This window comes from Rhizobium sp. BK181 (genome assembly GCF_014193305.1).
Classification (GTDB): Bacteria; Pseudomonadota; Alphaproteobacteria; order Rhizobiales; family Rhizobiaceae; genus Rhizobium.
The window spans coordinates 172,487-221,472 of record NZ_JACHZA010000008.1 but is presented as its reverse complement, the minus strand read 5'-3'; the positions used below and the strand labels follow the sequence as shown (position 1 = coordinate 221,472).

The following is a 48,986-nucleotide window of genomic DNA, read 5'->3' as shown; positions in this document are numbered from 1 at the left end:
ATCGCGCCGGGCGCCACCGTCATGTCGGTCGTCCCGAAAAGCGAGCACCTCAGCATCGAGGTCCGCATTCCCCCCGTCGACATCGACCGCGTCTCGCCCGGCCAGCCGGCCCGCATGCGCTTCACCGCCTTCAACCAGCGCACCACCCCGGAACTCCACGGCAAGGTCGACGTCGTCGCCGCCGCAACCACGCTCGACCGCGCCACCGGACAGCCCTACTACCTCGCCTCCCTGTCGCTTAACGACCAGAACCTCCTCAAGGACAACAAGCTCATCCCCGGAATGCCCGTCGAGGTCTTCGTCCAGACCGCCGAGCGAACCGCCCTCTCATACCTCCTCAAGCCATTCACCGACCAAATGATGAAGGCATTCAGAGAGGAATAAGGGGCGGGCGCTGGCGTGACACCACAACACGGGTGAGCTGACCGGACCGACGACGGTTCGACCTCCCAAATCCGTTTCGGGGATTGGTACGCCTCAAGCGCAAGAGCTGGTTGCTCTGTGCCGTCGCCATATCGCGTCTGTATATACTCCTATCGGCGTAGGGTCCGGTAGAGATTGGCGATTTTGCAACGGTGCGGCGAGTGCTATTATTAGAGAGTTTTAAGGAAATAGTCCCGACAGGCTACGGCACTCTTCGGGTTTTGGGCATACGCATTTCCGTTGTCTCCATTGGCGTACACCTCGATTTTCCGGAAAGCCGTCTCCTCCGTTTCTGAATGGATGGCAAGGGGTGTTCTTCGAGATTGCGCATATTTACTTCTGAAACATAATTTGTAGGAAGTGACACTATCCAGTAGTGCGCTAACTTAACTATTACTTAAGTATTAACTTCAAAATTGCATTCCGATGGGCTAGGGTAGTACTTGCAACGGGAGGGACTGGCATGGCGATTTCAGTAGCGTTCGTCGATGATCATCCTATACTACTCGAGGGATTGGTCAGTCTTTACTCGAACAAGGAAGATTTGGCGATCGTCGGCAAGGGCGAAAATGCCGTTGATGCGCTAAAGCTGGTCGAAGAACTTGATCCTGATGTGGTCGTGGTCGACCTGAGTATGCCGGGCGATGCGATTGCCGCGATCGAGATCATGTTGCAGCGCTACAAGCGCACCCGGATCATCGTGTTCACGGCCAGCTCGAGCATCGAGACGGCAATTCAGGTCCTGGGCCTGGGGGTTTCCGGTTACGTGCTGAAAGGCAGCTCTGCATCTGATCTGCACGAAGCCATCCGAACCGTCTACTCCGGCAACACCTTCATCACACCAGGCTTTGCCACCAAGGTCATCATGTCGATGAAGACCGAGGCGCTGCGCCGCAAGACGCAGGTGCATCTCCGGTTGAGCGCCCGCGAGGAGCAAATTGTCGGCTATCTGATGCGCGGCAACACCAACCGTGAAATCGCGACCGGTCTGGATATCAGCGAGAAGACGGTCAAGCATTACATGACGGTCCTCATGCAGAAGCTTGATGCGCGAAACCGGCTCGAGGTGGTCTTGGCCGCTCAGAAGCTCAGCATGGCGCACGAGGCTAGCGCTCCGGCCTACAACTGACGAGGTCAGTGATGGGGACAGCTATGCCGTCAGGCGGCGCGTCGACAGGATCTGCCGACGCTCCCACCACACAAGCGTAAGGCTGGAGGCGACGATCAGCACGGCTCCTGCCACGACATTTGTGGTCGGGACTTCGGACCAGATGAGATATCCATAGAGAAACGCCCAGACGAGGCCGCTGTATTCCATCGGCGCAAGCGTCGAGGCCGGCGCATGGCGGAAGCCCTCATAGAGGAGATACTGCCCGGCGGCAGCGACGAAACCGAGCCCGATCATCAGCACCCACCCGAAAAGATCCGGCGTTTTCCATAACCAGGGCAGCATCGCGCCGCAGGCGACAACGAACAGAAAGCTTGTCGCCATCATCTGATTGAGCGTGCTTTCGGTGCGGCTGACCAGGCGGACGAGCACGGTGCTCCACGCCCAGCAGAAACCCGCGAAGATCACCATTGCCGCAGGCGCGAGGCTTGGCGCTTCAGCAGGATTGGCGGCGAGAAGAACACCCGCGAAGCCTCCCATGCACGCCAGCCAGCGCATCGGTCCGACGTTTTCCTTGAGCACCAGGATGGACAGGAACACCACCATGATGGGGGCCGAGAAATACATCGTTGTAATCTCGGCGAGACCGAGATGGCGTGCCGCCGAATAATAGGCCATCCAGGCGGCAAGCATCAGCCCTGCGCGCAGCAGCAGCGATTTCCGGTGTGGGCTCTTCAGTATCGAGGGATGCCGCAGCCGGCGCACCAGGATGCCGGAAATCGCAACGATCATGATGCTGCGCATGAAGAGGATCTGCGGAACGGCGTAGTCTGCGACCAGCCACTTCACGATGGCATCCTGTATGGCAAAAAGCGAATAGCCGGCGCAGGCAAGTGCAATGCCGAGGAGCGGGCTTGTGGATGGGTCGGAGGATCTTGATTGCATCGACTTGCGAGGGTACAGGGTGTGACTGACGGCGACGCCTATCAGGAAGCAGGCTGGGTGACAATTACGATATCTGACGTTGCAGAAACGCGCGTCACGGCATCGGACACCTTGGCCCAGCGTTTCAAGGCGTTGGGCGCGGATACACCATATCCTACGTGTGACCATCTGACACAAAGTTCCCTTTGGCCCTTGGCGGATGGCGAAATTTGCGATGTAACATGCGCTTCAGATTTTGAGGGTCAGGGTGACTTGAGATGACTGAGGGCAAGTCGCAGCTATACATCGCGACGTCATGGATTCTTTGGCCAGGGCTTTTTGTCGGGGGACTGGTCGGGGCCGGATGGGCCTTTTCGACAGGCGCTCCTTTGTTGTTTTTCAACGTGGTCTATCTCACGATCGTCGCCCTCATCGCCGGCTTCGAGCGGCTCATGCCCTATGAACGGCAATGGCTGAAGCGCGATGGCGAAACCCTCAACGACATTGCCCACACCTTGCTCAGCAAAGGCGGTGTGCAGATCGCAGCGGCGATCGGCGCATCGGCGCCAATGGCGGTTGCGACGGTGCTGCAGCCGTCGTTGAACTCGCCCCTGGCGGTGTGGCCGCATGAATGGCCCCTCGCCCTGCAGGTTGTGCTCGGATTGACGATCGCGGAATTCGGCCTCTACGTCGCCCATCGCGCCGCGCACGAAATTCTTTCCCTGTGGCGCTTCCATGCGCTCCATCACAGTGTCGAACGCCTGTGGGTCGTCAATACGGGCCGCTTTCATATCGTCGACTCGCTCTTCAAAATCGCGCTTAGCCAACTTCCGCTTTACCTGATGGGCGCTCCCTTACCGGTCTTTCTCTGGATCGGCGCGGTGACGGCGTTCATTGGCCTTCTGACCCACTGCAACATGGATGTGACCACTGGACCGCTAGACTGGGTCTTCAGCACGCCGCGCTTGCACCGCTGGCACCATTCGAAGGTGCTTGCCGAAGGAAATACGAACTACGGTGAGAACCTTGTCCTTTGGGATCAGATCTTCGGGACATACTTTAATCCGCCACGCAGACCGCCTGTGGACATCGGCATCAGTGGTCGCGTTGCCGAAGGATTTCTGGGGCAACTCGTCCAGCCGTTTTCGGCCAAGGGTTTCAGGCAGATATTGGGTCGTCGGCACGACCGGCCAGTCCCTGTCATGACTGCAAACGAGCAGCAGAGCCACAGTGAGGTTGGTAACGCGCCCTGATGGTTCCGGAGGGAGCGATGGTGGCGATGCTGCAGACGGCGGCAGTCTCGACTGCGCGCCATCTGTAGAGGTCTTACTGTTGATGTAGACAAAAACGAGCAGAAAAAGAGCTATTCGGCTGCGGTGCTCCAACGACCGTCGTTCTGGAACATGTCGTTGAGCTTGTAGGCGACTTCCGTCCGGTTGGTTGCCTTGAGCTTCTTCATGATGTTCCGGATGTGGACCTTCACCGTGCTCTCGCGCAGATTGAGTTCATAGGCGATGATCTTGTTCGCCTTGCCCTTGCGAAGCGCCTGCACGACCTCGGCTTGTCTCAGCGTAAAGATGCGCGTGAGCTCCTTCGGCCGCTGTGGTTCCGGCATCTTCTCGACACTCGCTGTGGCGACCGGCGCAGAAAACGCGTGACCGGCGAGAATGAAGGTGCCACCTGCGATCGCCAGGGCGATGGCCTCGACACATACCTCGATGCCGACTGAAGTCGGAATGAAGCCGCGTGCGCCGTACTCGAGCATTTTCAAGGTCTGGCTAAGGTCGTCACCATCGGCCAGAATGACCACCGGAGCCGGTGCCACTTCTTCGGTAATGTTTGCGATTTCTTCGGACAGTGCGGCGTCATTTGCCTTGCGCCCGGCGATATTGAGAAGTACAGCGCCAACGGGCCGGCAATGGTCCTTCTTCCTCCGCCAATCCGCGATCGAGCCAACGGCGACAGCGGCCATGCCCAGTCCATTCGCCATCAATGTCGTCGCAAGGCATTCACGCTCGAGTGTCCTTGCGTCGATGATCAGCAGGCACTTGTCGTCCTGCGCACCGGCTGACATTGCCGTTGTGGGCCGAATGCCACTCAATGCTATTCTCCCATTCTCAAATTCCGGGTGTACGTAATTCATACTAGCCTCATACCCCTAGATGCGCGACATGGTTCGCAGCAAGTATTGAAATACTTGAACGGCAGTTACATGAACGCTTTGATGATCCCCAATAGTCAGTCTAAAAGTAGAAACTTGCCTCCAGCGCTATCACGGAACTGTGAATGCCGCATTTCTACTTTATTAAGAAACTACATACTCATTTACTAATACGCAATACAAAAATATTTCCAAAGGTTAACGGCAAAAATTCCAACAAATAAATTTCTACCTAGCAAGAGGTAATTCTGAAATTGCATTTCACTATACTCCCGCAATAGCAGTCTACGCCGAACGGCTAGGTAATCAACAGGAATAAAATTTCTGAAAAATGTTACGAGATCGTCCGCGAAGACATGAAGTTACGCCTAAAAATCGCGTTTTAAACACACCTATGCTTTCAGTTGCGGTCGAACTTTCTGCAAAGAACGAAGTTGTTTCCGGATATACAGCAGTCGGTCGACTCATTATTGACCATAGGTCACCGCTTCCAGCGGCATCAAGGTCCGGCAGTCCATCCCTCGTCGTGAGGCTTTTCTTGCATCGAAGTATTGTTTTCTCGCAGGAATGAAATGCCAAAGTCCTGGTAGGGAGATGGATCAGCGCACGAATCCCGTTAGAAGGTCAACCGGTCGGGCCGCCGGGTGCGGTGTTCGACCGGCACATTTGGGAGGAGACTGACATGGCGCAACTTCATTTCGCGCTCAATCACATGGTGGCGCCACAACTTTCTGTCCAGGATTTCTTTGGGCTCGCAACGTCGCTCGATGTCGATGCCGTCGAGATCCGCAATGACCTTGCCGGCAACGCCATTCTTGACGGCACGTCGCCAGACGCCGTTGCGAAGGCTGCGCGGGAGCATCGGCTGACGATCCTGTCGATCAACGCGCTGCAACGGTTCAACGACTGGAGCCTCGAGCGCAAGGACGAGGCGAAGGACCTGATCGGTTATGCCAGGGACTGCGGCGCCAGGGCACTGGTGCTCGTCCCGAAGAACGACGGAACCGGGCGGGCCGACGGCGAGCGCCAGGAGAATCTGCGCCGGTCGCTGATCGAATTGAAACCATTGCTTGATGCGGCTGAGATCATCGGGCTGGTCGAGCCGCTGGGTTTCGAGATTTGCTCACTCCGGTCAAAGGCGGAGGCGGCTGCTGTGATCGATGCGCTCGAGGCGCGATCGACGTTCCGGCTGGTCCATGACACGTTCCACCATCATCTCGCCGGCGAGGACAGGCTGTTTGCAGAGCTGACAGGCCTGGTGCACATTTCCGGCGTCATTGACCCCTCTGTTTCGCGGTCAGACATGCGCGATCCGCACCGTGTCCTGGTGGACGGGGAAGACCGGCTGGACAATCTGGGACAGATCAAGGCCCTGCTTGCAGCCGGCTACCAGGGACGATTTTCGTTCGAGCCCTTCGCGGCTGAAGTTCACGGGCTCGAGGACCCGTCGAGCTCGCTTCGCGCCAGCATGGACTTCCTCTCGTCGAGCGTTTGACGAGAGCCCCTCCCCTACTCCCGACCGCGAAAGCGCCTTTGATACGAGACGTCATAGAGCGCGCTTTCGCGGAAGTCAGTGATGTCGAGCGACGGACCGACGAAAATGATCGCCGTGCGTTCGACCGGGGTTTCAGCAAACTTTGCCTCGATGTCGCCGAGCGTGCCGCGGATGACCATTTCGTCGGGCCAGGATGCCTTGGCGACAATGGCGACGGGACAGGCGGCGCCATAAATCGGGGTCAGCTCTTTCACAACGCGATCAAGCGCGTGAATGGCGAGATGGATTGCGAGCGTGGCCCCGGTCGCCCCGAACTTCTCAAGGGTTTCTCCGGCCGGCATTGGCGATGCGCGTCCGGAGACGCGCGTCAGCACGAGGCTTTGCGCCAATGCCGGGATCGTCAGTTCTCGACCAAGTGTGGCGGCCGCGGCTGCAAAGGAAGGAACGCCCGGCGTCATTGTATAGTCGATCTCGTGTCTCTGCAGCCGACGGATCTGCTCGGCAACAGCACTCCATACGGATAGATCTCCCGAGTGCAGCCGAGCCACATCGTGGCCGGCCGCCGAGGCGGCAACGTACTCCGCTTCTATTTCATCCAGCGACATAGGCGCGGTATCGATGATGCGGGCGTCCGGCGGGCAATATTGCAGCAGCTCGGGCGAGACGATCGAACCGGCATAGAGACAGACCGCGCAGGATGCGATGAGATCGCGACCACGGACCGTGATCAGGTCGGCGGCGCCCGGTCCAGCGCCAATAAAATGAACCGTCATCTCTTTTTCCTTACTACTTTGTCCAGCGCCACTGCGTGACGGGCATGGCGGGCCGCCAGCCGTTCATTTCGCCGATCGGCGCTACGCGCGCGATATCGATCCGCGTCAGGCAACCGCCATGTTGCCCGTGGAGTGAAAGAAGCAGTGCCTCCATCTCCAGGGTGACCGCGTTGGCGACAAGCCGGCCGCCGGGTTTCAGAGCGCCGATCGTGGTCTCCATGACACCGGCCCCACTCCCTCCGCCGCCGACGAAAATCGCATCGGGTTCCGGCAGGCCCCCAAGCGCCACAGGTGCTGCGCCTTCGACGATCGACAGTCCCGGAACGCCGAAGGCAAGCGCATTGCGCGCAACCCTTGCCGCCCGTTCGGCAGACTGCTCGATAGCGATTGCCCGCAGCGACGGGTTGGCGAGCATCCACTCGATGCCGATCGAACCGGACCCTGCGCCAACGTCCCAAAGCAATTCGCCATGCCGTGGGGCAAGTGCTGACAGCGTGAGGGCCCGTACCTCCTTTTTGGTGATCTGGCCATCATGCTCGAAAAGGCTGTCGTCGAGACCAGGCGTGAAGGCAAGCTGCCGGGCCCCCTCCCCTGCCACCACCTCGATGGCACAGACGTTCAACGGGTTGACGTCAGAAAGATCGAAATCGTCGGCAATCACGCTCCGCTGCCGTTCATGCTGTCCACCAATCGCCTCGAGAAGATGAAGCCGCGACAGGCCGAAACCAAGATCGCGCAGCATCTTGGCCAGGCGGAGCGGCGTCTCGCCATCAGAGGTCAATGCGATGATCCGTCTGTCGTGATGGAGATGCGGCAAAAGCAGCTCCAAAGGGCGTCCATGCAGGGAAAGGCATGTGGCCCCCTGCAGCGGCCATCCGAGGCGGGCGGCAGCGAGGCTGAATGAGGACGGTGCGGGAATGGTTCGGATCTCGCCGGCGCCGATCGATCGGGACAGGGTTGCCCCTATCCCGTAAAGAAACGGATCTCCGGAGCCGAGGACGACAACTGGCATTCCACGGCGCGCGATGACCGCCTCGATTGACCGTTGGAATGGACTTTCCCAGGCCAGCTTAGTGCCGTTGATGATTGGCGAAGCCAGTTCAAGATGCCGTGTGCCGCCGAAGACGATGGTCGCAGCTGATATCAGCGTCTTTGCTTCGTCACCGAGCCCGGCTGGACCATCCTCGCCGATACCGATAATAGTCAGCCAGCGTTCAGCCGGAGCAAAAGACACGTCAGACATGGAAAAGGCCCGTATCCTGATACTGGGTGGCACGGGGGATGCGCGGATCCTGGCGCAGGCGCTTGCCGCGACCGGAGCATACGAGATTTTGCTGTCCTTGGCTGGCCGTACCGAGAAACCGGTGAGTCAGGCCGTACCTGTCCGCATGGGTGGCTTTGGTGGCGCGGAAGGATTGGCCAGCTTTCTCGCCACAGGTAAGTTTGATCTTTTGATCGACGCAACGCACCCCTTCGCCACGCGGATATCGAAGAACGCCGGTGAGGCGTCCAAGGCGGCCGGCATACCCGCTCTCGCTTTGCGTCGGCCGGAATGGAGCGAGGAACTCGACGACCGGTGGACACATGTTGCGTCTATCGCAGACGCGATCGATGCGCTTGGCCCCTCCCCTCGCCGTGCCTTTCTGGCTATTGGTCGCCAGGAGGCGCAGTTGGCGGAAGCAAAGCCCCATCATTTCTATCTCGTGAGAAGTGTCGATCCCGTTGATCCGCCGCTCGCCCTGCCTGCTGTCGAGCTGATCCTCGATCGCGGCCCCTACGTGGTGGAGGACGAGGTAGCGCTTCTGAAGGCCAACCGTATTGATGCGGTTGTCACCAAGAACAGCGGGGGATCGGCGACATACGCCAAGATCGTCGCCGCCCGTGCGCTCGGCATCGAGGTCATCATGGTCAGGCGGGCTGAGAGCGCTGACATGCAGGCGCTTGCCACGGTGGAACTGATGCTCTCGGCGGTCGATCACCTCTTTGCTCCTTCCAGGAAGCGGGGTGTGTAGACGAGATCCGGTCTGCCGTTGCGGGCGATGACACGGGTCTCCTGCGAGCCGATGATCACGCAGGTCGCCATGTCGGCGATGTCGGCGTTAGCGTCCTGAAGCGGTTGAACGGTGATGCTTTCATCGGGCCTGCCAGCTGCCCTTCCGAAAATCACCGGTGTCGTCGGCGGCAGGATGGGGCGGAGGAGCTCGAGCGCCCGGCCGAGCTGCCAAGGACGGGCTTTGCTAATCGGATTGTAGAGAGCGATGACGAAGCCTGCCCGCGCCACCGTTTCAAGCCTATTTTCTATTATATTCCAAGGCTTTAGATTATCAGACAGGGAGATCGCGCAAAAGTCGTGGCCAAGCGGCGCGCCGACGCGCGCGGCGACCGCTAGCATGGCTGTGATGCCCGGCAGGATGACAAGATCGATGTCGCGCCAGCTGGCCGGCCCATTGTCGACAGCCTCACAGACGGCGGCAGCCATTGCAAACACGCCGGGATCGCCGCCTGACACGACGCAGACGTTGGCGCCGTCGGCAGCGGCCTTCAGGGCCTCGGTGGCGCGGTCAAGTTCCTGACGATTGTCCGATGCGCGCCGACGCTGGTCCGGCCTCAGTTCAAGTCGATCGAGATAGGGACCATAGCCATAGAAATCCGTTGCCTCCGAAACGGCAGCGCGCGATTCCGGTGTCATCTGCTCGGGGTTGCCCGGGCCCGTGCCGATTACGAAAAGCTTGCCCGTCATCGCCGTGCTTCCCAACCCGGCACCAGCACCAGCGAAAAATACGGCGCTTCGCCGTCGGGCCGGTCTGCCAGTTTCGTCATTGCCGCATTGGCCATCGTCCCGCGTTCAACGTAGACCGCGTCCGGAAGGCGCCCGGACGCCTCCAACGCACGGCGGATCTTCGGAAGGTTCCGTCCGACCTTCATGATCACCGCCGCCTGGGTGTCAGAAAGCCTGCGCCGCAGCTCCCCCTCCTCCATTGTACCAGGCAGTACGGATAGCACGTCGTCCCCCTGCACGATCGGCAGGCCGGCAAGCGACCAGCATCCGGACATGGCGCTGATGCCGGGTATGACCTCTGTCGGGTAGCGGCTCGCGAGGCGGACGTGGAGATGCATGTAGGAGCCGTAAAACAGCGGGTCGCCCTCGCTAAGGACGGCAACGGTCCGACCGACGTCGAGATGATCGGCGACCGCGGCGGCCGACTCGTCATAGAAGGACGTGATCTGGTTGCGGTAGGACTCGTGCGAGGTCTCGATCTCGGTCGTGACCGGATAATAGAGAGGCAGCAGGATCTTGTCGCCAAGCAGGTGCTCGACGATGGCCTTGCCGTTGCCGCCCCTGCCCCGCTTGGCAAAATAGGCAACGACCTTGGCGGCATCGATCGCCTTGATGGCCTTGACGGTCAGAAGTTCGGGATCTCCCGGTCCGGTTCCGACACCGATGAGACGGCCAGTACCGGTCATAGGCCAGGCCTCGCCAGAGCGTTGATGGCAGCGGCAGTCATGGCGCTGCCGCCGAGGCGACCACGTACGATTGCAAAGGGCACGCCGTAGGCGTTATCGGCAAGTGCATCCTTCGATTCCGCGGCACCGACAAAACCAACGGGCATGCCGATGATCGCAGCCGGCTTAGGCGCGCCGTCTCGCAGCAATTCGAGGAGGTGGAACAGGGCCGTTGGAGCATTGCCGATCGCCACAACGCTGCCTGCGAGGCGGTCCAGCCAGAGGTGGAGTGCGGCGGCTGAACGCGTGTTACCGGTCTGGTTCGCAAGGCCTGGCGTTCGTGGATCATGCAATGTGCAGATCACATCGTTGTGGGCGGGCAGGCGGGTGCGGGTGATGCCATGGGCAACCATTTCGGCGTCGCAAAAGATCGGCGCCCCGTCCTGAAGGGCCATGCGTGCAGCCTTTACCACGCCAGGCGAGAACAGGAAGCTGTCGGCAGCCTGGACAAGGCCGCATGCGTGAATCATGCGAACGGCAACATCGGCCTCCTCTGTCGAGAACCGCGACAGGTCGGCTTCACTGCGAATGATTGCGAATGATCGCTCGTAGATGGTGTCGCCACTCTTAATGTAGTCGTAGTCTGGCATGTCTATTCCTGTCGCAACGCCCGGATGACGGCAGCCTTTCCTGCCCTTGAAAGGCAGGACCTAGCCGATTCGCCAGCACGTCTCTCGTTTTTGATGAAGCGAGCGATGTTCTCTATAGCGGATTCGGCGCCGCCGCTAGCGATCTGTGCGTCCGGGGCGTCGAGCGGGGTGCCATCAAGCATCAGGCGATAGCCGTCTTCGGAGCCGACAAGGGTGAGGGCGCGCGAACGAAGGGCGCATCCTTTGGCGCAGCCGGAGAAATGGACGACCATGGAGCCATCGAGGAGATCGGCCGACGTCGCAACGATCGCTTCGGCGAGCGTCCTTGTACTGTAATGGCCGCAGGCGCAGGCGCCGGCACCCGCGCAAGCAGCAATGTGGGAGGAGGGGTCATGGCTGTCGGCAGAAAGACCGTGATCTGCAGCGGAGCCGGCAATCGCCAGGGCTGCGTCAGCCCGAAGGCCGGTGAGGAGCAGGACCCGACCGGGGGCGAGCCTGACCTCGCCGGCACCGATCGCCTCCGCACGGCTAAAGAAGGCAAGCAGCTGATCGGCCCGGATCTGTCCAAAGCGTGGCCTGAGACCGACAGCGAGCGACCCGTCGGCAAGCGGAAAGCAGCCTGTCAGGGATATGTCGGATCTATCCCGGTCGACAAGATGCTGGGCAGGCATCAACGGGAACATCGACTGAAGCGTCAGCCGTGGAATGTCGCGACATCGCCTGTGGCGACCAAGAGAGATCAGCAGGTCAAGAAGATCGGCGACAGCACGCACGCAGGCCTCGGCATCGCCTGTCAGAAGCGGGATCGCGGTCTTGCCATTGCCGTCGATGGCAAGTTGCCAGTTGTCCGGCGAGACTGCCATAATCCTGATATCGGCGAACAGGGGTGAGATCCCGTCGCCACCGCCGCCGTCGAGCAGAACAGAGAGTTTCGGGGCGATTAGGGGTGAGGCGAGCTGCGCAGAAAGCCTTGCCCTCAGCATCGTCTCGACCGGAGCGGGATTTCCGATTTCTTGTGGCGCGAGCCCATGAAGTGGCGACAGCTCGATCGCCGGACCACCGGGGATCAGAAGGCCCGCAGCTTCGGCCTCGTTTGCAAATTGGGTGGCGGTTTCCCCGCGAAGGCCGCGCACCTGCAGGCTGCCGCGTGAGGTGATTTCCAGAAGACCGTTTCCAAGGCGTTCAGCCGCTTCGGCCAGGAGCGAGAACTGCCTCAACGAAAGGGTTCCTGCAACTGGCCTCAAACGAGCGAGCAGACCATCGCCGGTTTGCATCGGCTCGAAAAGCGTGGGGCAGGCGCCGCGCCGGATCCCATGCGGGTGCGCATTCCCGGGGCTTTCTTCCTCCAGCTGTCGGTGCGTCGTCATCATCATATTGCCTCGGCCACGTCCTTACATGATCGGACCGTGGAGCAAAACCGGGATCTGGTCAAAGATCGTCGAAGTCCTGCCCCTTGCGCAACAGATAGATGTCCATGATCCAGCCGTGGCGTGCACGCGCGTCTGCCCTGGACCTGACAATGTCGTCTGCGACATCCGCCAGTCGCCCGGCATGGGTGATTTCGTCGGGGGTTCCGAGGTAGGCGCCCCAGAAGATTTCGGCCTCCGGATCGTCGATCTTCGAGAAGGCAAGCTCGCCGTCGAGCATGACAACCGTGGTGTCCGCCTGGTTTCCGAACTGGGCGAGGCGGCGGCCGGTGGTGATTTCGACTGGCTTGCCGACAAGGTTGAGGGGGATGCGATGGCTGGCCGCGAGCGCCTGCATGCTGGTGATCCCCGGAATGACGGAGACATCGAATTCGACCGTCTGGAGCGAGTAGGCGCGCTCGAGAATGCGGATCGTGCTGTCGTAGAGACTGGGATCGCCCCAGACTAGAAATGCGCCGACAGCGGTTTGTGGCAACGCCGCGATCAGTTTGGTGTAGACCTCGGCGAGGGCTCCGTGCCAGTCGTCAACGCTCTCCAGATAGGTCTGCCCTGTGGTGAGCCGTTGGGGCACGGCAAATTCCACGATGGCGGTGGTGCCATTGGTGAGGTAGCGGCTGCAGATCTCGCGACGGACTGCGGCAAGCCCGTCCTTTGCGGCTCCCTTGGTGGGGATGAAGATCGTATGGGCACGGTTCATGGCGTTGATCGCCTGTACCGTCACATGCTCGGGGTTACCCGTTCCTATGCCGATGATCACGATATGTCGCACGGCGCCTTCCTTTGCTGAACCAGGTCCTTCTGGCCGATTGCCAGGGCAACGGCAAGGGAGGAGGAGAAAAGTTGGCCGCGGCCAACTCGCATGCTGAGGCCTGATCGTATTGTTGCGATTCGCGAATCATGGCATCTTCGATACGCTTTTTAGCGCGATGTTGATAAAAAAGCGCATTGATAGGGATCGGGTGTTTTGGACAACATTAGCGTATCGACAACCGACGTGCGCATCGAGCGGCACGCCAGTCAGCTCTCGCGTCAACTGAAGCTTCTGCGTGAGAAGCTCTTTCCGCCCCTGTCGCAGAAGACCCTGCGCACATTCACCTCGGGTGAGGCGGCACAGATGATCGGTGTTTCCGATGGCTATCTCCGGCAGCTTTCACTCGACGGCAAGGGGCCGCAGCCGGATATCGCCATCAATGGCCGCCGATCCTACACACTGGCGCAAATCAATGAGCTGCGAAATCACATGGCGCGCATCAAGCCGAAGGATGCCCTGTCCTATCTGCCGCAGAGGCGCCCCGGCGAAAAACTGCAGACGCTGGCTGTGACGAACTTCAAGGGTGGCTCGGCCAAGACGACTACGACGCTCTACCTTGCCCAGTATCTGGCGTTGAATGGCTACCGGGTCCTGGCGATCGACCTCGACCCGCAGGCGTCGCTGTCGTCCATGCTTGGCGTGCAGCCGGAATTCGACCTTGCCGATGGCGATACGCTCTACGGAGCCATTCGCTATGACAGCAGCCGCCGTTCACTGAAGGACATTGTGCGGAAAACCTATTTCGACGGCCTGGATCTCGTCCCCGGCAATCTCGAGCTCATGGAGTTCGAGCATGAGACGCCGCGTGCCCTTGGCGACCGCCAGCGATCCGGAGAGCTTTTCTTTCGGCGCGTGGGCGTCGCCATATCGGAGGTCGAGGCTGACTACGACATCGTTGTCATCGATTGCCCTCCGCAGCTCGGCTACCTGACACTTGGCGCCGTCTGTGCCGCGACCTCGCTGCTGATCACGGTGCATCCACAGATGGTCGACGTCGCCTCCATGTCGCAATTCCTGCTGATGACGTCAGACCTGCTGTCGGTGGTTAGAAAGGCTGGCGGCGACCTGCAGCACGACTTCATCAAATACGTCGTCACCCGCCACGAGCCATTCGACGCACCGCAGTCTCAGATCGTCGCACTGCTGCGCAATCTCTTCGGGGAAGACGTGCTGACGGCGACCATCCTGAAGTCAACGGCAATTGCCGATGCCGGGCTGACCAAGCAGTCCCTCTATGAGATCGAGCGCGGCCAGGTACGACGCTCGACCTATGACCGGGCACTGGAATCCGTCAACGCGGCGAATGGCGAAGTGCTGGCAGGAATTCACAAGGCGTGGGGCCGCTCATGAGCAGACGCGATCGACTGAAGGGACTGTTCGACGATACGGCGCAGGAGTTGGCCGCGGCCAACCTGGATGACGACGCTTCCACCCGTGGGCCGGCTGGCCCGGTCCGTTCGATGGCATTGACGCTCGGACGGATGGAGGAGGAAAGCCGGGCAATGCAGGAGGCCCTGCTATCCGGCGAGCGCGTTGTGGAGCTCGAACCCGATGCCATCGACATGTCCTTTGTCCGGGACCGACTGGCCGACATGCCCCGGGACCTCGACGACGAGCTGGTCCGTTCGATCGGGGAAAATGGCCAGGAGGTGCCCATCCTGGTTCGGGTGCATCCTGACGACGACCAGCGCTACCAGGTGGTCTATGGCCACCGTCGACTTCAGGCCGTCCGACTGCTCGGGCGAAAGGTCCAGGCCATCATCCGAAAGCTCGACGATGTCGATGTCGTCATCGCACAAGGGATCGAGAACTCCGCGCGGCGCAACCTCTCCTATGTCGAGCGCGCCGTCTTTGCATTCAATCTCGAGAGCAAGGGGTTCGAGCGACCCGTCATCATGAAGGCCTTGTCGACCGACAAGACGGAACTGTCGAAGCTCATCTCGGTCGCCAAGACCATTCCGATGGACGTCATCGTCGCCATCGGCGCTGCTCCCGCCGCCGGACGCCGCAAATGGCTTGCGCTGGCGCAAGGCTGGACAAGTGCGACAGCCTCGAGGCTGCGGACGTTGCTTGCGTCGGAGCAGTTCACCAGCGAGGGCACGGATCGTCGCTTTGATCTGGTGGTCGCAGAGCTCGCAAGGAAGTTGGAAAAGCAGGATGCGACGGAGTTCGAATGGACACCTCAGGACAGCAAGATCAGGGGGCGCATCCGCAAGACCGGAGATTCCTTCACGATTGCGCTGAAGACCGGCGATGCGGCTGATTTCGGCGACTACCTCTCTGGCCGGCTCGATGAACTCTACGACGCGTTCAAGAGCGCGAAGTAGCTTCAACCGACCAGATCAGTGGTTTATCCACTGCCGTTGCCTTTTCCCCCTGAAAGGCTCTGTTCAAGCGCCGCCAAATCATGTCATCCATGAGTGAAGTTAAGCGTGATTTGAGTTCCGTTGCGAGGAAATAGAAAAAGCTAACAATGCGCTATGAAATCGACAGTCCGCTGCTGATCAGCCTGTTGCCGGCCGTCGTTCAGGCCGAGGACAGTCTGGCGAGGCTGGACGAGCGCGCCGCGCGTGAATCCGTTTCCGACGGTTTTGGTGAACGCCGGCACTTCTTCGATGCCGTTGGGGCTCTCTGGGTGGCGGGGGAGCTCGTTCACGTCGAGGACCTGGTGCTGCACGACGCCCATATGGATTCACGCACGCCGAGCCATGAGCTGACGATCGCGCACGCGGTTCTGCGTTTGCGAAGGCGAGTCTGGTTCGCCGCACCTGACTGGGCCTTGAGTCCAGCCGGTCTCGCCGTCCTTGCCGGTGGCGTGGAAGGGGAGGGTGGGGGTGAAGCGCTAAAGTTCGACGAGCCGGTCTCAGGCGAGGCGGAGGCGGACGACGAGGACGACGCGCTTTCCGCCGAGCTGGCAGAGATCGATGCCATCCTGGAGCGCTCACAAAGGCTGCTGGACAGCCATAGGAACACCGCTGCACCGGCGCAAGCCGAACCGCGTGATGAGGCCCGCGAAAAGCGAATTGATGATCCGCTCGGCCTGTTCGACGACGAGGAATGGGATGAAGCGGCGCGGCTGCGCGCCTGGCGCAAGACTGTTGCCATTGCCGACGCGCTGCCCGTCACATTGGGTGCAGCCGTGATTTTCGAGGCCTGGGAGCGGATCGAGCCGCTGCGTCGCCAGCACTGGCTTGGCGGCCTGCTTGTCTCGAGCTACCTGCGCTCCCGCGGCAAGGTTACCTCGCATCTCTTTGCCTTCTATGCCGGCCTGAAGATGATACGGCACGAAAGACGAAGGTCGCGTGATCGGCTGACCAGGCTGCAGGCATTTCTGGAAGCGATGGTGGAAAGCGCTACCGCCGGCCTGAAGGAAATGGATCGTCTGGTTCTGGCGCGCACACAGATGGAAGTCCGCTTCAGGGACCGCCGTTCGAACAGCAGCCTGCCGCAGCTTGCCGATTTTGTCCTGTCACGACCAATGGTGTCGTCGGCAATGGTGGCGCGCGAGTTGCGGGTGACCAGCCGCGGGGCCCTCAATCTTCTGAACGACATCGGGATCCGCGAAATCACCGGGCGAGGGCGCTATCGCGCCTGGGGCATCATCTGATCAAAAGACAAAAAAACGGCCAGGTTTGAAGCCCGGCCGTTTTTCCAGGTGAGCACCCGGTCCGCGCATCCTGTCACAGAAGTGCGAACCGGGCGCAGAAGCGCTTCCATTGCCCCCAGAAGCGCTTGTCCCTTTATTCCCGCTCGCCCGTGAAATTGAGGAGGAGCTGGAAGATGTTGACGAAGTTCAGGTAGAGCGAGAGCGCGCCGAAGACGGCAAGCTTCTGGTTCGATTCCTGATCGTAGTTTTCGGAGTACTGTTCCTTGATGTTCTGCGTGTCGTAAGCCGTCAGGCCGACGAAGACGAGGATGCCGATGACGGAGATCGCGAACTGGAGGGCGCTCGAGCCGAGGAAGATGTTCACGATGCTCGCGATGATCACGCCGATCAGGCCCATCATCAGGAACGAGCCAAAGCGGGACAGATCCTTCTTGGTTGCGTATCCATAGAGGCTCGTCGCACCAAACATGGTTGCAGCGATGAAGAATGTCCGTGCGATGCTGGTGCCGGTGAATACCAGGAAGACCGATGCGAGCGACAGGCCCATGACTGCACAGAACGCCCAGAAGGTCATCTGTGCGGCGCTCGCCGACATCGTCTGGATCTTGAAGGAGAAGAAGAAGACAAATGCGAGCGGCGCAAGCATCACGACCCACTTCAGCGGGGACTGGAAGATCGGCACGTAGAGCGCCGGCGTGCTACCAACGACGAGTGCGACGATACCTGTGATGACGAGGCCAAGGCCCATGTAGTTGTAGACGCGCAGCATATGCTGGCGCAGTCCCTCATCGAACAGCGCCTGCGAGCCAGCGGCCGAGCCGTAGCCAAAACGCGGATTGGTCGGGTTCATACTGATCTCCTCGGTTGAACTAGCTAGTAGAGGGTGCGGGCGAGCTTGTCGGCTGCCGCATCCAGATTGATGTCACGGTCGCCGGCAACGAGCGCATAGGCGACGTCGCCGATCTGCCAGTAGGCGGCTTCCGCGCGATGAAGTGCGACATGGTGGACAGGCTGTACGGCAAATCCACCGGGCCGAACGGCAAACAGCGAGAGCGGTTTGCCTTGGGCAGTCTTGATGGCCATCTCGACGCTCGGCCCGAACTCGGACGGGAATATCTGCACGTCGGCGATCGCCCAATCATCAGGCAGTTGCGGCATGACGATCGCCGTTGCGGCGCGAATGTCCTCCGGCCTGTAGCTTGCCACCGTCTGTGACGGGACGGACTGGCGAAGCAGGGCGGTCTGATAGGCGCGCACCGCATCCTCGACATAGGCGGGCGCGGGAACCGAGGCGGCGACCTCGGTTGCGGTGAAGGCACCGAAGGAGGTGTGGGCGATCCACCCGGCCGCCACCAGGATACCAACGGCTGCGATCCGCTGCACCGAGTGCAGGATCCGGCCATAGGCAAGTTCACGCTCCAGGCGTCTCGCCGCGTCGCGCGTCTCCGGACGGCCAAAGGCGCTTCCGCTGGCAAGTGCCAGGCGCAATTCCCCGCGCATGCTGAGATCTGCCATGACCTTTGCCGCGATGGCGGGGTTTTCGGAGAGGAACGTCTCGACCTGGATGCGTCTTGCCACATCGAGTTGTCCGTCGACATAGGCGTCGAGATCAGCGTCGATGATAGGATCAATTGCCTTCATTGCCGTTCCCTCCGATCAGTCTCAAATGGGGCGCACGGGGTGTCTTTTCCTCGAATTCCCGCAGCTGGGCACGGGCGCGCGAAATACGCGACATCAACGTGCCGATCGGAATTCCGAGGGCAGCGGCCGCTTCCTGGTAGGACAGGTCCTCGATGGCCACCAGGTGAAGGGCCTCGCGCTGTTCCTCCTGAAGCTTGAAGAAGGCGTCTCGCACTTGCTGCAGGCGCACGGCGTGTTCCTGGCCGGCTTCTATCGACTGGTCCGCTTCAACCGCTGCCTCGTCGTGCCTGCGGGCAAGCGAGCGGTTCTGGCGCACCCGGTCGATATGGGCGTTATGCATGATCGAAAGCAGCCAGGTGCGGAGATTGCCGCCGCGACGGAAGCTCTGCTTTTTTTCATAGGCCCGCACCAGTGCGTCATGAACAAGATCTTCGGCGTCATCCGAATTGCGCACGAGCGAGCGCGCGTAGCGGCGAAGCGCTGCGAGCTGGCCAATGACATCGAATGAGCGTTCTTTCCGTTCCATGATTGAGTATACGGATGCCCGCGCCGATTTATTCCCGCAGCCAGAAAAAAAAGAAGGCTTCGCTCATGGAGCGCGCGAAAGGGGGCGACAGGGGTAAGGTCGAGGTTTGCCCAGACAGGTTTTATAGACCTTTCAGCCATTGGAAGGTCAAGGGGCATGTCGAGCAAAAATCACAGCAGGAACGCTTCAGAAAAAATAAGTGGCCCGCCGGAGGCAGGCCACAGTCCGTCGTCAAAACAATTTAGCAGGTACTGAAATGATACCCGAAACAAATATCCCTCTTGCCAGAGTATAAAAGCACGACCAGGCGTTGATTGCACGTCAGGCAAAAGCGGTAGCATGCCTCACCTTTGCGCGTGAAAAAGTTCAGTTCGACCGCTGTCGTCCGTCGTCCTCAAGGCCGCCTTTTGCCTGGCGGAGAAGAAGCTTTCCCAGGGCCTTGGCAGACTCGCGGGGAAGGGCATAGTGCAACCAGCCATAGCGGGGATCGCGAATGTGGAGGAGCGATTCTTCCAGCAAGGCGTCGGGCTCCGAATACCACCGTGGATCGAGGACGGCGTCGACCATTTGACCTGCCTGCCAATCCTCGGAATGGGGCGTCGCCATCTTCGCCCTGACCTGGCCGGCACCCTCGATGAGTTCCGAAACAGCTGCCGCGTCGAGAACGAGTGCGACCGGTGGATCCGTCGGAAAGCTGATCGTCAATGTCGAGAGCTCTTCATCAAGCTCCCACAGCGGTTCGTCGTTTTCGTTCATGCTCACCTCTTTGGGGGCCGTGTGCCGGTCATGACGCAGGTGGGAAACAGAACGCAAACAAGGGGACCCAGACGATTCCAACAATCAACCGATTAAGGTCGGTCTAATATAGCCAGAACACTTTTTCGTGACACGTACCTCCTTCGGCTTACCGCGGCGACAGCGCGGCCAAGGTATTGAATAAAAATAGAAAATCAGACGGAGCGGTGAAATATCGGTCATTCTCGCCCAAAAATGGTTTCAGCAATTCGACTGACTGGAGGCCGCAGGTCCTGTCGGTTATCGTGCGCCGATGGATCGACTGATAAAGACAGCAGCGTGGCTGTGGCTTGGCGCTATTGTGTTCGTGACCGTTTCACCGATCGGGATGAGACCGCATGACGTGATGCCGGTCAATTATGATCGGGCCCTTGCCTTCACGCTGATGGCCGGGCTTTTCGTCATGGCTTATCCTCGCCAATTTCTAACCTGCGCGATCCTCGTGATAGCAGGGGCAGCGGCAATGGAACTGCTGCAATATTTGTCCGCCAGCCGTCATGCCAGGCTCGACGATGCTGCCGTGAAGGCTCTCGGTGCAACGATCGGTGTCGCTTTTGGCTATGCAGCCAACCGTCTACGCCGACTTCACCCGTTCAGTCGCTAGTTGGAGGTGTCACGTCCAGAGCAGGGGATTTCATCCTGCCTCCGACACCGAAATCTGGCCCCTGGTTGATCCAGGGGCGACCCTTCTCACTCGATATAGACGCCGACACTTGCTGCCCGACCCATGGAGTCGATCACGGTGAGTTTTGAATAGCCGGCACCGTCCGGGATCCACTGGTTGGTCCGCCGCTTCGACACATCCGGCAGCGGCTTGCCATTGGCTAACCACCGGAAGGGTGCCCGCCCGCCCTGCAGCTTCAGCATCAGCGGCGAGCCATCTCCGCGCCGTGCCCCAAGATCAACGTGCGCCCCCTCGGGCGGATACACGATCTGCGGTGCCTGCTCGCGGCCCGATATCGCAAGGAGGCCACCCGGATTGATGGCAAAGCGCCGTTGGCTGATCGGCAGGTCGGCCTGGGCAATGCGAACCGCTCCCGAGGGCGGGCGGGGAAGGGGCGTCGTCGCAATTCCTGATTTTGCAAAGGCTTCAAACAGGATGGGGGCAGCAGTTCCGTAGCCCGTCAAGCCCGGCACGGCACCATTGTCGGGTCGACCGACCCAGACGCCGAGCACGTAACGGCCATCATATCCGACGGACCAGGCATCACGATAGCCGTAGCTGGTGCCCGTCTTGTACGCGATGCCGCGTTTGTGAGCGCCAGCCGGCGGAATGACGCCCGAGAGGACGTCGGCGACATTCCAGGTGGCCACCGGATCCAGCATGCCCTCGCCATCGATCTTGCCCGGCTGGTCGTTGACGCCATCGCCGATGCGGACTGGCTGGCCGCGGTTTGCGAGGGCGGTGTAAAGCTGCACCAGATCCTTCAGCGTGATGCCGAGGCCCCCGAGCCCGATTGCGAGGCCAGGTGTTTCGTTCGGTGGCAACAGTGGCCGCACCTCGGCACGGCGAAAGCGGATCAGCAGCTTGGCCGGATTGATGGAATCGAGCAACTTGACCGTCGGAACGTTCAGCGACAATTGCAGCGCTTCGCGCACCGTGACATCGCCCTGATAGCTCATGTCGAAATTGCGCGGCCGGTAGCCGAAAAAATCGGCGGGGCGATCCTCGATGATCGTCTCCTGGCTGACAAGACCTTCCTCGAAGGCGAGGCCGTAGATGAATGGCTTCAGGGTGGAGCCCGGCGAACGGCTGAAGCGCGTCATGTCGATCCAGCCAGACCGACTGGCGTCGAAATAGTCGGCCGAGCCAACCTCACCGACGATGTCGCCGGTCTGCGCATCGGCCATGACCATGGCAATCGACAGTTTCGGGCCGAGTCTCGGGGCGGAGGCGCGGGCGACGGCTTCCAATCCGGCCTGCACCTGTTTCTTCAGGGTTGTCTGGTATCGCAGCGCCATTGGATCCGTGCGTCGTGCTGCTTCGCCAACATGGGCCGCAAGCGCCGGGAGCTGCATGCGTCCCGATGGCACGGGGACGACGTCCGCACGCGCCGTCTCACCTTCGCCGACAACGTCGGCAACGGCGACGCGCTCCAGCACCCGTTTGCGAGCCGTTTCGGCTGCCACCAGATTGCGGTCCGGCCGGCGCCTTTCCGGCAGCTGTGGCAGCGCGACAAGGAGAGCGGCCTGCGCAACAGTCAGCCGTCGCGGCTCCTTGCCAAAGTAAGCAAGGCTTGCGGCGCGCACTCCCTCGAGATTCCCGCCATAAGGCGCATGCGTCAGATAGAGATTGAGGATCTGTTCCTTGGAAAGCCGCCGCTCAATCTGGATGGCGCGCGCCATTTGCAGGAGTTTCGCCGACAGCGAGCGGCCCTGCCGCGGCTCGATGAGCCGGGCGACCTGCATTGACAGCGTCGATGCACCTGAGACGATGCGGCCATGGGTGACGAGTTGGAGAGCGGCACGTCCGATGGCCTGCAGGTCGATGCCCGCATGGGTGTAGAACCGCCGGTCCTCATAGGCGACCAGCATCTTGAGAAACCGCGGATCGACGTCGGCCACGGTCGTCTTCAGACGCCAGAGGCCCCCGGGAATTGCGAAGGCGCGCAGCAGCTGACCGTCCTGGTCGAGCACTTCGGCCGAGACCATGTCCGCCGTCGTGAGAGGCGGCGGATAGGTCCGGTCGGCGGCATCGAGCAAAACCAGTCCGGCACCGGCAAGGACGATGCCGGCAGCGCTTCCGATCGCAAGCTTTCTTCCAAGCCTCATTTCGACGCTGCGGTGACCTCCATCTTGCCGGTTGCTGTACGCGCAGACAGCTGCGGCCGATACATGTCCTCGACCACGGCCGCCGGATGATCGTAGGTGCCGGGGGTCACGGCACGCACGACATAGGCGACATTGATCTCACGATTGTCGTCCGCCGACCGATTGAATGCGGCCACGAAGCGGTCATTGCGGAATTCGGTATGGGCAGCCGTCACCTCGCCGATCCAGTCGAAGTTCGTCAGTTGGGCGCTGTCGACCAGGCTCGGATTGTCGATCTGGAAGCCGGCAGGCAGCAGGTCCGTCACGACGATCCGCGACGGCCAGTTGTTGCTTTCCGTGATGTGCAGGACAACGACATAGCGTTCGTTCTGCGTGGCCCCGGTGACATTCGCCTCCTCGCCATCCATCGTGTAGTAGTTACGTTCGATGGCAAAGCCATCACCACCCGCGGGCGGCGGCACGACGGGGGCTGCAACCGTCGTCACGACAGCCGATAGGGGTTCGCCGGTTTGGTTGATGAGCGCAAGGCTGTTGCCGAGCAAGGCGTCGCCTGTCATCTTTGCCATGTAGGCGCCATTGTGCAACGCGCCGTTGACATCGATCTTGATCGAATCATCACCGCCCTGGATGGCCCGCGCGGCAAGCAGCATCCAGGCTTGTTCCTGCGTGCTTGTGTACTTGCTGCGGTTCCATTCCTTGGCGACTGCTTTCGCCAGTTCCGGAACCACGGGTGGAACAGGACGGCTCTCGGCGGCAAGCGCCAGGATTGCAGCCCCATCCCGCAGGATCGAGCCGTAATCCGTCCTCGAAAGGTTGACGCGCGTTACCATCGACTGCTCAGACATCTGCAGGGCGTCGACGAAGATGTTTTTCGAACGGATCGCATCGCCGTAGAGGGCCAGTGCCGCAGCAATATGAGCCTTGGCTAGTGGCGTCGGGAAGTCGTTGATGGCAGTGTCGGCATAGTAGCGCAGGTCGCTGATCGCGGCTTTCTTGTTGCGGGCAAGAACATAGAGCGCATAGGCGATCTGGTCGCCCTGATCCTTGACATTGACGTCGTAGCTCAGCGCGTTCTGAAGGTTCTCAAGTGCCTGTGCGAAAGCACGCTCGGGGACATCATATCTCTGCTCGCGTGCGCGGGTCAGGAAGTCGGTGACATAGGAATCGAGCCAGAGGTCGCCGCTATCCGGTCCCCACAAGCCAAAACTTCCCGCCGAAGCCTGATAGGAAAGCACGCGGTAGATCGCATCCTGTACCCGTTTCTTGACATCCGCATCATCGTCCAGGCCAGCCTGTCCTGCCAGCTCGCTCAGATATAGGAGTGGCAAGGCCCGGCTGGTCGTCTGCTCGGCGCAACCGAACGGATAGCGGTCGAGGGACATCAGCAAAGCCGGAATGTCGAAGGCGGCAGAACGTGTGACGCTGACGCTGACGGAGGCGCCCGGCAATACGCTGTCTGCCAGCAATGCCTTGTCGACGGTCAGCTTGGTGGCGGGATTGAGCGCGAGCACACGGCGTTCGGTGATCGGCAGGACGGCCGGTCGGACAGGGACGTCGACCGTCTGATCCAGCGGCAGCCCGGCCATGTCAACAAGATTGATCGAAACGCTGCCATTGCCCGGCTGCTTGCCGACGACAGCCAGCGTGACGGCTGATTTGGCTCCCGCCTCCAGATGGATCGTCTGGGCGGGCTGATTGACCCCCACAGCCTCATTACCGGCAACAGTCAGCTTGAAATCGCCTGCTGGCGCATCCGTATTGGCAATATCGAGCCGAAGTTCGGACGTATCTCCAGGCGCCAGGAAGCGCGGGAGGCTCGCCGTCACCACGACCGGATCGCGGATGACGACGTCCTTCGTTGCGTGGCCAACGCCGGCTTTCGACCAGGCGACCGCCATGACGCGGGCCGTGCCGTTGAACTGCGGAATTTCGAAGTTGACGGTTGCCTTGCCATCGGCATCGAGTTTCACGGGGCCGGAGAAGAAGGCGACAAGCTTTTGCGTCGGCGGGCTTCCCTGAAGTGCCACGGCACCTCCGTCCCCGCCTGTCCTCAGCTTGCCGGTAGCGCCGAGCGAACCGTCGATCAGCCGTCCGTAGAGATCACGGATCTCAAGCCCAAGCTGCCGCTGGCCAAAATACCAGTCTTCTGGGTTGGGCGGTTCGTAGCGGGTCAGATTGAGAATACCGACATCGACCGCGGCAACGGTCACATAAGTGTCCTCGCTGGCCTTGGCACCGGCAACGGCAAGGGTGATTGGCAAGGACGAGCGCGGCAGCATCTTTTCAGGCGCATTGATCGCGACCTGAAGCGCACGCTCCGCCGGATCAACCTTTAGCCATTTCACGCCGATCGAGCGCATCGGCATGTGGCTTTCCTGCGCATCACCCGGGCGAAAAAGCGTGGCGGTCACGTAGGCACCGGCACCCCAGTCGGAGGTGATGGGGATATCGACTTCGCCGCCCTTCTCGCCGATTGAAGCGTTCTGCACGGCCACGAGATTTTCCGTTCCTGCGGCGATCATCAATTCGCCGGCGTAGCGCGACGAGACCTTCAGCTTGGCCGTCTCACCAATCTTGTAGCTGTCCTTGTCGAGTGCGATCTCAAGGCCGTCGGGCGTTTCCGTCGATGTCGCCTGGACGAACCAGCCTGCGTCGAATTCCACGCTCGTCACAGGGCCATCGGTCTCGGTGCTTTCGACCTCAAGGCGGTAGCGCCCCCAGGCGACTGCAGACGATATTTTCGCACCATCAAGAGACGCATCGACATTGCCGTTGGAAACCTGCTCGGCAGTATAGATCGGCTCGTACTTCCAGGCTGTACCGTCGCGGTACCATTGATAGTCCCGGTTCAGCCTATAGAGCTTCCAGCGCAGCCCACTCATCGCCTGCTTCTGACCATCCGCATCGAGGCCGATAACCGTGAAGTTCGCGATCGAATTTTCGCCAAGGTCGCCCGAGAATTCCGGCTTGATGCCGATCATTGGGCCCTGGTTCTTGACGGGAAGAACAAGCGACCGCTCGATGGCGCGACCACCGGCTTCCTGCATCCTGATGTAGACGGTGGCGCTCAGAAGTTGCGTCGTCCCCGGCAGATCGCCGACAGTCAACTCGGTGATGGCTTCGCCGTTGTCGTCGAGGTCGGGCAGACCTTCTATGGTCTGGCGTGTGTCTTCGGCTGCTTCCTCGTCGGCGAGGCCAAAGAAGTAGCCGGGGAAGGCCTTCGCCTGGCGGGTCGGCTTGATCACGACATCGCCTTCGAGCGACAGACCCGCCGCTGGCGCGCCGTAGAGATACTTGCCGCTGATGTTGATTGTCGCGGAGGTCTCCGGACCGATTATTTTTGCATCGGTCCTGATCTCCATGTCGGTGCGATCGGGCACGAAATCATCGACAAGGAAGGTTCTTGTCGCGATCGGCGAGCCCTTTGGGTCGGTATGAATGTTCATCGTCCAGGTACCGCGCATGGCGCTTTCCTGAACGGGCAGGTCAATGGCATAGCCGCCGACGTTGCTGGTCTGGCTGACGATCCGGCGGTCCTCGACACCATCGGGGCGCAGGAAGATGAAGGTCAGTGGCAGATTCTCGATCGCCTTGCCATCGGTATCGCGGGCAAGAGCAGCGGCATGGACCGTCTCGCCGGCGCGGTAGATGCCGCGCTCGGTCCAACTCAAGACGTCGATTGCGCCAGGAGACGCGCGCCCTGTGACGCCCCGATCGGAGAGGTCAAATCCCGCTCGGGTCATGTCGAGGAAGACGTAATCTGCATCATTTTTTCTGGCGGTGATAACAGCAGGCGTCAGGGCAGCTGTCGCACGCATCAGACCCGCGGTGAACTTTGCGCGGCCGTTCTCGTCCGTGGTCGCGGTGCCGAGCACCTCATTGTTCTTCGCCAGAAGCTGCAGCTGGACCCCAGCGATCGGTTTTGCCGAGGCCAGCGAGCGGGTGAAAACATTGAGGCCATCCGTACCTGCATAAGTCGTGATGCCGATATCGGAAACGACAAACCATTGCGTCGCCTGGGCATTCCAGTCCTGGTTCGGGGCATTTGGCGCCGTTGCCGTCAGAACATAGACGCCCGGTTTGCGCTCTGGCAGCGCCTCGTCCACCGGGAAGCTGGTGACGACATCCTTGTTGAGATCATTGGCGACGTCGATCGAGCCTTGCCAGACCAGTTCGCCGCTTTCGTCCTCGATCCGCTGCGCGCTATAGCCATCGAGCTGTGTCAGGAACTGCGAGCTCGTCAAAAGCGGCGCGATACCGCGATCGCCAATGCGATAGAGCTTGAGATTGGCGGAAGCCATGTTGACCGAAACGATCGGGATCCCGCGACGAACGGTCGAAGGCAGGACGAAACTGTCCCCCGTGAAGCGCACGCTTGCCGTGCGATCCTTGACATAGATATCGAGGCTGACCGGCGCCTCCAGGACCTCGTCCACGGAAGACGGAAGGCCAGTACGAAAGGCGATCTTGTAGTTCTCTCCGTGTGCCAGCCCCTCGATGCAGATCTGCTTGTCATTGGTCTCGAGAGCCTTGGGCGCGGCGCCGTTCAAGGTCACGAAGGCGGTGTAGTCGATCGTCTTGACCAGCGTTTCGGAGAATGTCGCACAGGCGCGAGGGTTTGCACCGTCGGCATCGACAGTGTGCTCGGTCATGCGAAACCCTTGAGCCGCCTTCAGCTGCAGGAACGCCGCCTGGACATCCTTCGAGCCGACCAGTGCCAGGCTCGCCTTGTAGGCGTTGAGTGCGGCGCGATAATTTGCGTTCTTGTCGAGGGCGGCGGCAAGGACGGCCAGCGCCTCCGCACGGCTCGTCGTCGTCCGCGTCAGCTCATAGCCGTTGACGGCGGCAAGGACGGCCTGTCCGTAGAGGTCGCTGCCATTGTTGTCGTCGGTCTTGACGAAGCTGTCAGCCGCGCGGGCCGTCTCCAGCCACAGGGCGGCATCATCAGCGGAGAGAGCGAGCGCACTTCGAAAGGATTTCACGGCGTCGATGGCGTTGCCTGATGTCAGGTCGAGGCGACCATTGGCGATCAGGCTGTCGGCACTCTGGCTCTGCTGATCGTCAGCCACTTCAAGATTGGACTTGTCGTCGCGGGCCTGCTGGATAACGTCGCCGGACAGGAAGGTGAGGCGGGGAGCGGCACCAATATCCGGTTCCTTCTTAGCGGCCGAAGTCTCGACGATCTTGCCAGCGATGGCGCCGGGGAAGGGGTTCATCGTCTTGAAGTCGGATTTCAGGAAGCACCATTTCACCTTCGGATTGTAGGTGAAGGCTTTGCAGGACTTGTCGCCTATGCAGGACGACTTGCACTGATCCAGGGTGAGGTTCTGTTCCGTGCGCAGGTCGAAGCCGAAGTAATCGGCATCCTGTATCGTCTGTATGGTACGTGTGGTCTCGGCAGCTGCTGCCGGTGAGCTGACCGAGATAAGGGTCGCGGCGACGGCAAAAAACGCGCGTACAAACATAGGTCCCCCAAGATGCTGGCGCTGATCAGGCCTGCACTCTCGGCACTCTCTATCCAGTTGTCAACACTGGCAAAACGCTGTCTGAGAGACACCCCACGGACCGCGAGCATGCATAGCCGGAATTCGTCAATTCCGACCGGTTTTGCACCAACAGCTCTGCATTCCGGAACCATTTCGCCCTCGTCCCGTTTCCGAAAGGCCTGCCCAAGGCGGTCAAGTGGATGTGGATGTTTTGAGTTTAAAGGGGCACTTATGTTCGGCCGTGTGGAAAACAAGTTCACCGAAGACGGCGCACGCAAAGTCATGATCGTGGAAGACGAGTTCCTGATCGCGCTTGATCTGGAAGCGACCGTTACGGAAATGGGCCTCGATGTGGTTGGTCTCGCGCGAGACACCGAGCAGGCTCTATCGCTTGCGCCTAAGGCCGACATTGCGTTTGTGGACGTTAATCTTGCAGACGGCGCGACGGGGCCTGATATTGGTCAGCGTCTTGTCGACGAGTATGGCGTTACGGTTGTGTTCATGACGGGAAATCCCGAGATGGTCGAGGGTCGTGTCCGCGGCGCGCTCGGAGTCGTCAAAAAACCGGCGACACCGTCAATCGTGCAGAGGTCCCTACAGGAGGCACTCGAGGCGCGCCGCGTGGTATAGAGCTCGGATTGGCCGGGATCATTGTCGCCAAATTGTCAGATAATTCCGGTGAGCAGGCCGAAACCGGCCAGTGCTGCAATACTTCCGCCCGCGCGGGTGACAATCTTCCCGTGGCGCTCGGTTGCCTTGCCTACTAGCCAGCCCACCAGGATCCCAAGGCCGTGCAGTGTTGCGGTTGCCACCAAAAACCCGGCTGCATAGGCGATCCTGCCATCCGCTTCGGGCATCTCAAGGCCATGCGCATGTCCATGAAAGACTGCAAATAGACCAACGACGCCCGTCGCGACGGCAACCGGCGTCCGTACTCCGATTGCAATAGCGGCACCAAGCACGATGACGGACAGGGCGATGCCGGTTTCAACAAAGGGCACGGAGATCTTCGCTGCTCCAAGTGCGCCGCCGAGAGCCATCAACGACACAAAACCGGTCGGGACGGTGAATAGCGCACGACCGCCGAGCTGCCATGCGAGGATGCCGACCAGGACCATCGCGAGCACATGGTCAAGTCCCGTCACCGGATGAACGAAGCCATGAAAAAAACCGATCGTTTGGCCGTCGCCTGGATGGGCGAGGGCAAGCGAGGGAACAAGAACGCAAGCCGCGAGTGCAATGCTGAATCTTTTCGTTTTTGAAAACATTGTGTCCCCTATCAATGCAGCTTTGCCGGGAAAAATGGCACGGTGAACGGCAAGGATAAAGCTAAAAAAAAGTGCTGCCACCGTCATTTGACGTAGGTCTCTCGAGAAGCTCACGTCGGTTGCAACGTGCCGAAGACGGCAACAAGGCCAAGGACAAGGAAGCCGAAAGCGATTTCCGCAATGGTGGCCCACGTCAACCATCCCAGCGTCGCGCTCCGGCCGAGCCTCGGAACAAGGATATAGCGATTGTTGATCGCGATCCCGACCAGAAGGCAGACGATAAAGATCTTGATACCGAGGAGACGTTGATAGTCTATCTGCCAGTCCAATGGAGGGGCTTTGACGACAAGGATGGTGTTGGCGATACCTGTTGTGATCACCAGCCCGACGGCCACATGTCCCGCTGTCGAAAACCGTGTCAATGCAAGACGAGCGTCCTGCTGCCACATTGATTCACGAAGTTTAGGAAGGATAACCACGATGGCGGGAAGCGCACCGATCCAGGCGCCTCCCGACAGGAGATGAAGACCGTCGTTGATGCGGTGCAGGGGTCGTAGCCAGCCACTGTTCATGGCGGCGTGACCGGTCATCGTCGTGCTGATCAAAAGCAGTGCTGCACCGACGGCTACCGCGCGTCGCCCGACAAATGGCACCACGAACGACAGGAGCAGAAAGACGGTCGCGCAGGCCTGGCCAATCCAGGCCTGGCCAACGTTGGTCTCGCCTAGGATAGACTTAAGCATCTCCGGCTGAAACGCGTCGGCCCACCCCTCGCCAATCGTGGCAGCCTGCAGCGGAAGCGTCAGGGCGGTCGTGATGATGACCAGGAACAGTGCGAGCCGATACCAGGTGTGCAACTGCTGGCCCACCTGTGCAGACAATCCCGATGGAACGAACCAGCCGAGGTACGCGGACGCTCCCCACAAGAACATGGCAGAGCCATAAAGGGAAAAGCGGCACAGGATGAGCGCAGAGTCGGGAGTCACGGCTTGACCGTGAAGCTATAATTGCCGTTTGATTTGTGTCCGTCCGTCGAAAGAACATGCCAGTCCACCGAGTAGGCCCCTGGACCTAGCCGCTCCGAAAGTGGGACCTTTAGCGTCTTGCCTTCGTCGACGAGAACAGGATCGCCTGTTTTGACAGATGCCTTGCCGGGGCCGGTGACCTTTGCGCCCGAGAAATTGATGTTGAGTTCCTCGGAAAAATGCAAATCGATTTCCGCGGGCGCTGCCGCGACGGTTGCCTTGTCGGCGGGGAGGCTGTCAGTCAAATGGGCGTGTGCCAAAGCGCGGCCTGCAGTGAAGAGAAGCGCTACGAGCAACAGGGCTGTGAAACGAGAATGGGTCATTGAAATTCCCCTTGCTGAGACATTTTGAAACTCGCCGACAAGCACGCTATTGCGGCTTTGACATATCCATTCCGCCCATATCGTGATGACCGTCCGGAGAAGTCGACTTTACACCTCCAGCGTTTCCGACAGTGAATTCTACGTCGACGGAACCGGCCTTTTCGAAGGTCAGGGTCGCCTTGATCGTTTCGCCCTCCTTGAAAGGCTTAGCAACATCCATGAACATGACGTGAAAACCGCCCGGCTTGAGTTCTACCGTTTTGCCGGCTGGTATCGTCAATCCGTCAACAACCGGCCGCATTGTCATCACTCCATTGGCGACGCTCATCTGGTGGACCTCCGCCGTTGCCGCGCGTTCGGATGTAATGCTGACAAGCCTGTCATCGATAGAACCGGTGTTGGTAAGCTCAAGGTAACCGCCACCCACCTTTGCACCGGGCACCATGGCCCGCGCACGGGGGTGTCCGATATCGATGGCGCCCACCTTGACGTCATTGGCGGTAGCGACTGCAGCAAACAGGCCGGCAAAAGACAGGCTTGTTATGAGAATGATCAGCTTTTTCAAAATGTGTTCCTAGCAGAGGGATTCCTCGCAACGACGGAAAGCGACGGTCGGAAGAAAAACGCCCCTTGTGAGATGGAAATTGGATGCGGTTCGATCTACCAATGGCCGAACGGATATCCGCAGCGCAAATCGGCGCCTATTGTGCCAGGCATTGCGGATGAGCCGATTTGCCGGTTCAAGCAAATGCGGGCGGACCGGGTGGTGCCCTGGGCCCAGTGTTTGGCGATATGATCCGTCTGAAAGACACTTCAACGTCATAATGCCACAAAGCAAGGGTCGCGGCAGGAAGATGTTTGCTGCGATCATTGTCAGGAACCGGCAATAGAACCGAGGCGGCAATCCGGCAAGCTTCACAGCCATGCAATTGCTGCGCCGTATGCTTGTCCATCCCGGTTGCCTTGTGCGCTATGCAGATAACGGGAAGCGTGCCGTCAGGAAGGATATATTCTGCAAACTCGGCAGGAGCGAACGCCTCTTTTGCAAGGGATGGCGTTTGATGGGCGAAGCTGACAAGCAGCAGGGCGATTGCGCAGGTCATGCGCAACATCCATAGCATGATCATCGCCTTTCGTGCCTGCAACCGCCTCTCCTTCGCTGACGCGAATGCTTATAGGGAGCAAAGCAATAGATCTCAATGCGGCAATTTGAAAGGGGCTCGAAACGGATATAGCTCGCGTCGTCGCAAACACAAATCCGGTGTAGCGTGTTTGTGATATGGCCGGCTAGCTCCTGAACTGTTCGGAGGCGCAGACGGGCAACATAACTGGCTTGTCGCCGATGGCCTCGACCGTCGATGGTCGCTGCTTGTTCGCGTTGCAGTAAGCGCCTTCTCGGCCGCGCGTCGGGTCTTTGCCCGACCAGGCGTCGGTGTGCCTATCCGGCATGACAAATTGGTTCCGGTTACGACGAGACTTTATAATGGCGCGCCTGCGTACGCGTTTTACTTTTGTTCATCTTGCAGACGTGCTCTAGGTCAAATTGCGTAGCAGCGGATATATTGAACAAAACAATATAAATTGATCTATTTTACGAAGAGGAACTAGGCGCCGCCTCTCAAACAGAATTGCCACTGGAGAAAGCTTTCATCTCCTTTTTAAGGACAGTGATGGGTGCGATCTCTAAAAACAACGGTTCGCTAGAGAGCATGTCGATGCGCCGGTGACTATCACAAAAGTCGTCACCTAGAGTCCTTGGTAGAGGTTGATTGGGGAGGACCCTACAGCAACAATTGCGAAGGCAGTGACCGAGCCGTCGCAAGGTTAATAGAGCGGAGAACCGGGCAATGAAGGCAGTCAGATTCGGCCATCGCGTCATCGGATTTCTGGCGCGCAAATCGCGTAGAGCCGATGCCATTGGCAGCTGTCCGACGAACAGACCGAGGTTGAGCCGATCGTCATGGAACATCTTCCGACCGGTCAGGCTGCGCAATGCTGCGTGGGGGAGCATTGCCATGCTTATGTCGGCCACTTTATCAGCGTCTGGCGCCTCCCTTGCCGAGGGCAAAGATGACGTGTGCGGCGGCTCGTCACCATGCCTGCCCGCCCCCGAACAGACGCATTGCGCCGAGCGCCCATCTGTATGCGGCTATCCCGATGAGACTAATACCGGGCCTGCACGCGGAACCGTCCTCCGACGGGTGCCGCAAGATGTGTCGTCAGGCCCAGGATGGGCGTGGGAGCCGAACATGGGCAGGCTACGCGTCACGGGGCCGGGAGCAACGATCGAAGCCGTCGAAGTGCATGGACAGGTCGTCATCGACGCACCGAATGTCACACTGCGTGACAGTAAGATAGTCGCGTGCGACACAGATTCCATCGTTGCCGTCCGTGCCGGTCGCCCCGCAGATGGCTATGACGCCGACGACGCGCGTATCGAGAATAATCTCCTGGGATGCGATGGCGCGGCAGATCAGCGGGCTAGCCGCGGCGTAAGCGATGTTTATGGCAGTGCAAGGGGCCTGATCGTTCGCGGAAACAATATCTGGAACGTGTCCAACGGTATTACGATCGAGCGCGAGGGCCTAGTACAGGGAAATTTCGTGCGCGATCTTGGCCACAAGGCGGGCGACCATCATTCGGGCATCTCCAATCATGGCGGAGCGACCGATGTTATCTTCGACCACAATACGGTTCTGCTTTCTCAGGAGGGCGTTTCAGCTCCGATCGTTGTCTATTCGGATTTCGCCCCGGCGCGCAACGTGACGATTACACGCAATCTTGTTTCGGGCGGTTCCTACTGCGTGTACGGTGGCGAATCCGGGGCATTCGCGCCCAGTAGTGGCCACATCCGGATCATTGGCAACCGTTTTTCAAAAATCTACGGCCACAATGGCCATTGCGGAATTTACGGTCAGATCGCGACGTTCGCTCCAACCAACCGCAGTGACTGGGCCGGCAATGCCTGGGACGAGGATCTTCGCCCCTTGAGCGGCGAGTAGTTCCCAGTCCAAAGCAAAATAGGAAGTCAAGCTGACTAGCAAAATGATGATTGGAACCAGCCACATGTTTCCCCTCCCTGATTTCCAAGGACAGTTCATTGTTTCGCGGGGCGACTGCCCGACGGCTGCGAGTGCCACGCGCCACTGTCTAGAAACGCTATGCGTTGACGTCTTTGAACCACTGAACAGGGTTGAGGTGCTGGATGCTTCCGGCCGCTCAATAGGACTTTTTCTAGGAACCGTCATCGATACCGACGCGGAGGAAATTCTCACGTCCTCCATACGGTTGGACGATTCACTGGATCAGATCAACGATATCGACCAGTGGGTTGAGGAACAGATCTACCGGCTAGCGGGCAGTTTTGTCTTCGTACTCGATACAACCTCTGCGCAACGTATCTATCTCGATGCGAACGGCAGCAATTCCCTGGTTTACGACCCTCAAACCAAAACTGCAGCCGCCACGACCGCTTTGCTTCTCGACCCAGCAGCCTACCGCCAACGGTTCGATAACGAGCTGTATCGAGGATTGACCGTTGATGAGGATGGCTGGTTTCCAGCAGGACTGACTGCACATACCGGCATCAGACGCCTAATGTGCAACCACTATCTTGATATGGAAACTATGCAGACGGTGCGGCATTGGCCTGCCGGCAAGATTGAGGAAGCCAAGAATCTCTCAGAACCGGTCGCCTTGATAGTGGATAAAGTCGAACGCACAATACGGGCAATCCAGCGGACCGGACTTGGGACAATGGCTCTTACAGCGGGCAACGAGACGCGGCTTCTTCTCGGCTGTTGCCGTAGTTTTGCCGGAGATATTGACTTCGTCACAGTCAAGGCCCCGGGTGCGGAACTGGACGTCACGCGCTCGAGGGAACTAGCAAGGCGCTTCGACTTGAAGCATCGCCTGCTCGAATATGTAGAAGCGGACGCGAATGGAGCGAGAGCTTGGCAGATGCGCGTCGGCCATTGCATCACCGGCTCCAATATGACGATGCATCCAAGCGTAGAGCCACTGAACGGCAGGATATTCATCGGAGGCCTCGGCGGCGAGATAGGCCGCGGCTTCCTTTGGTTGAATTCAGAACAAGGAATAGCCATTGATGCGCCTGGCATCGTGTCGAGGCTGAAGCTTCCGCAGCATCCTTTGTTACTTAAGGAGGTGCAGCGTTGGCTCGAACCGCTCAGGCACTATGACAGCCTCTTCCTGTTAGATCTTGCCTATATGGAACTCCGTATGAGTTGCTGGGCTTTCTCGCAGTCGTACGCTGCGCCGCGGATAGTCGAGGTGAACCCGCTTGTTTCAAGAGATATCTATATGGCGATGCTGTCTGTGCCACCATCCCTCAGACGCAACAACGGCCTCATAGTGCAGGGGATCCAACAAACGTGGCCGGAATTGCTATCGCTTCCAATAAATCGCTATGGCGATTGGCGCGACAGGGCGAGGATAGCGCGTAACGCAATGGCATCTCCGAATCGGGCGATTCGGAAAATTCGACAGCTGACCTCAGTCAAACTCGGCCGCATGCTCGCACGCCGCGCCGAGTAGGCAACGCTGCGCAACCTGGGGACGGAGTGTATAGAGGGCGGCGGCCATGTCGACATCGCGGTCCACGGGCACAGGACCCATCCGTGCTGACAGCCTCAATGGCCGGCATTCGGCAATGACCCTATGCCGCCGCCATTCATGACCGCGAACGCAAAATCCCTGTGACTGTGCCTGTGTCACACGCGAGCCAAGTTCCGAAGAGATCGCCGCGACAATCTGTACTTCATCTCGTTGCCGAACCGTCGCCACCGGCCGCTATCGACAAGCTCAAGCCGTCCCATTCCTCCCTGTTCCGTTTCGATAGGTAAAGTCAACGCCAGTCGACGGTGCCTACAAAAGGCCGCCCGACTCGGTTGCGTACGGGCGTGATGACAGGCGGCCGGAAGGTCGACGGTTCGGAATGGCGCCAGGCCCGTCGCGGCTTGCTTTGCGATGCTGGTTGCCGGCATCGAGAAGCCAGCTGCCGCTTCCCAGGAAAAACAAGAAAAGCACGTAGGTGGCGTTCCAGAAATGCACAGTCCAACCAACGAGGAAATAACCGCTCATGACAGCCAGATAGGCCGTGCGATACTGGACGAGCTGTGGCTCGAGACCGCGCTTGAAAGCAACCGGAATGACCATCATGAAGAAGGCCAATATCATCAGCAGACCGGCAGGGATGCCGAACAGGACGGCATGATAAAGCCAGAACATGTCGATGCTGTTTGGCATCCATTCCGGTCGGTCCCATCTGTTGAAGCCCACCCCGAAGAGCGGATGATTGAGGGCTGAACCGGATCCGAAGTGCCATATCAGGGTACGATAGTTAGCCGAGGCCGCATCAAAGGTGAAATGGGTCATTAGAAATTCTGGGACCGACTGGTTGGAGACCAGCGAGATCATCCCGTACATTGCAAGGAGAAGGATCCAGAGCACGCGCCAGCGCTTCGGATAAGCGTTGAAAACCCGGTCCCAGAACAAGATGAGAATCTGAACCATAAGGGCGGTTATCGGGCCTGAAGATAGCGAAAGAGCTGCGGTCACGAGCACAACTGCGGTCGCACCCCAGCGCTGCACGGGTGACGCTTTCTCGCATACAACGAGGTGGACGAGGGCGAGGATGGCGCCGCAGGTTACGCCGAACAGTATCGGGTGTTCGAAGACGCTTTGCACGCGCCGCAACCCCCAGCGCGGAATGTTTTCCGCAACGACGTGAGTCGGGAAAAGTTTCGAAAAGACATCCAGCGATATGTTCGTGTTCGACACGGACTCAATGATCGCGAGGGGAAAGATCATGACGATGATCCAGAATAGCAGGCGGGACATCGCATGGAACTGCTCGGGCGTACGGATGAAGCACCGTCCCAAAAAATAGGCTCCGGCGGTTTCGACGGTCATCGTTCCGGCGGGCTGAAGGGCAGCATCTACGCCATGCACGACGGACAGGCTGATGAAACACCACAGACAATAAAAGCATATGGAAATGTCGGCGGCGCGAATGGTGCCTGCTCGACCGGTCAACCACATGAAGATGCAGGGCACCGCAGCAAGAATCAACACAAGCCGGTACGGAGAAATCCAGACGGAGCCGATCTGCCATAGCCAAGGAAGGAATGCACAAATGATGAAAGCCTTAACGGCCAATGCCAGCCGGGTGGTGGGCGCAGCGGCAGTCTCTCGCCGGCGAAGCGTTTGGCGCGAAAGGGGGGCAGGGCCGTCCTCAAGGATGGCGGTGTCCGTATTTACCCTTGTTCTGGCTGAAGCCCTCATAATAAACCGCAGTCTGGATTGCTGATATTTCACTTTGATATCACGGTCGCAGATCTCTAGCGCACTACACACTAAGGATTAGGAGGGCACTTGGAGCGCCAGGTCCGCGATCCAATCGCCACCGCGTTTATCAGAACCACGTCGAGCGAGTTTCCCACCCCCGAAAAAGGACTGTGCGTTGACATGGAATCTCCTTTGCCTGATCCCGCGTCGCGTTGTGACCTACGACCACACTAGCAAGGATTGGACCCGCCGCGTTGTCGTCCTGCAAGCCCTTCTCAAGAAACCTGTTCCGAGTAAAAGGCTATGAGCCGGATGATCCTTGAGACCGGCCAGCAGGAACTTCATGGCCCACCTGGGCTTGCCGACTTTGTAGAACGTGATGGCAAGATCGATGAGCATCCACGACCGCTGGTTTTTCCGAAGCGACAGGACCGCCCTATGCTTTCGCAAGATACGGAGCATACCGATCATCTGCTTGCGCGGATTGGAGGAAATGCTGTCTGCTGAAGCAAAGCCAAGAACGACCGGCTCGATATCCTCGTAAACCGTCGTGTGTTGGACGAGCCTGATCGCGAATTCCCAATCCTCGTTGGCGCGAGCGCAGCTATCAAACCAAGCGGTGTACGGCAGGCAGTCACGCCGAAAAAGTGCGTTCTGCACACTAATTCGGTTTTCCGTCAGGAGATGGCTCAGTTGATCTTCGTCCACGCGCAGGCATGTTTCTGGTTGCGGTGCGTATGCGACGCGTCCTGGGCCATAGTTGAAGCGGGCGTCCCGGCCGTAAACGATCTTTGCGCCCGTGAGGGCGCCAACATGATGCGGCATACCCGAGAGCAGTGTTACCTGTTTCATGAGCTTTCCGGGCAGCCAGAGATCGTCACTGTCCTGGAAGGCAATGAAACGTCCTTTGGCTTCCATAAGCCCGGTGTTGCGGGCGGCCGCTGCCCCCCCATTGATCGACCGGCGTACATAGCGCAGCCGGGGGTCGTCGATCGCCTTGATGACCCCTTCCACATCTTCTCGCGAACCATCGTCAACGATGATCAGCTCGAAGTTGGTATAGGATTGTGAAAGAACACTTGCGATAGCTGCTGGGAGGCTGTGCGTCCGATTGTAGGTAGGTAGTATGACGGAAACCTCAGCAGTCATCGTGGCCCTCCGGGCGCATACTCTTTCATCGCTTCGATAGTGTCATGATTATACAATCTCGAATCTGTCGAAAAGACAGACCAAAGCGGACTATGCCCTATCCTTTAGAGGAACTGCTGTCTCGGCACAGGGTGATGGAAAGAGGGCGTACATAGACCACACCAAAGGTGGCATTGTCTCTGATCAAGCCCGCATCCATACTGCTTTACTAAATCCTCGTTGAAGGGATCTCGACGGTTAAGCAAGGGAATAAATGACGTGGCGAAGATTGTGCTTGTAGCGCCAACGTGCAACGGGGAAGATGTTGGCGAGGCATGGGTGGCGTCTCAATGGGCGCGAAGGCTTTCCGAGCGTCACGATGTAACACTGCTGACGTATTTCAAACGCGGAGCCAGGCCCGCCAGCGAGCAAATGACCGGCATAAGGGTCATCGAGTGGCAGGAGCCGCCATTGCTTGGCCGAGCGGAGCGATTGAACAGTCTCATGAAACCAGGCTACGTGCCCTTCTACATCAGGGCCCGCCGATGGCTGATCTCAGCGCTAGAGAGGGGAGAACGCTTCGACATCGTTCATCAACCAGTCCCGGTTGCCATGCGCTACCCGTCACCTGCGGCGAAGCTGGGGCTGCCGCTGATCATCGGTCCGGTTGGTGGCGGTTTGTCAACGCCAGCGGGCTTTGCTGCGGACGAGGCGTCCAGCCCTTGGTTCATGAAGCTTCGGCATCTGGACCGTATGCGGTTACGCTGGGACCCAATGTTGCGCGCCAGCTTCCAAAGCGCCGATTGTGTCCTCGGCATCGCCAGCTATGTACGTGAACAACTTGCCGGGATTCCGTTGCAACGTTTCGAGGTGATGAGCGAGACCGGCCTTGACGGCATCCCGGCGCCCATCGACAGATCAGCGCGACCTAATCCGATAAAGCTGATCTATGTCGGCCGCCTCGTGCGAACCAAGGGCGCGCGCGACATCATTCGCTCCATGAACTTGATTCGCGATTTGCCTGTTGAGCTCGATATCGTCGGAGAAGGTCCGGAGCGGTCTGAGTGCGAACGGCTCATCGCCGAACTCCATCTAGGCGACCGTGTGCGGTTGCACGGCTGGCGGCGGAAGGAAGAGTTGCCGGAGCTTTACCGTAAGGCCGATATCTTCGTCTTTCCGAGCTATCGAGAACCGGGCGGGAACGTGGCGTTGGAGGCTATGGCGTTCTCATTGCCGTTGATCGTCGTCGATCGCGGCGGGCCGGGAAGTGCCGTGTCTTCCGGCTGTGCGATTAAGCTTCAGGTCACGACACCGGATGCTCTGGCTATTGATATCGCTGCGGCCATCCGAAAACTGACCGTGGATCAAGATCTGCGAAACAGGATGGGGGCGGCTGCCTACGCGCATGTGGGCCAGACTGCACTCTGGTCGGCAAAGCTCGACCGGATGGACGCAATTTACGCCGATCTTATCAACGCGTCTCAACGCGCCGGCGCGCTTTGAGGCCCCGCGGCCGAGAAGAGTGCGGCGTATAAGGCTGCCCGATGTCCGGGGCCAAGCGTCATGCGCATCGTCTCGCCGACGATGATGCCGAGGCGGAAAAACAAGGTGGCGAAGGCACTGTGATGCCGACGGAAGTAGCGTATGCGATTGGACGTCATAAGCCCTGAAAGATAGGCGTTCTGGTGATACTCGCCGCCGGAATGTGCTACGCAGGCATCGGCCACATACGCGACCTCCATTCCGGCACTCCGCACCCTTTCCATGTAGTCGACCTCCTCGCTGTAGAGAAAGAAGGTTTCGTCCCAGGAGCCGACTGTTTTGCGCGCCTTGGCTGAAATCGCCAGGGCTGCACCGGTCGCCCAGTCGACTGCGCCGCCGCGTCTGTAAAGATCGGGTGAAGCAACGATTTCGCCGAGACCGAGTTTGGCTGCCAGCTTCGTTCCGAGGAGTGCGTCCGACCAGATCGTGAGGAGAGACGGCTCGCGCCTCACTGAATGGGCAACTGTTCCATCATCGTTGAGGAGTTTCGGGGCAACTACGCCGATCGCATCATCCGAAAGCCGCCGGGAGAGAGTGCGAACACAGCCCGCCTGCAACCGAATATCCGGATTGAGGACCAGGACATCGATCTCTGGGGCAATTGTCGCGACAGCAACGTTGATCCCACCTGCATAGCCGGCATTTTTACCCGTTTCTATCACCGTCGCGCCGATTGGATGCGCCTGCGCCAAGGCGACGGAATCGTCGTGAGAAGCATTGTCGACGATAATAATCTCATATCGATCTGTGCCTTCAAGGCCGCTCGCAAGAGAATCGAGCATTCCCGGTAGAACTCCGGCGCTGTTGTAGGTGACGACTACGAGAGCAATCCCCGCATTGGTGCTGAAGCATGGTTCAGCACCAAGCGGGACCTTTTTCGACATCGCATCCATTTGCCTTTTCTCACTTTCGTTGCGATTTGGCTGCGGGTAGGATGCCGCCACATTGTCCAAAGATGGCCTCTGATGAAAGACTGTCGAGAGAGGTAGGGATACGAGACGCAGACAGGCGCCGTCATCCTGAAAGGCTAGTCGGGCTTTAGAAAAGATCATCCTATTGGCGAATGAGAAGATAGTCCTCACCCGATCGGGACTACGGCTTTAAGCCTTTGCCATGAGGATTAGGTCGCATACCCGTTTAGTATAGCACCTCCAATTGGTGCATTCATCGGTTTCGACCCTACTCACTTGCGGCATTCCGTAAGTCTTTGAGAGCGGTGGTTAGGGCGATCGAATTTTCTAATATGATTTTATTGCAGCTGGCGTTTCGCGCATTGAGGCGGAGAAACCGTTCGGTTGTCCACTTCTATCGTTCAGGGTTTTCTATGGCCAATGATGTTCATGATAGCCGAGGGTCGAACGGGGGAATGCCCGGAGGGTTCGCAGAGCGCCATGCAGCCGGCGGCATCAATGCCGCGGACATGCGCTTGCAGGCGCTCGCCGCCACATCCTTATCAGCCAGCAGCAGGCTGGATCCGCTTCTGCAGCTTGCTTTAGCTGGTTTGCCGGCCATGCACCGCAACGGCATTTTCGGGCACACATTGCGCGGTCAGCATTCGACATCAGGGTGGAACACGCGGCTGGAAGGGGAAAGCATTCGCTATGCAGCGATGGTCGCACTCGGCCTTTCGCGCGTGAGCGACGAGGTTCAGCGGCAAGTGCTCGGTTTCGGCAATGCTGCAGATCTCGCCAAGATGACCGCGCAGCGTGCCGAGTCGTCGCAGGACATCGGTGCGTTGGCGGTCGCGACATGGGCAACAGTCGAGATCTCCGGCGACCGGCCCTCCGCTCTCTTTCTCAAGCTCCGGGACTACCTCGCGGCCGACGTTCCCATCGCGACGGTCGCGTGCTCCTGGGCCTTAACAGCCGCTGTCGCGGCGTGGGGATGGGGACCGGCAATTGAGGTGGCGCATCTGGCCCGCAGGAAGCTTCTCTCGGGTTGGTCGGGCTCGGGGATCTTTCCGCACGTGCTGCCGTCCACCTCAGCCGGTTGGCTGCGCGGTCATATCGGGTCCTTCGCCGACCAGGTTTATCCGATCCAGGCGCTGGCGCGCTTTCACGTCGTGACGAACAATAGGGAAGCGCTCACGATCGCGGAAACCTGTGCGGAGACAATATGCGCTCATCAAGGCCCGCAAGGACAGTGGTGGTGGCATTATGATGCGCGGACGGGCCAGGTCACGGAAGGCTATCCCGTCTACAGCGTGCACCAGCATGCGATGGCGCCCATGGTCCTGCATGAACTCCATCAAGCCGGCGGCAAGGACCGTCTCTCGGCGATCGTCAAGGGTCTCCACTGGATCTATGAACATCCGGAAACGTCTGCGGAGCTGATAGATGCCGAACGAGGGGTGATCTGGCGGAAAGTGGCACGGCGCGAGCCGGGCAAGGCCGTTCGCGGGGCGGCCGCGATGACGACTGCCGTTTTCCCGGCCTTATGGTCTCCGAAACTCGTCAATTACATCTTTCCGCCGATCCGTGTCGACCACGAGTGCCGCCCCTACGAGTTGGGCTGGCTGCTCTACGCTTGGCTTTCAAGCGATGTCATCACCCAGCTTGCGTTGGAAGCAAGCACCGAAAACAACCAAAAGGCTCGGGAGGGCTGAATGTCGGGCAGTCGGCAACTCTTATTCGGAATGTATCTAGACGCAATGCGCATGGACGAGGTCATCGACAAGTGCCGCGCGGCACTCAACACGCGCAGTCGACTGATGCTCGGCGTCGTTAACGCAGCCAAGATCGTCAATCTTCGCAAGGACACGCAACTGAGGGATTCCCTGATTGAATGTGACCTTCTGCTTGCTGACGGCCAGTCAGTGGTTTGGGCGAGCAAGCTCTTTCGGCGCCCGCTTCCCGAGCGGGTGGCCGGGATCGACATATTCCAGCGGTTGCTCCGGCTGGCCAACGATGAGGAACGCTCCATCGCGCTTCTCGGCGCGCGGCCCGAAGTACTCAGCAAGTTGGAAAAGGTCATCGCCGAACGTTTCCCTGAAGCGAGAATCGTATTCAGCCGTAACGGGTATTTCGGAGCGGGCGAGTCGGCCGAAATCGCCGCGGGAATTCGCGACTCCGCCGCTGACATATTGTTCATCGGCATGACTTCGCCGCTGAAGGAGATCTTTCTTGCCACTCATGCCGCCTCTCTCGGTGTCCCGATTCTGCATGGCGTGGGCGGTTCCTTTGACGTGATGGCGGGCCTCACGCGTCGCGCACCGCTCGGGTGGCAGAAGGTCGGCATGGAATGGGCCTATCGCGTGTTGCTGGAGCCACGGCGCCTCTGGTGGCGTTATCTGTCGACAAATACACGCTTCATTCAATTGACGGCCGTGGAGGCCATTCGTCCGGCCCGCGCCTTTCGGCACAGCTAATACGGACTCTAGCGACATTGGTGTTTTAAAGGGGTAGGGGTTTATGAGCGAAGTTTTCAAGGGCCGGCTGGCAATCCTGGGATTGGGCTACATCGGCCTGCCGACTGCTGTGGCAATCGCCACCCGGGGCGTCGATGTCGTCGGCGTGGACATAAACCCGGCGATCGTCGCGGCCGTATCGCGGGGAGAGGTGCCATTCACCGAACCCGATCTCGCCGTGGCTGTGAGCGGCGCCGTGGCGATGGGTCGACTGACCGCCACCTCTGAACTCCCAGAGGCCGACGCCTTTATCATTGCCGTACCCACTCCCTTCAACGAGGATCGCTCGGCAAACTTGTCTTTCGTCAAAGCGGCGGCGGAACAGATCGCCTCTCGGCTCAAAGTCGGAAACATCGTCGTGCTGGAGTCTACCTCACCCCCCGGGACGACCGAGCAGGTATGCAGATGGATTTCGGCGCTCCGGCCGGATCTAAGGATGCCGCTTGACGGCGAGAACGGCGCGGACGTCTACATCGCACATTGCCCCGAGCGTGTGCTGCCGGGCCGCATCATGATTGAGATTGTCACGAACGATCGGGTCGTTGGTGGTCTCACGCCCAAATGCGCCGAAAAGGCGGCTTCGATATACCGTCTGTTCGCGCAGGGCGAAATCCTGCTGACGGATGCCGCAAGCGCCGAAATGGCGAAGCTGGTCGAGAACGCCTACAGGGACGTGAACCTTGCATTTGCAAACGAGATTTCGCTTGTTTGCGAAACATTGCATATCGATGCCTGGGAGGTTATCCGGCTCGCCAACAGGCACCCGAGGGTCAACATCCTTAATCCGGGGCCCGGCGTCGGTGGACATTGCATTCCAGTCGATCCCTGGTTCATTGTTGGTGCAGCGCCCGAGCAGGCCCGACTTATACGGACAGCGCGAGAAGTGAACGACCAGCGGCCGCATCATGTAGCGGGTCAGGTTGTAGAAAAAGCCCAAAGGTTCCGTTCACCGAAGATCGCCTGTCTGGGCCTTACCTTCAAGGCCAATGTGGACGATGTCCGAGAGAGCCCCGCCATCGAGGTGGTCGATCTTATCGCAAAGTCTCTTCCCGAGGTGGAGGTGATTGTGGCTGATCCCTATGTTGACAAGCTTCCCAAGGAGTTGTCCGGCCGTGACAACTTGCGTCTCGAGGGAGCACATTCGGCTGTCGAAAACGCGGACATCGTGGTGCTCCTGGTCGAGCACGATCCATTCAAAACGATCCGCCATACTCGGCTTGGAGGCAAAGTCGTCTACGACACGCGTGGCGCATGGCGCCAATAGGGGCGAGTGCCGCCAACCGATGCGGACGAAGAGATCCTGACAGCAGCCCAGCAAGGCAAACCACAGCCTCAGCTGATCGCGCGCATCATCTGGCGCTTGCGGTCGGAGTAAATGTGATGCTGCGGGCTTCCATGCCGCCGCCGGCGTATATGGCAAGCAATCGTGTCTCGACGTGGCGTGACCGCCCGCGAATGACCATCTCCCAAATACGGACCTGCTTCAGCATGCGAACCAGTTGAGCTTGCCATCGCGTCGCACGTCGGGCAAGCCTCGCGGATCTGCCCGACGATTCTTGACCGCGCCGGCGCTGGAATCGATGGTGGAGCAGCAGCTTGGCGGGCAGAGCAGCAAATAGCAGTAACAAGATCTTTAGTCCTGATCGCCGTGCAATGAGCTATGCGGGTTGTCGAGGTCGCGGACGATGTCGCCAGGCGGTTTGGTATTGGGCCCCCAGGGAACAGGTGAAGGCCTACAATTGCTAGCCTCTTGGGGCCCGATGCTAAGGTGGCACATCGGCTCGCCAGCGGGCGCATGTGCAGACTATTCAACGTGGACTTGCCTGCAAACAACGCGAACAATTTTTCGACAGAAGCATAGCATTGGGTCGTGCGTAGCTTGTCCCGATGATCGACATCCTCCATCACGGTACGCTCTGCCAAACAAGCGTGCGGATCACGCCAGTCGACAAAACACGCGGCGATCCGATCGACTTCCATGGACACGTGGCGGAGTTCGGGTTGATCCAACGCCGTCGAAGCCAGCCATGGCTGTGTGGACGTCAAGGCGTTGAAACTTAATTGGTCACAGCGACAGTGTCGGAGTCTGCTGTCTTTTGTAAATGGCTAGGCGGTTAGCGGTTCTCCAAAAGGCCGATTAGCAGGGATTTGCTGTGCTGCGGCTGGCGTTCTTCGCCTGCGGGAGCGTAGAGCGGGCAGCATCGCGCCGAATTCCACTGGCCGCTCGGCGTGGCCAAAGAAATGTTCGATGGCGCACACCGCACGCTCTGATGCGCGTCCGTCGCCATAGGGGTTGACCGCCCGGGCCATTGATTGATACGCGCTCCGGTTCGTCAGCAGGGTCGCGACATTGGTAACGATTGCGTCTTCGTCCGTCCCTACCAGACGAACCGTGCCAGCCTCGACGGCTTCTGGCCGCTCCGTCGTGTCGCGCATCACCAGTACCGGCTTGCCGAGAGAAGGCGCTTCCTCCTGCACGCCACCGCTGTCAGTCAAAACGATAGAGCAATCGCGCATCGCCCGAACAAAGTCGGAGTAGTCGAGAGGCTGCGTGACCGTGACGTTGCCGAGGCCTTCGAGCGGTGGCAGAAGGACAGATCGCACGGCCGGGTTAAGGTGTGCAGGCAGGAGGAAGTTGACGGTTGGAAACATTCGGGCAAGGCGGGCGATGGCGCCTGCAGTGCGTTTCATGGGCTCGCCCCAGGATTCGCGTCGATGGGTAGTGATGAGAACGGTTCGCTTGAGTCCAAAGTCGCCGTTTTCGATGGGGGTGTTTCGTCCCGACACCTGAAGGAGAGCATCGATCACGGTGTTGCCGGTGACCACAATCTCGTTTTCGGGCACGCCATCGTTGAGGAGGTTTTGCTTCGACACCCTGGTCGGCGCGAGGTGAAGCGTGGCAAGCCGAGTGGTCAGGCGACGGTTAATCTCTTCCGGGAAGGGATTGGTGTCATCCCCAGACCGCAAGCCTGCCTCGAGATGGATGAGCGGAATTCTTTGATAGAAGGAAGCAAGGCCTGCTGCAAAACAGGAAGTCGTGTCACCCTGAACCAGAAGTGCGTCCGGCCGCTCCGCATCGATCACCGCGGATACACCCGTAAGTACACGGGAGGTGATCGTTTCGAGCGTCTGGGATTGGGTAATGATGTTGAGGTCGTGGTGAGGCTCGATTCCGAAAAGACGGTTCACCTGATCAAGCATCTCGCGATGCTGACCGGTTACGGCCACGATGGGGCGGCAGAAGGCAGAGCGGCCAAGGGCATCTATTAGCGGCGCCATTTTAATGGCTTCAGGGCGTGTGCCATACACGATCAAAATTTTCCGCATAAACTTTTCCTTCTTTTCGTGAAAAGTGAGCAGGTCGCAGCGTCTTTCTGAGGCCCGCCCGCTCTCGGTCGTATTGGCACATGATCAGGCGATCGCGGGCGGGTGTATAGTTCCCCAATGGGCGTTGCACCCGGTCCGCGCGGCAGGTTCGGATAATCCCTTCGGCGACCATCTGCCACCTATGGATAAGGTCCTATTCGGTAGGAAAATGATGCACGCGCGCCCGTCGGATCGCCCCAACGCGGAACGAGCAGCGCAGTCATGTGCCTGTAACCGAGAGCGGTTTAGCGATCCGTCGCGCCGGCTACCCGCACGATCAGATGAGGGTGGACTGGTCGACCGATCATCGAAAGGCGTAGGCAGGTTTCCTCCAAAGTTGGCGGCAGGCAAGGCTTCCTAATCCACAGCCTCCGATGCCAGACTCTCGGTACTGATTTAGAGGCGCGTCGTCGCATAGGCTTGGCCGCCAGCGAGACTGCCATGCTGACGGGAGCCGTCATGGGTTATAATTTCCAACTAAGTGTGGTGATCCCTCATCTTAATGAGCCGGAGAATCTCAGAGCTTGTCTTGCAGCGCTGGATCTCCAGCGAGCGTCTGCCGGCCGAATAGAGATCATTGTCGTCGACAACGGCTCGCACGAAATGCCCTTTAATGCTTGTAGCGGAGTAAGCGACGTCCGCCTGGTGCGTGAACGTATCCCCGGCCCAGGACCGGCCCGCAATCTCGGCGCGTCACTTGCGACCTCCGATCTGATCGCATTTATCGACGCAGATTGCGTCGTGCAGCCGGGTTGGGCAAAGGCGATTGTCTCGTTTATGGAGGCGACGCCTGGCGTGGATATTGTCGGGGGGGATATTGGCATTTTGCGGAAGGATGCATCGTCGCCCACGGGCATAGAAGCGTATGAGGAGTTATTCAGCTATCGCGCACGCCTTTACGTCGAGAAGCATAGTTACACCGCCACCGGAAACATGGCAGTTCGAAGGAGTGTGTTCCACGCGGTCGGTCCTTTCGGGGGCATCATGACGATGGAGGATACCGAGTGGGGGAAAAGGGCGGCAGCAAAGGGCTACCGCATCGCCTTTCTGGAGGAGGCACGGGTTCTCACTCCCTCCTGCACGTCGTTCTCCGAGCTGGCGCGCCGGTGGGACCGTCACGTTGCCCATGCCTTCGGCGATGTGCGCAGCGGCAAGTCCTCGTTGATGCGCTGGCTAGCGTTGACGATTTTGGTCGCGGCTTCACCCCTTGTGGAAGTTCGAAACGTATTGACCTCCGGGCGGATCGCCGGGGTCAGAAGCCGGGTTATCGCTTTCGCCTGGCTGACGCGGGTGCGCCTCTATCGAGCCAGAAAGATGCTGGCTCTAACACTGTCCGGAAAAGCCTCCCCACTTGTTGAGGGGTGGAACAGAGAAGCGGATACATAGGGCGCGAGGGAGGCTGTTTAACGCAGCGAAACGTCAAGCCGCCCTTAGACGCGCAGTTACTTTGTCAGGGCGTTGAGCGCGCCATGTATCGTGCTGATCGGTCTTCTTCCCCGCTCATTCGTATGGGCGGAAAGGAAACTCTCCCGACGAGTTTCCGTGCTCACTTTCCCTGATCATCGGAGCCAGTCAAAGTTCAATCAAATTCGCTCGCTGCCGCGATGTTAGGCGGAGAAACAATTGGTCTGCGATTTAGGTCATGTAGGACGGTATTGAGATTGCGCGCGTGAACAAGGTTTCCATTCCCCATCGACGCATATCCGACCGAAAGAATCGATGACGCAATGTCGGCAACCACCGCCCGTGCCGCGGCAACGTTAGTCTTGCAAAATGGGAGGCCAATTGCCGGTCGTGGCGGCGGCAAGCAGGCCCTTTTCGCGCCTACGATTGCGGCGCTTACGCAGCGGATTGTGATTGGCTACTTCCAATGCGGCGGCCAGATAAGCCGCGCGCACAGCCTCTCGTAGCTTCGGGGAGGCGCGGCGTTCTAAGACGCGTCTGTAGATTTCAAGCTGGAAGGCCACAGCCCGCTCTAAGGAAAATCGCTCATCTACAAAATGTCGACCAAACCGACCAAGATCCGCTCGTCTGCTGGGCTGATCCATGACACATCGAATTTGCGCTGCAAGACGATCCGTTCCACGGGCATTGTCGGCCAAACCGTAGAACCCCTGCCTCATGAACAGTTCGGAAGTCTCGGGACTGAACAACTCCGAGAACGCCTGTTCTCCCTGAACAACGAGCGGGCGTCCGATAGCAAGTGCCCGTAAGGCAGAACTTCCCATCCCGATGACAAGGTCTGCCGCCGCATAGGCTTGTCGCGGATCCAAATCTGCTCCTGTGAGGATAATCACTGTGCGTCCGTGACGGCGATTGACATCGTCCGCCCGCTTTTGCAGAGCATTGCGGGCCGGGCCGTCGCCGACGAGGATCAGCTTAATTGGCTGGGAATCGGCGATTGTGTCCACTGCATCGATACCCCTGACCAATGCGTCCAACTTGAGATCCAACGCTAGTCGTGAAACGCTTACCACAAGGAACTCGTCGTCTTTCACATTGTGCTTGCGTCGAAAGCCGTCACCATTGATCGTCGGGTTGTCACGAACAACGTCGATGGGTGGCTCGAGGACCCA

General features: G+C 59.4%; 42 protein-coding genes (1 of these 42 cut by a window edge). 18 read left to right on the top strand and 24 right to left on the bottom strand.

Going from position 1 to position 48,986, the window contains the following annotated elements:
- Positions 1-384 (top strand): HlyD family secretion protein (locus tag FHT77_RS19525; RefSeq protein WP_183756561.1); only part of this gene is annotated, 384 nt, incomplete at its 5' end.
- A 502-nt stretch (positions 385-886) separates the two neighbouring features.
- Positions 887-1,552, top strand: coding sequence for a response regulator transcription factor (locus tag FHT77_RS19520; RefSeq protein ID WP_183756560.1), 666 nt, complete (start codon positions 887-889; stop codon positions 1,550-1,552).
- Between the two features lie 21 nt (positions 1,553-1,573).
- On the opposite strand, the gene FHT77_RS19515 is transcribed toward FHT77_RS19520, so the two are convergent.
- The gene (locus FHT77_RS19515) at positions 1,574-2,476 is read right to left on the bottom strand and encodes a DMT family transporter (RefSeq protein WP_183756559.1); all 903 of its coding nucleotides are present in this window, start codon (positions 2,474-2,476) and stop codon (positions 1,574-1,576) included.
- A gap of 257 nt (positions 2,477-2,733) precedes the next feature.
- Between FHT77_RS19515 and FHT77_RS19510 the strand changes: the two genes are divergently transcribed.
- Positions 2,734-3,708, top strand: a complete 975-nt coding sequence (locus FHT77_RS19510) for a sterol desaturase family protein (protein ID WP_183756558.1) — start codon at positions 2,734-2,736, stop codon at positions 3,706-3,708.
- Between the two features lie 110 nt (positions 3,709-3,818).
- Here the strand turns inward: FHT77_RS19510 and FHT77_RS19505 are convergent, their stop codons facing one another.
- Positions 3,819-4,598, bottom strand: coding sequence for a response regulator transcription factor (locus FHT77_RS19505; protein WP_183756557.1), 780 nt, complete (start codon positions 4,596-4,598; stop codon positions 3,819-3,821).
- Between the two features lie 700 nt (positions 4,599-5,298).
- Between FHT77_RS19505 and FHT77_RS19500 the strand changes: the two genes are divergently transcribed.
- Entirely contained in the window at positions 5,299-6,111 is an 813-nt protein-coding gene (locus FHT77_RS19500; RefSeq protein ID WP_183756556.1) for a TIM barrel protein, read from the top strand.
- Between the two features lie 14 nt (positions 6,112-6,125).
- Here the strand turns inward: FHT77_RS19500 and cobM are convergent, their stop codons facing one another.
- Positions 6,126-6,884, bottom strand: coding sequence for a precorrin-4 C(11)-methyltransferase (cobM, locus tag FHT77_RS19495; RefSeq protein WP_183756555.1), 759 nt, complete (start codon positions 6,882-6,884; stop codon positions 6,126-6,128).
- Positions 6,885-6,897: 13 nt separating this feature from the next.
- Positions 6,898-8,127: a precorrin-6y C5,15-methyltransferase (decarboxylating) subunit CbiE gene (gene cbiE / locus FHT77_RS19490; protein WP_183756554.1), complete on the bottom strand. Its 1,230-nt coding sequence runs from the start codon at positions 8,125-8,127 to the stop codon at positions 6,898-6,900.
- Here cbiE and FHT77_RS19485 point away from each other — a divergent pair.
- Positions 8,126-8,896 carry a cobalt-precorrin-6A reductase gene (locus tag FHT77_RS19485; RefSeq protein WP_183756553.1) on the top strand — a complete coding sequence of 257 codons (771 nt, stop codon included), beginning with the start codon at positions 8,126-8,128 and terminating at the stop codon, positions 8,894-8,896. The two genes, cbiE and FHT77_RS19485, sit on opposite strands and share 2 nt — an antisense overlap.
- Here FHT77_RS19485 and FHT77_RS19480 read toward each other — a convergent pair.
- The 5 genes from FHT77_RS19480 to cobF all read right to left on the bottom strand — a co-directional run bounded on the left by FHT77_RS19480 (position 8,860) and on the right by cobF (position 13,174).
- The gene (locus tag FHT77_RS19480) at positions 8,860-9,624 is read right to left on the bottom strand and encodes a precorrin-3B C(17)-methyltransferase (protein ID WP_183756552.1); all 765 of its coding nucleotides are present in this window, start codon (positions 9,622-9,624) and stop codon (positions 8,860-8,862) included. The two genes, FHT77_RS19485 and FHT77_RS19480, sit on opposite strands and share 37 nt — an antisense overlap.
- Positions 9,621-10,349, bottom strand: coding sequence for a precorrin-2 C(20)-methyltransferase (locus FHT77_RS19475; RefSeq protein WP_183756551.1), 729 nt, complete (start codon positions 10,347-10,349; stop codon positions 9,621-9,623). Before FHT77_RS19475 ends, FHT77_RS19480 begins: the two co-directional genes overlap by 4 nt.
- A complete protein-coding gene (locus FHT77_RS19470) occupies positions 10,346-10,978 on the bottom strand; it encodes a precorrin-8X methylmutase (protein WP_183756550.1) in 633 nt (210 codons plus the stop codon). The genes FHT77_RS19475 and FHT77_RS19470 overlap by 4 nt, the downstream gene beginning before the upstream one ends.
- Positions 10,979-10,980: 2 nt before the next feature.
- Positions 10,981-12,345, bottom strand: coding sequence for a precorrin-3B synthase (cobG, locus tag FHT77_RS19465; RefSeq protein WP_246719942.1), 1,365 nt, complete (start codon positions 12,343-12,345; stop codon positions 10,981-10,983).
- Positions 12,346-12,406: 61 nt separating this feature from the next.
- Positions 12,407-13,174 carry a precorrin-6A synthase (deacetylating) gene (cobF, locus tag FHT77_RS19460; RefSeq protein WP_183756548.1) on the bottom strand — a complete coding sequence of 256 codons (768 nt, stop codon included), beginning with the start codon at positions 13,172-13,174 and terminating at the stop codon, positions 12,407-12,409.
- Between the two features lie 195 nt (positions 13,175-13,369).
- On the opposite strand from cobF, the gene repA reads away from it, so the two are divergent.
- From repA to FHT77_RS19445, 3 genes are all read left to right on the top strand, one after another.
- Positions 13,370-14,566: a plasmid partitioning protein RepA gene (repA, locus tag FHT77_RS19455; RefSeq protein ID WP_183756547.1), complete on the top strand. Its 1,197-nt coding sequence runs from the start codon at positions 13,370-13,372 to the stop codon at positions 14,564-14,566.
- Entirely contained in the window at positions 14,563-15,543 is a 981-nt protein-coding gene (repB, locus tag FHT77_RS19450; protein WP_183756546.1) for a plasmid partitioning protein RepB, read from the top strand. The genes repA and repB overlap by 4 nt, the downstream gene beginning before the upstream one ends.
- Before the next feature lie 146 nt (positions 15,544-15,689).
- Positions 15,690-16,823 (top strand): RHE_PE00001 family protein, encoded by a 1,134-nt coding sequence (locus FHT77_RS19445; protein WP_183756545.1) that lies wholly within the window; start codon positions 15,690-15,692, stop codon positions 16,821-16,823.
- 133 nt (positions 16,824-16,956) lie between these two features.
- Here the strand turns inward: FHT77_RS19445 and FHT77_RS19440 are convergent, their stop codons facing one another.
- The 4 genes from FHT77_RS19440 to FHT77_RS19425 all read right to left on the bottom strand — a co-directional run bounded on the left by FHT77_RS19440 (position 16,957) and on the right by FHT77_RS19425 (position 19,746).
- Complete coding sequence (locus FHT77_RS19440; RefSeq protein ID WP_183756544.1) at positions 16,957-17,673, bottom strand: Bax inhibitor-1/YccA family protein; 717 nt, start codon at positions 17,671-17,673, stop codon at positions 16,957-16,959.
- A 23-nt stretch (positions 17,674-17,696) separates the two neighbouring features.
- On the bottom strand, positions 17,697-18,464 hold the full coding sequence (locus tag FHT77_RS19435) for an anti-sigma factor (protein WP_183756543.1): 768 nt from the start codon (positions 18,462-18,464) through the stop codon (positions 17,697-17,699).
- Positions 18,451-18,990: a sigma-70 family RNA polymerase sigma factor gene (locus FHT77_RS19430; RefSeq protein ID WP_183756542.1), complete on the bottom strand. Its 540-nt coding sequence runs from the start codon at positions 18,988-18,990 to the stop codon at positions 18,451-18,453. Before FHT77_RS19430 ends, FHT77_RS19435 begins: the two co-directional genes overlap by 14 nt.
- Before the next feature lie 366 nt (positions 18,991-19,356).
- The gene (locus FHT77_RS19425; RefSeq protein ID WP_183756541.1) at positions 19,357-19,746 is read right to left on the bottom strand and encodes a hypothetical protein; all 390 of its coding nucleotides are present in this window, start codon (positions 19,744-19,746) and stop codon (positions 19,357-19,359) included.
- A gap of 292 nt (positions 19,747-20,038) precedes the next feature.
- Between FHT77_RS19425 and FHT77_RS19420 the strand changes: the two genes are divergently transcribed.
- Positions 20,039-20,389: a VanZ family protein gene (locus tag FHT77_RS19420; RefSeq protein WP_183756540.1), complete on the top strand. Its 351-nt coding sequence runs from the start codon at positions 20,039-20,041 to the stop codon at positions 20,387-20,389.
- An 86-nt stretch (positions 20,390-20,475) separates the two neighbouring features.
- On the opposite strand, the gene pbpC is transcribed toward FHT77_RS19420, so the two are convergent.
- Positions 20,476-22,557 carry a penicillin-binding protein 1C gene (pbpC, locus tag FHT77_RS19415; RefSeq protein WP_183756539.1) on the bottom strand — a complete coding sequence of 694 codons (2,082 nt, stop codon included), beginning with the start codon at positions 22,555-22,557 and terminating at the stop codon, positions 20,476-20,478.
- Entirely contained in the window at positions 22,554-28,022 is a 5,469-nt protein-coding gene (locus FHT77_RS19410) for an alpha-2-macroglobulin family protein (protein ID WP_183756538.1), read from the bottom strand. The genes pbpC and FHT77_RS19410 overlap by 4 nt, the downstream gene beginning before the upstream one ends.
- Positions 28,023-28,274: 252 nt before the next feature.
- Between FHT77_RS19410 and FHT77_RS19405 the strand changes: the two genes are divergently transcribed.
- Positions 28,275-28,673 carry a response regulator gene (locus FHT77_RS19405; protein ID WP_183756537.1) on the top strand — a complete coding sequence of 133 codons (399 nt, stop codon included), beginning with the start codon at positions 28,275-28,277 and terminating at the stop codon, positions 28,671-28,673.
- A gap of 35 nt (positions 28,674-28,708) precedes the next feature.
- Here the strand turns inward: FHT77_RS19405 and FHT77_RS19400 are convergent, their stop codons facing one another.
- From FHT77_RS19400 to FHT77_RS19385, 4 genes are all read right to left on the bottom strand, one after another.
- Complete coding sequence (locus tag FHT77_RS19400; RefSeq protein ID WP_183756536.1) at positions 28,709-29,311, bottom strand: HupE/UreJ family protein; 603 nt, start codon at positions 29,309-29,311, stop codon at positions 28,709-28,711.
- 110 nt (positions 29,312-29,421) lie between these two features.
- Positions 29,422-30,297, bottom strand: coding sequence for a copper homeostasis membrane protein CopD (gene copD / locus FHT77_RS19395; protein WP_183756535.1), 876 nt, complete (start codon positions 30,295-30,297; stop codon positions 29,422-29,424).
- A complete protein-coding gene (copC, locus tag FHT77_RS19390) occupies positions 30,294-30,659 on the bottom strand; it encodes a copper homeostasis periplasmic binding protein CopC (RefSeq protein WP_183756534.1) in 366 nt (121 codons plus the stop codon). The genes copD and copC overlap by 4 nt, the downstream gene beginning before the upstream one ends.
- A gap of 46 nt (positions 30,660-30,705) precedes the next feature.
- The gene (locus FHT77_RS19385; protein WP_183756533.1) at positions 30,706-31,224 is read right to left on the bottom strand and encodes a copper chaperone PCu(A)C; all 519 of its coding nucleotides are present in this window, start codon (positions 31,222-31,224) and stop codon (positions 30,706-30,708) included.
- 1,684 nt (positions 31,225-32,908) lie between these two features.
- Between FHT77_RS19385 and FHT77_RS19380 the strand changes: the two genes are divergently transcribed.
- Both FHT77_RS19380 and FHT77_RS19375 read left to right on the top strand, forming a co-directional pair.
- Positions 32,909-33,661 carry a hypothetical protein gene (locus FHT77_RS19380; RefSeq protein WP_183756532.1) on the top strand — a complete coding sequence of 251 codons (753 nt, stop codon included), beginning with the start codon at positions 32,909-32,911 and terminating at the stop codon, positions 33,659-33,661.
- A 43-nt stretch (positions 33,662-33,704) separates the two neighbouring features.
- Positions 33,705-35,216: a hypothetical protein gene (locus tag FHT77_RS19375; RefSeq protein WP_246719934.1), complete on the top strand. Its 1,512-nt coding sequence runs from the start codon at positions 33,705-33,707 to the stop codon at positions 35,214-35,216.
- 330 nt (positions 35,217-35,546) lie between these two features.
- Here FHT77_RS19375 and FHT77_RS19370 read toward each other — a convergent pair whose 3' ends face one another.
- Positions 35,547-36,521 (bottom strand): O-antigen ligase family protein, encoded by a 975-nt coding sequence (locus FHT77_RS19370; RefSeq protein WP_246712812.1) that lies wholly within the window; start codon positions 36,519-36,521, stop codon positions 35,547-35,549.
- Positions 36,522-36,524: 3 nt separating this feature from the next.
- Here FHT77_RS19370 and FHT77_RS31405 point away from each other — a divergent pair, with 3 nt between their 5' ends.
- Positions 36,525-36,797, top strand: coding sequence for a hypothetical protein (locus FHT77_RS31405; protein WP_246712811.1), 273 nt, complete (start codon positions 36,525-36,527; stop codon positions 36,795-36,797).
- Positions 36,798-37,187: 390 nt separating this feature from the next.
- Here FHT77_RS31405 and FHT77_RS19365 read toward each other — a convergent pair whose 3' ends face one another.
- Positions 37,188-38,117 (bottom strand): glycosyltransferase family 2 protein, encoded by a 930-nt coding sequence (locus FHT77_RS19365; protein WP_183756531.1) that lies wholly within the window; start codon positions 38,115-38,117, stop codon positions 37,188-37,190.
- A gap of 258 nt (positions 38,118-38,375) precedes the next feature.
- Here FHT77_RS19365 and FHT77_RS19360 point away from each other — a divergent pair, with 258 nt between their 5' ends.
- Positions 38,376-39,599, top strand: coding sequence for a glycosyltransferase family 4 protein (locus tag FHT77_RS19360; RefSeq protein WP_183756530.1), 1,224 nt, complete (start codon positions 38,376-38,378; stop codon positions 39,597-39,599).
- Here FHT77_RS19360 and FHT77_RS19355 read toward each other — a convergent pair.
- Entirely contained in the window at positions 39,578-40,522 is a 945-nt protein-coding gene (locus tag FHT77_RS19355; RefSeq protein ID WP_183756529.1) for a glycosyltransferase family 2 protein, read from the bottom strand. The two genes, FHT77_RS19360 and FHT77_RS19355, sit on opposite strands and share 22 nt — an antisense overlap.
- A 482-nt stretch (positions 40,523-41,004) precedes the next feature.
- On the opposite strand from FHT77_RS19355, the gene FHT77_RS19350 reads away from it, so the two are divergent.
- Genes FHT77_RS19350 through wecC form a run of 3 tightly spaced genes read left to right on the top strand, consistent with a single transcriptional unit; the run spans position 41,005 to position 44,308 of the window.
- On the top strand, positions 41,005-42,243 hold the full coding sequence (locus FHT77_RS19350; protein WP_246712810.1) for a hypothetical protein: 1,239 nt from the start codon (positions 41,005-41,007) through the stop codon (positions 42,241-42,243).
- Positions 42,244-43,005, top strand: a complete 762-nt coding sequence (locus tag FHT77_RS19345; protein ID WP_210280964.1) for a WecB/TagA/CpsF family glycosyltransferase — start codon at positions 42,244-42,246, stop codon at positions 43,003-43,005.
- A 43-nt stretch (positions 43,006-43,048) separates the two neighbouring features.
- Positions 43,049-44,308, top strand: coding sequence for a UDP-N-acetyl-D-mannosamine dehydrogenase (gene wecC, locus FHT77_RS19340; protein WP_183756527.1), 1,260 nt, complete (start codon positions 43,049-43,051; stop codon positions 44,306-44,308).
- An 842-nt stretch (positions 44,309-45,150) separates the two neighbouring features.
- On the opposite strand, the gene wecB is transcribed toward wecC, so the two are convergent.
- Positions 45,151-46,371 (bottom strand): non-hydrolyzing UDP-N-acetylglucosamine 2-epimerase, encoded by a 1,221-nt coding sequence (wecB, locus tag FHT77_RS19335; protein ID WP_183756526.1) that lies wholly within the window; start codon positions 46,369-46,371, stop codon positions 45,151-45,153.
- A gap of 498 nt (positions 46,372-46,869) precedes the next feature.
- Here wecB and FHT77_RS19330 point away from each other — a divergent pair, with 498 nt between their 5' ends.
- Complete coding sequence (locus FHT77_RS19330; protein WP_246712809.1) at positions 46,870-47,796, top strand: glycosyltransferase; 927 nt, start codon at positions 46,870-46,872, stop codon at positions 47,794-47,796.
- A gap of 374 nt (positions 47,797-48,170) precedes the next feature.
- On the opposite strand, the gene FHT77_RS19325 is transcribed toward FHT77_RS19330, so the two are convergent.
- On the bottom strand, positions 48,171-48,986 hold the 3' portion of the coding sequence (locus FHT77_RS19325; RefSeq protein ID WP_183756524.1) for a glycosyltransferase family 4 protein. 432 nt of this gene lie beyond the right edge of the window; the window shows 816 of its 1,248 coding nt (coding positions 433-1,248); the start codon falls outside the window, past its right edge; the stop codon is at positions 48,171-48,173.

Coding starts and splice junctions, on each gene's coding strand:
- FHT77_RS19520 (WP_183756560.1), top strand. CDS start 887: ATGGCGATTTCAGTAGCGTTCGTCGATGATCATCCTATACTACTCGAG.
- FHT77_RS19515 (WP_183756559.1), bottom strand. CDS start 2,476: ATGCAATCAAGATCCTCCGACCCATCCACAAGCCCGCTCCTCGGCATT.
- FHT77_RS19510 (WP_183756558.1), top strand. CDS start 2,734: ATGACTGAGGGCAAGTCGCAGCTATACATCGCGACGTCATGGATTCTT.
- FHT77_RS19505 (WP_183756557.1), bottom strand. CDS start 4,598: ATGAATTACGTACACCCGGAATTTGAGAATGGGAGAATAGCATTGAGT.
- FHT77_RS19500 (WP_183756556.1), top strand. CDS start 5,299: ATGGCGCAACTTCATTTCGCGCTCAATCACATGGTGGCGCCACAACTT.
- cobM (WP_183756555.1), bottom strand. CDS start 6,884: ATGACGGTTCATTTTATTGGCGCTGGACCGGGCGCCGCCGACCTGATC.
- FHT77_RS19485 (WP_183756553.1), top strand. CDS start 8,126: ATGGAAAAGGCCCGTATCCTGATACTGGGTGGCACGGGGGATGCGCGG.
- cbiE (WP_183756554.1), bottom strand. CDS start 8,127: ATGTCTGACGTGTCTTTTGCTCCGGCTGAACGCTGGCTGACTATTATC.
- FHT77_RS19480 (WP_183756552.1), bottom strand. CDS start 9,624: ATGACGGGCAAGCTTTTCGTAATCGGCACGGGCCCGGGCAACCCCGAG.
- FHT77_RS19475 (WP_183756551.1), bottom strand. CDS start 10,349: ATGACCGGTACTGGCCGTCTCATCGGTGTCGGAACCGGACCGGGAGAT.
- FHT77_RS19470 (WP_183756550.1), bottom strand. CDS start 10,978: ATGCCAGACTACGACTACATTAAGAGTGGCGACACCATCTACGAGCGA.
- cobG (WP_246719942.1), bottom strand. CDS start 12,345: ATGACGACGCACCGACAGCTGGAGGAAGAAAGCCCCGGGAATGCGCAC.
- repB (WP_183756546.1), top strand. CDS start 14,563: ATGAGCAGACGCGATCGACTGAAGGGACTGTTCGACGATACGGCGCAG.
- FHT77_RS19445 (WP_183756545.1), top strand. CDS start 15,690: ATGCGCTATGAAATCGACAGTCCGCTGCTGATCAGCCTGTTGCCGGCC.
- FHT77_RS19440 (WP_183756544.1), bottom strand. CDS start 17,673: ATGAACCCGACCAATCCGCGTTTTGGCTACGGCTCGGCCGCTGGCTCG.
- FHT77_RS19435 (WP_183756543.1), bottom strand. CDS start 18,464: ATGAAGGCAATTGATCCTATCATCGACGCTGATCTCGACGCCTATGTC.
- FHT77_RS19430 (WP_183756542.1), bottom strand. CDS start 18,990: ATGGAACGGAAAGAACGCTCATTCGATGTCATTGGCCAGCTCGCAGCG.
- FHT77_RS19425 (WP_183756541.1), bottom strand. CDS start 19,746: ATGAACGAAAACGACGAACCGCTGTGGGAGCTTGATGAAGAGCTCTCG.
- FHT77_RS19420 (WP_183756540.1), top strand. CDS start 20,039: ATGGATCGACTGATAAAGACAGCAGCGTGGCTGTGGCTTGGCGCTATT.
- pbpC (WP_183756539.1), bottom strand. CDS start 22,557: ATGAGGCTTGGAAGAAAGCTTGCGATCGGAAGCGCTGCCGGCATCGTC.
- FHT77_RS19410 (WP_183756538.1), bottom strand. CDS start 28,022: ATGTTTGTACGCGCGTTTTTTGCCGTCGCCGCGACCCTTATCTCGGTC.
- FHT77_RS19405 (WP_183756537.1), top strand. CDS start 28,275: ATGTTCGGCCGTGTGGAAAACAAGTTCACCGAAGACGGCGCACGCAAA.
- FHT77_RS19400 (WP_183756536.1), bottom strand. CDS start 29,311: ATGTTTTCAAAAACGAAAAGATTCAGCATTGCACTCGCGGCTTGCGTT.
- copC (WP_183756534.1), bottom strand. CDS start 30,659: ATGACCCATTCTCGTTTCACAGCCCTGTTGCTCGTAGCGCTTCTCTTC.
- FHT77_RS19380 (WP_183756532.1), top strand. CDS start 32,909: ATGGGCAGGCTACGCGTCACGGGGCCGGGAGCAACGATCGAAGCCGTC.
- FHT77_RS19375 (WP_246719934.1), top strand. CDS start 33,705: ATGATGATTGGAACCAGCCACATGTTTCCCCTCCCTGATTTCCAAGGA.
- FHT77_RS19370 (WP_246712812.1), bottom strand. CDS start 36,521: ATGTCCCGCCTGCTATTCTGGATCATCGTCATGATCTTTCCCCTCGCG.
- FHT77_RS31405 (WP_246712811.1), top strand. CDS start 36,525: ATGGAACTGCTCGGGCGTACGGATGAAGCACCGTCCCAAAAAATAGGC.
- FHT77_RS19365 (WP_183756531.1), bottom strand. CDS start 38,117: ATGACTGCTGAGGTTTCCGTCATACTACCTACCTACAATCGGACGCAC.
- FHT77_RS19355 (WP_183756529.1), bottom strand. CDS start 40,522: ATGTCGAAAAAGGTCCCGCTTGGTGCTGAACCATGCTTCAGCACCAAT.
- FHT77_RS19350 (WP_246712810.1), top strand. CDS start 41,005: ATGCCCGGAGGGTTCGCAGAGCGCCATGCAGCCGGCGGCATCAATGCC.
- FHT77_RS19345 (WP_210280964.1), top strand. CDS start 42,244: ATGTCGGGCAGTCGGCAACTCTTATTCGGAATGTATCTAGACGCAATG.
- wecC (WP_183756527.1), top strand. CDS start 43,049: ATGAGCGAAGTTTTCAAGGGCCGGCTGGCAATCCTGGGATTGGGCTAC.
- wecB (WP_183756526.1), bottom strand. CDS start 46,371: ATGCGGAAAATTTTGATCGTGTATGGCACACGCCCTGAAGCCATTAAA.
- FHT77_RS19330 (WP_246712809.1), top strand. CDS start 46,870: ATGGGTTATAATTTCCAACTAAGTGTGGTGATCCCTCATCTTAATGAG.